Raw genomic sequence first — 55399 nt, forward strand, 5'->3', positions numbered from 1 at the left:
ACCGCCGAAGATGCAAAGGCGATGGCAAACAGAACCACTGCGGCGGTCGTGGGGGAACCGATCATCTTGCCCAAAGCCGCGTTCAATGCGGCGAGGATGGGAACTCCGATTCCGGCGGCCAGCATGATGGCTGCGTATTGTGTCATGGCCCGTGTCCTATGGTTTCGTTGATCTGGATCATTGCGCCAAGCTGCCCAACGAGCAAGTCTGCAAATGTCAGTCGTGACAGGAGGATGCGATGATCAGACGGATACTCGGGCTTGTTTCGATAGGGTTAGCAATGGGGTCTCACGCCATAGCGCAGGATGTGCAAGAGGGTGCGAAACTGTACCAGCACTATTGCGCGACGTGCCACGGCATTGATGCTACCGGGCAGGGTCCTATGGCCGGGGTGCTGGTGATCCAGCCGACAGATTTGACCACTTTGGCCAGCGCGGATGGCACATTCCCGGTCGCACGTGTTGTCGCGCGGATTGACGGGCGCGATCCCCTAGTCAGTCACGGCAGCCCAATGCCGGTCTACGGGCCATATTTCGATGGTCAGGATACTTCGATGAAAACACCTCAAGGGCAGCCAATTCTGACAAGCCAGCCAATTGTGGACTTAGTGGCGTACCTTCAAACGTTGCAAGCGAAATAGCCTTAACGGCAAATTCCCTCGACCTCAGCATCGGCCCAGGGGATTACCACGTCCCGTTCGCGGCGTTCGCCGGGTAGCGCTGCTAGGTCAAAGTGCTGTCCCAGCATTTCATGCAGCCGTTGAGTGCGCGGTGCAGTTGGATCCAGTGCACGGCAGCAGATGTATTCCTCGACAATGGCGCCCTGCTGCTCGAACCCGTAGGACAGGAAATCGGGCGAGGTCGTCAGATCAAATTGGTAAGGATCCGTATTTCCCCCATGCTCGGCCGCTGCACGCAATGGGTGATAGCCCGTGGTTTCCCGGTTCTGCCACTGCCACACGTGGGTCAATTCATGGGCCAGTAACATGGCGGCGATCAGGTCCATCTGTTCCGGAAACTCGGACATATAATCCTCGAGGTACCAGTCTTTCGTGAAGTAGACTTTGTTAAACAACGCGACGGCAGCAGGTTTCGCAGTGACCACGCCTTCCTTGGTTGGCGGCAGGATACGCTCGCGGCAAGCCAGACGCGGACGGTCTTTGCGATAAAAGGTGATCGGCACGACCGGGGCGCCTTCGACCAAACGTACGTTCTTTAGGTCCAGCGTGTTGCCCTGAACAGCGCTTGCAAAGGCGACCTCGTTTTCCGTAAGGGGACGGCCGCACGAGTAAAGAAACAACAAAGACGTCATCAAAATGAGGCGCAACATGTTCCGACCTTAATCCCTGACCTTCAACCTGCAACCTGTTTTCAAACGCTCATAGCCAGAACGCGGCTGATTTCCGTGAGCGAACGCCCGGATTGATCCATCCACGTATTAAAAGCAGCCTGCACGGCTTTCATGGCTTTCTTCGAGGTCGGCGCTTTGTCTACGACGCCTTCGGCAATCAGCCGTGCTGTAACATCCTGCGAGAGAATGAAACTGTCACGGCCTGCAAAGCGCATTGCGATCTGCGCCGAGGTTCCCCCCAAGCGCGCACCACGTTTGCGCAGCATCTCAAGCAGACCGACAAAGTCGGTCGAAGGCCAGCCACCCAACACCCGGCCTGCACCACCTTCTTCACGCAGTTCCAGCAGAAAGGCTGCGTTGTCACGCACGGCGGCGATCTTGGTGCCGTTGCGCACGATTCGGGTATCTTGCAAGAGGGAGTCGAACTTTTCGTCGTCCATGAAGGCGCATCGGCCCACGTCAAAACCGTCGAACGCAGCCTCGAACCCGTCCCATTTGGATTCGATCACTTTCCAGCTGAAACCGGCCTGAAATATGCATTTGGTCATCACCGATAGCCAGCGGTCTTCTGGCAGATCCGCAAGTTCTTCTGGGGATTTGGGTGTCTCGAGCTGCGAATTCAGGGCGTCGGCGCCGCCATGTCGGTCGGCGGCCATCCGAAAGATATCGTCAAAATGGTGCATAGCGGTGTCCTTTCTGATCAGCGTTGCTTGTCAGGCCCGGGGTTTCAAGGCCCCGAATGCAGGGCAAGGCCTACGCGTTTCGGGGAAAAAATTGGGAAATTGGAAAGAAACACTCGACAAATCAGGTGATTCTGGTTTGTGATTGACTGGTCAATCAATGTCCGCACCCAGCGAAATGTGAAAACACGTGGGGGCGGGCTTTCGGTGCATGCCGGCGGGCGGGGGACATTTAGGTCGGTCAAGCGTATGATTTCCGCGCTGGACCCAACTGTTTGCTTTCCCTTTCCGGCTTGAATTGTGCATGTTGCGGCATGGTAATGTCGTGAGACAGCCCCCGAGGTGCGTGTTTGTGCCGGGGTGGGCGAAGCAAAAAAGACAGGGAGAATGTCGATGAAAAAACTCAGTGTAAGCCTTTTGGCGATGACCGTTGCGGGCTCGGCTTTTGCGGCCGATATGGGCGCCGTGGATGAACCGATCAAACTGGCGATCAACGAGTGGACTGGTCAGCATGTGACCACCCATGTGGCCGGTGAGATGCTGAAAGCCGCAGGGTACAACGTGGAATATGTCACGGCTGGCATGATGAACCAGTTCCAGGCACTGGCCGATGGCGATATCGATGCGACGCTTGAAATCTGGTCGTCGAACGTTTCCGACGAATATGCCAAGAAGGTAGACGAAGGCACCGTTGTGGAAATCGGCGATCTGGGCCTGAACGCCAAGGAAGGCATCGCCTATCCTGCCCACGTGGCCGAACTGTGCCCGGGACTGCCCGCATGGGAAGCTCTGAAAGACTGCGCGCAGGTTTTCGCAACTGCTGAAACGCTGCCCGGTGGTCGTTTGGTCGATTACCCGGCGGATTGGGGCACCCCTGGCGCGGACCGTATGACCGGTCTGGAACTGCCGTTCAAAGCTGTGCCCGCTGGTTCGGAAGGTGCGTTGATCGCTGAGCTGCGCGCCTCGACCGAGCGTAAATCACCGCTGCTGATTACCTTCTGGCAACCGCATTGGGCGATGTCGGCCTATGACGTGCAATTTGTTGACCTGCCTGTTGGTGAAGAGGCCTGTTTCAACGATCCCGCATGGGGTCCGAACCCCAACGCGGTGAATGATTGTGACTTCTCACCCTCGCGCATCTTCAAGGCAAGCTGGAGCGGCATGGAAGACAAATGGCCCGCAGCTTATGAAATCCTGACCAACTATCAGCTGGCGGTCGAAGATCAGCAGCCGATGATGGGCGCGATCGACGTCGATGGCGGCAAGGTCGAGGAAGTCGTCGCTGCGTGGATGGCTGAGAACGAAGGTAAGTGGCGTCCGGTCGTTGACGCGGCAACACAGTGAGCCAGCCTAAGTGACGCAAGCTAAAACGCCAGCCATTGCCTGCCAGAATCTCTGGCAGGTCTTTGGCCCCGGTGCAGACAAGGCCCTGACCGACGCGCTGTCTCGGTCAGGGAGTGACCCGGACAAAGCCGCCTCCGATCTGCGCGAACGCGGGTTCATTCCTGCCGTGCAGGACGCCAATTTCGAGGTCAAAGAGGGCGAGCTTTTCGTCATCATGGGCCTGTCGGGCTCGGGCAAGTCGACGCTGATCCGCTGCATCTCGCAACTGCTGCCCGGTACGGGCGGTGAAATCCGCGTGGATGGCGAGAACGTCATTGGAGCCTCGAAGAAGGTACTGACGGACCTGCGCCGTAAGAAGCTGGGCATGGTGTTCCAGCATTTCGGTCTTTTCCCCCATATGACCGTCGCCGAAAACGTGGCTTATCCGCTGCGTGTTCAAGGCGTTGGTAAAAAGGAACGCCTGGCCCGCGCGCAAGAGGTAATCTCATTGGTCGGCCTTGAGGGGCGCGAAGACAGCTTCCCTCGGCAGCTTTCGGGCGGCCAGCGGCAGCGCGTGGGAATCGCCCGCAGTCTTGCCGTGAACCCCGACATCTGGTTTTTGGATGAGCCGTTCTCGGCCCTCGATCCCCTGATCCGTCGTCAGCTGCAGGATGAATTCCTGCGCATTCAGGCGACGTTGAAGAAATCCATCGTCTTTATTACTCACGACATCCAAGAGGCGCTGAAACTGGCCGACCGCATCGCCATCATGCGCGATGGCAAGATCGTTCAGATCGGCACGCCCACCGATATCGTGCTGCGCCCGGTCGATGACTATGTCCGCGAATTCTCGAAAGACGTCGCCAAGGGCCAACACGCCAAGGTCGCCTCGGTCATGCGCGACGAGTCCGAGCGTGGCCCGGACGATCCTGGTCTGACAACCGGTATGACATTGGACGCAGCCTTGGCACACTGCATGGAGCTGTACGAACCCGTGCCCGTGCGGGATGAGGCGGGCAATATCGTCGGTACGGTTCACCCGTCCGATCTGGCTGCGGCGCTTCAGGTGGATGAGACATGACGGCGATCACGGACATCCCTGCGCAGGCACGCCTGACGGTCGGGGCCAAGGCGGCGCTGATCACCGTTATCGTCGGCGCGCTGTGTCTGGCGCTTGAGGGCATTGCCCCGTGGCTGGTCAAATGGCCCGCCGCATGGGAGTTGCCGGCGACGCAGTGGGTCGGAGCCTTCCTCGACTGGTTCCTGAACGGTATCAAACCGGCGATGCGGTTGTTTTCCGATCTGATGACCTACCCGATGGATGCGGCCAATTTCGTTCTGGCAAATACGCCATGGCCGATCCTGATCGGGCTTGTCACCGCGCTGGGCTGGTATCTGGGCGGGCTGCCAATGGCCGCGCTGGGGTTCATTGGCCTCAGCTTTGTGCTGGCCTCGGGTTATTGGGCTGAAAGCATGAACACTCTGGCGCTGGTGGCCGTTTCGGTCCCAGTGGCGCTGGTTGTGGGTGGAGGAATCGGCATTCTGGCCAATGAGATCCCCCGCGTGAAAAACTTTGTTCAGGCCGTGCTGGACGTCATGCAGACCGTGCCGACATTCGCTTATCTGACGCCTTTGCTTCTGCTCTTTGGCTTTGGTCCCGTGGTGGGTCTGATCGCCTCGGCCATCTACGCGGCACCGCCCATGGCACGCAATGTGATGCTGGGACTGGAGCGGGTCGAGCCCGAGATCAAAGAGGCCGCCATCATGTCCGGCGGTACGCGGTTCCAGCAACTGTTTCAGGTGGAAATCCCAGCGGCCGCGACCCAGATCATGGTTGGTGTGAACCAATGCCTGATGGCGGCTTTGTCGATGGTAATCATCGCAGCCGTGATCGGAGGGTTCAACGATATCGGCTGGGAAGTTCTGCTGACTATGCGCAAAGCGCAGTTTGGCGAATCCCTGATGGCCGGTCTCGTGATCGTGGTCTTTGCCGTCGTCATCGACCGGATGAGCGGAACGCTGGCCACCGAACGCAAACGCTATGACCAGCGCGTTGTCTGGGCGGTTCTGGGCTCTACCGTGCTGTTCACTGCGGCCTTCTGGTTGTGGCTGCCGAACCCGTCCGAGCTGACCCTGCTGGATCCGATGGCAGAGGCGATTGACAGCGGCCTGACCGCCTTTACGCAGGCCAACGGCCCGTGGCTGGATGCGCTCAAGAACAACTCGCTGTTCTACGTGCTGCTGCCATTGCGGATTGGCCTCGACCAAGCGGTTTTGCCGTTCACATGGGGCTTTCAGTGGACGCCCGGGATGAGCTTCGGTCTCTTTGCCGTGGCCGCTGTGATCGCGGCGCTGATGGCATGGCGCGGGCATCTGACCGGAGGGCTGGTTGTGCTGATCCTGATCGGCATGTTGGAAACTGGCATTGCGAATCTTCCATGGCCCTTTGTCCTGACGGGGGCTGCTGCGCTCAGCTATGTCGCGGGCGGTTGGCGACTGGCGGCGCTGTCCGTGGGGCTGCTGTGCACCATCCTTGTCTCGGGCCTGTGGGAGCGCGCCTTGCTGTCGCTTTACCTCAGCGGTGCGGCTGTGTTTTCCTGTGCCGTAGTCGGCGGGCTGATCGGTCTGGCCAGCGCGGTTTGGGCACCCGTCTGGAAAATCGTCCGCCCGATCTGTGACATGTTGCAGACGATCCCGCTGTTCGTGTTCCTGATCCCGGTGCTGATGGTGTTCCAGATTGGCGAGTTCTCGGCGTTTCTGGCAATCTGCGCCTATGCGATCGTGCCGATGATCCGGTACACCCGCCATGGTCTGGTAAACACACCCGAGGAAATGATGGAGGCCGCAATCTCTAGCGGCGCGACCGAGTGGCAGATCATGCGCGACGTGCGCGCGCCCTATGCCGCGCCGACTATCCTGCTGGGGCTCAACCAGACGATCCTCTATGCCTTTGCGATGCTGGTGATCGCGGCGCTGATCGGCACCACCGGTCTGGGCCAGTCGATCTATCTGGCGCTGGGGCAGGCGGATGTGGGACTTGGCATTTCGGCCGGGGCGGCGATGGCCATTCTGGCGCTGATCGCCGACCGTATGGTGCAGGGCTTTGCCGAGGAACGCCGCAAGGCACTGGGCCTGTAACTCAGGGCAGGGGCGGCGCGACCGCCCCGCCTGATTTGATTTCGAACAAAGACGTTCCCAACCCACAGGGCTAAACCGGGTGCAACACGTTCGGAGACTCTGATGACTGGTTGGGTCCTATTCCTTGCAGCGCTGATCACATTCATGCTGACGCACGCTATTCCGGCGCGTCCCGCCTTGCGTGGGCAGTTGATCACAGCGTTGGGGCGCAAGGGATATTTCGCAGCTTATTCGGCTTTGTCATTGCTGGTTCTGGGCTGGCTGATTGTCGCGGCAAGTCGTGCGCCCTATGTCGAGGTCATCCCACCTTGGCCTGTTTTCCGCTGGGTGCCATTGTTGGTCATGCCCATCGCCTTGTGGCTGGCCACCGCCGGCGTGACGATACAGAATCCGTTCTCATTCGGTGGATTGGGTCAACGCCGGTTCGATCCGGAAAAGCCGGGCATTCTGCGCGCCACTCGACATCCGGTGCTGGCGGCGCTGATGCTGTGGGCCATCGCGCATCTGCTGGCCAATGGCAGCCTTTCTCACGTGATCCTATTTGGCCTGTTTGCCGGGTTCGCGGCGATGGGAATGGCCCTGATTGACCAGCGCAAATCCCGCGAGATGGGCATCGAATGGATTCGCCTGTCCCGTAACACCGCGCGCTTTTCCCTGCGCGCCCCGCATCCCTGGCCACCCCTTTGGGTCTGGCTGGTTTCACTTGCCGCATATGCGGTTCTGCTTCACCTGCACGCAGCTGTGATCGGGCTTTCTCCTTTACCTTAGGGTAAAGGAGTGGCCGGAGCGTATCTTGCGTGCTATCTGGAATGTCACAGTTTTACGACGAGGGTCTCTGAATGTACCTGGGCTATGTAACCACCACCGACCGTGGCGCGACCGATCTTTTGCTGGCCGCAGCTGCTGAACAACTGTTGAAATCTGGCGCTCGGCTTGCAGGCGTTGTGCAAACCAACACTGAATGCGTTGACAGCACCAAATGCGATATGGACGTGCGCGTTCTGCCCGAAGGTGACACCATCCGCATCTCGCAGTCGCTGGGCACCCAATCCCGAGGATGCCGTTTGGATCCCGCCGCGCTGGAACAGGCTGTGGGGTATGTGACCGCGTCGCTTGCCGACAAGCCGCAATTGTTGATCGTCAACAAGTTCGGCAAACATGAGGCTGACGGGCGCGGGTTTCGTCCTTTGATTGCCGAAGCTTTGGCGCAGGATATCCCCGTTCTAGTTGGCGTTAACGGTCTGAACATGGAAAAGTTCCAAGAGTTCACGGGCGGCGCAGCAGAAGAAATTACGCCGAAACGAGATGCCATTCTGGAATGGTTTGACCGTATCACAGCGCAACGAGCAGCCGCTGCTTAACGCGGGTTCTTTCAGTGTAAAAAACAACGCCCTTGGTATGCCAGGGGCGTTTTTTTAATATGAAAACTCGCGACGTCACCCAGAGATTCAATTTCGCGAACGAAGTTGATGCGCGCTGCACATTACGCAACCTGTTGCGCTTTTTTACCATCTGAGGAAGATGGTGGGCGACCCTGGAATCGAACCAGGCGTGCGTCTCCGCGAGGGAGTTACAGTCCCCTGCCACACCTTGCGGCCTGTCGCCCACTGTCAGGCGTTGCACCTGACGTGGAGGCGTGATTACTAGCGCCTTAAACGAGCGTCAACAGGAAAATACTGCTTTGGCGCAGGAAACCGAATTCCCGGCCAGGAGGCCCAAGAAATGAAGAAACCCAAGTGGGTCGTTGAAAAGGAACAGGCGCGCAAGGCGGCCGCTTCTGAAACTGTATGGTTGTTCGGCCTGCACGCTGTGCGCGATGCCTTGATGAACCCCAAACGGCAGAAATTGCGCCTAATCGTGACCCGGAATGCCCGCGACAAGCTGAACGAAGCCATTGAATTTGCAGGGATCGAGGCTGAAATGGTTGACCCGCGCAAGTTCACGGCTCCGATTGACCCCGGCTCGGTGCATCAGGGGGCCGCGCTTGAGGTCAAGCCGCTGGATTGGGGCGGGCTGGCCGAAAACTGTATCGGGCGTGAACATCCGCGTGTCATTTTGCTGGACCGTGTGACCGACCCGCATAACGTCGGGGCGATTCTCCGCTCGGCCGAGGTTCTGGGGGCCAGTGCGGTGATCGGCACGCGACATCATTCGGCCCCGGAAACCGGCGCTTTGGCCAAAACGGCCAGCGGCGCGCTGGAGCGGCAACCTTACCTGCGCATGCGCAACTTGGCCGATACCATTGTCGAACTACAGAATATGGGTTTTCTGGTTCTGGGCCTGGATGGAGAGGCCGAGCAGACGATAGAGGCGACGCTGGATGGCAAGTTCGACCAACCGGTCGCCTTGGTGCTTGGGGCCGAGGGGCCGGGGTTAAGGCAGAAAACCAAGGAAACCGTTGACCACTTGGTGAAAATTGACGCGGCAGGCGGCTTTGGATCGCTGAATGTCTCAAATGCGGCCGCAATTGCCCTATATGCTTCAAGGCATAGATAGACAGGAGAGCGCCATTTCCACCCCTTCGAAAATTGTCACCTGCTGCTATTGCGGCACCCGAGCTGCGCTGGTGCTGAAAGGTAAGCAGCGCCACGAGCTAAGCTGTTCAAGTTGCGGCGCACCGTTGCACGACCTCAAAATGGTGCCCAAGCGCAAGCTGTCCGACGTAAAGCCGGACCGCCGAATCGAAAAACAGCGAAAGACCAAAAAGAAGAAGAAAAAGAGCGTCTTTTCACGCGTGTTCGACGAAGCATGGGATGTGATCGAGGATATTTTCGACTAGGGCGTTTATTCACCCACGCGCGATCACATCCGCGTTAAGAGGGGTTTCAGATGCATTAATCAATTGCATCTTGATACCTTGACTTCCTAATGAAGACCTCATGAAGATGAACCGACGTTTCCTATTGGGCGCGATAACCGCCTCTATGCTTGCTCCTGCTGCGTTCGCGCAGCACTTACCCGTGTTTTACAAGACGGATGGCGCAGCTATGGCTGGGTATGATGCGGTTTCGTATTTCAACGGCGATGCCCCTGTTCGCGGCCGCCCAGAGTATTCTGTGGTGTGGAAAGGGGCCGAGTGGCACTTTGCGACACCTGAAAACCGTGATGCGTTCGAAATGAACCCGCGTGCGTATGCGCCCCAGTTCGGAGGGTACTGCGCTTATGCGATGGCTCAGGGGGAATTGGTCAGTACAGACCCGAACCTGTGGCAGGTAATCGATGGACGCCTTTACCTGACGCACTCGCCAGCGATCGAGCGTATGTGGGAACAGGATACAACCGGATTTATTCGAATGGCCGAGGCAAACTGGCCTGTTATCCTCTACGAAAACTAGGCGAGTTTCCGCTTTTCGTGATCTGTCATCACAAAAATGCGCGCCCCCTCTTTTTTTTAGCCTGGACATGCTTAAATGTCACAGTGACCGCGGAACGGAACTGCCGCGGGTCATTTCACTGTCCCTCGTTCCAACACCTTGCGCCCGGGTTATTACCTGGGCGCTTTTTTCTTTGCGGAACTGCGCATAGGGTGGCGGCATGACTGAATACACAGACGCATTTCTGTCGAACATCCTTAAGCGCACGAAAACTGTGGCCGTGGTCGGTGTTTCGATGAACCCGGTCCGGCCCAGCTATTATGTTGCGCGCTACTTATCGCTCAAGGGGTACACGGTTATCCCGGTCAATCCTGGGCATGCGGGAAAAGAGCTGTTTGGCACCAAGGTTCGGGCGTCTTTGTCAGATGTTCGGGAATCGGTCGATATGGTTGATATTTTTCGACGGTCCGAGGCTGTTCCTCCGATCGTTGATCAAGCACTGGACGCGTTTCCGGAATTGGGAACCATTTGGATGCAGATCGGTGTAGAACATGCCGACGCTGCAGCAAAGGCGCAGACGCGCGGTGTTGATGTGGTGATGAATCGCTGTCCCAAGATCGAATATCAGCGCCTTTTCGGCGAGCTGCGCATGGGTGGGTTCGCGACTGGGGTGATCTCGTCCAAGCTATAAGCTATTGGCCTGTATACGCGAGGAGCTCGCCGTATTGTTCGATACGCCTTTGTGCCAACACAACCTCGCGCGGGACCCAGTCATATCGGGTGTCCTCGCTGAAGGGTGACCAAAAAAGAGTTCCGCCGTACCGCCAGGGGTCCAGAATGATTCCGTCCTGCATCCCATCCTCTGAACGACTGATAATCGCGGTGCTGTGGTCAATTCGCAGCGGGTTATCCGCATTGGCGATGGCCCGGTGCATCTTCAGGGTTTTGAAACCCTCTTGGTTCAGGCGCTGCTCGATATCCTCGGCCCAGTGCCAACACAGTCCGCGCGGCCTTAGGCCCTTGTTGACCTTGGCATTGTGGATCAGCGGGGGATCGGTGATCTGGTATTCCTGCGCCAGCTGCGCGGTATAGGCATAGGTGATACGTGCGGCGCGGTCGGCCTCGGATGGATCAACGCCGGGCCCCAGATTGCGGATTTCGGTGGCCAGACGTTGCACCTCGTCCCCGGTTTGGGGCGGAGGGCTGGCACAAGCAGCCAGCGCCACAAGGGCCAATAGGGTGGCCAAGGTTTTGATCATCTGCGGGCCCTTTGATCCGTTCGGTGTTGAAACCCGATCATAAAGGCACGTCGGCGAAAGCCTAGCCCTTTGGCCTTGCAGCTTTTTCGGAGATGCCGCTGATACCTTGACGGCGGGCCAGTTCGGCCAAAACATCATCCAGCGCTACATCGCGCGCGGCTAACATGACCAGCAGGTGATACAGCACATCCGCTGCCTCGGCTGTCAGCCCGGCTTTGTCGTTCTTGACCGCTGCGATGATGGCTTCGACGGCCTCTTCGCCGAATTTCTCGGCGCATTTCTCGGGGCCTTTGGACAACAGCTTGGCCGTCCAACTGCTGTCGGGGTCCGCCCCCTTGCGCGAGTCGATCGTGGCGGCCAGATCGTGCAGGATACTCATGTCAGCCTCATGGGAATGCCGGCGGCGGCCATATGCTCTTTGGCCTCGCGGATAGTGTATTCGCCGAAATGGAAGATCGAGGCCGCAAGAACCGCACTGGCCCCACCTTCTGTGACGCCTTCGACCAGATGGTCCAGATTGCCGACCCCCCCCGAGGCAATCACCGGCACGTCCACCGCATCGGAAATCGCGCGGGTCAGGGGCAGGTTGAACCCCGCCTTGGTGCCGTCGCGGTCCATCGAAGTTAGCAGAATCTCACCCGCGCCCTTGGCGACAACGGTTTTGGCGAACTCGACCGCGTCGATGCCTGTGGGCTTGCGACCGCCATGGGTGAAAATCTCCCACTTGCCGGGGCTGACGGTCTTGGCGTCGATGGCGCAGACAATGCACTGGCTGCCGAACTGATCGGCGGATTCGCCGATCACATCGGGGTTGGCTACGGCGGCAGAGTTGAAGCTGACCTTATCCGCCCCCGCCAACAGCAGGGCACGAACATCGTCCTTAGTGCGTACGCCGCCGCCTACGGTCAGGGGGACGAAGCATTGCTCGGCCGTGCGCTGAACCACGTCGAACATGGTGCCGCGGTTTTCATGGGTGGCGTGAATGTCCAGAAAACAGATCTCATCCGCGCCAGCCTCATCGTAAGCCTTGGCCGATTCCACCGGGTCGCCCGCATCGCGCAGGCCGACGAAATTGACGCCCTTGACCACGCGGCCATCAGCGACGTCCAGACAGGGAATAATGCGTGTTTTCAGCATGTCGAAGTCCTTTGTTGGCGCACCTCTAACGGCAAAGCCCCGCCGATGCCAGACTTGTGATTGTGATCTGCCGCGAAGCCGTGGAAATTAGATGTGAAATTCATGAAAAGGATTATCGAGATGCGACATCTTATTCTTGCTTCAATACTCACATTCGGAGGGGCACTGTCCGCCATGGCAGACGACATCATCAAAGTTGAAACAAATAAATCCGTGGCCGAGGCGCTGGACGCGCTTGAGGCTGCGGTCGGCAATGCAGGCGCGACCGTCTTTGCCCGCGTCGACCATGCCGCTGGGGCCGAGAAGGTGGGCACACCGATCCCGGCCAATCAGGTGCTGATCTTCGGCAACCCTGCACTTGGTACACCCGCCATGCAGATCGACCCGCGCGCCGGGCTGTTCCTGCCGCTGAAGGTTCAGGCTTACGAGGACGCCGACGGGCAGGTTTGGTTGGCCTATGAAGACCCGAAAGAGACCTTGGACGATCTCAATGGTGTCTCTGACGCGCCGGTCATCGAAAAGATGCGCGGGGCACTGGCCAAACTGACTGCAGCGGCCGCGCAATAAGGTTCTGCCACGCCGGCGGGTGCGTGGCGATACCTCTCAAGTTTTGGGATGGCGGCGATTTGTGATAGAATTGCCGCATTTCAAAGTACATATTGGGAGGTTTTTATGAGAATTGCCTTACAAACAATCAGCGCAGCAGTGATGTGTGCCGGTGTGTTTGCCACCGGAGCGTATGCGCAAGAATTCATGTCCAAGTCAGAACTCTTGGCAACCCTACCCGGATCAACAGTCCGGTCTATTTCTAATCAGGATGACAAGACCCAGTGGGCACAGGCATACAGTACTGGTCGCAAAAAAGGTAAACTTGCCGGTAATTTCGGGGGAAACTCCTACGACGGCGAGTGGTATATTGATGGCGATAAGTGGTGCGAAAAGACCGGAGACTGGACCGGTTGCTTTCAATTCGTGAAAATCAGTGAAACGGAGCTGCAGCCATACAAAGATGGGCAGCCCCGGAAACACACATGGAAGCTGGAATAACCGCCGGTCGGCTTGATTAAGCGCCGAGCGTGGCCAGCGCTTCTTTCAGATCAAGCGCCCCGTCATAAAGCGCACGACCCGAAATCGCGCCATTCAATTCCACGCCACAATCGCGCAGGGCGATCAGGTCGTCCAGCGAGCTCACTCCGCCCGACGCGATCACCGGAATGGACACAGCGCGGGCGAGGGCGGCTGTGGCATCAATATTCGGGCCCTGCATCGCGCCGTCGCGGTTGATGTCGGTGTAAATGATGGCCGCGACGCCCGCATCCTCGAAGCTGCGTGCTAGATCAGTGACTTCGACATCGGTTTCCTCGGCCCAGCCTTTGGTGGCGACCATGCCGTTGCGGGCGTCGATACCCACGGCGACCTTGCCGGGAAACTCACGCGCGGCTTCGCGGACCAGATCTGGGTTTTCGACCGCAACGGTACCAAGGATGACGCGGGCGAGTCCCTTGTCGATCCAGGTTTCGATTGTTGCCATATCGCGGATGCCTCCACCTAGCTGGGCGGGTACTTTGCATGCCGACAGGATCGCCTCGACCGGGGCGGCATTGACCGGCTCGCCGGCGAAGGCACCGTTCAGGTCGACCAGATGCAGCCACTCGCACCCGGCTTCGACAAATGCTTTCGCCTGGGCGGCCGGGTCGTCGTTGAACACAGTCGCCTTGTCCATTTCGCCACGCAACAGGCGCACGGCCTGGCCGTCTTTGAGGTCGATGGCGGGGTAGAGGATCATGATCGGCGGCCCTATATCAGTGTTACACGCGGGGGATATCGCACAAGCGGGGCAGGGGATGCAACGCGACGCGGGGTCATTCTTGCCCGACGACATAAGGCGCGACAAAGTGGCCTCATAAAAGGGAGAAGATCATGAAATCTACATTCATTGCAGCAGCAGCCTTTTCTGTTCTTTCTACGGCAGCGCTGGCAGACCCGGTCGACGGTCTTTGGAAAACCGAGCCTGGAGATGAAGGCAACTATCTGCACGTTTCGATCCAGCCCTGCGGCAGTGCCATCTGTGGAACCATCGATAGCGCGTTTGACGCCTCGGGCAATCAATCGTTGAACTATGAGAATCTGGGCAAACAGATGATCTGGGACATGCAGGCGCAAGGGGATGGCGCGTATTCCGGCGGTAAAATCTGGGCGCCCGATCGCGATAAGACCTACGGCTCAAAAATGCAGCTGGAGAGCCAGAACAAGCTGACCGTCAAAGGCTGTGCCGCGGGTGGTCTGATCTGCCGCGGCCAGACCTGGACCCGCGTTCAGTAAGGGATCAGGGCGTCCACGTCAGGAAGTTCCCGATCATGCGCAGGCCCACATCCTGACTTTTCTCGGGGTGAAACTGCATTCCAACCATTGTGTCACGGCCAATCACGGCCGTGACCTCTTGGCCATAGTCCACATAAGCCAGACGCTGTGCCGGATCGGTGACGCGGAAATGGTAGGAGTGGACGAAATAGGTGTGATCGCCGGATTTCACTCCGTCAAACACCGGGTGATCGCTTTCCAGAACCAGATCGTTCCAGCCCATATGCGGCACTTTTAGCGCGCTGTCTGACGGTTCAATCCGCACCACATCGCCCGCAACCCAGGCCAGACCATCGGTGTCGGTGTATTCATGGCCTGTAGAGGCCATCAGTTGCATCCCGACGCAGATGCCCAGAAACGGACGGCCTTTCTGCTCGACCGCTTCGACCATGGCGTCATGGATGCCCTTATGGCCGCGCAGCTCGGCGGCGCAGGCCGGAAACGCACCGTCGCCGGGCAGAACCAGCCGGTCTGCGCGCGCGACAACATCCGCGTCCGAGGTCACGACAACCTCACCCGCATCCAATTCCCGCGCCATGCGCTGAAACGCTTTTTCGGCCGAGTGCAGGTTGCCGCTTTCGTAGTCAATAATGGCGGTGAGCATTTACAGCGCGCCTTTCGTGGACGGAATCGCATCTGCCTTGCGCGGGTCGGTCTCAACCGCCGAACGCAGCGCGCGGGCAACGGCCTTGAAGGCGGCCTCGGCGATGTGGTGGCTGTTGAAGCCGTGCAACTGGTCGATATGCAGGGTGATGCCGCCGTGGGTGGAGAGCGCCTGAAAGAACTCGCGCACCAACTCGGTGTCGAACGTGCCGATCTTGTGCGTCGGCAGGTCCACGTTCCAGATCAGGAACGGACGGCCCGACAGGTCCAGCGCACAGCGCACCTGCGCGTCATCCATCGGCAAGTGGCATTCGCCATAGCGCCGGATGCCCTTCTTGTCGCCCAGTGCCTGCGTCAGCGCCTGACCCAGCGCGATGCCGGTGTCTTCGACCGTGTGGTGGTCGTCGATGTGGTAATCGCCCTTGGCGCGGATCGTCATGTCGATCAGCGAATGACGCGCAAGTTGGTCCAGCATGTGATCGAAGAACCCGACGCCGGTCTGGTTGTCATAGGTGCCGGTGCCGTCCAGATTGACCTCGACCGAGATCTCGGTCTCGGCGGTCTGACGGCTGATCTTTGCGCTGCGCATGGGCGAATTCCTTTTGCTTCAGGCGCGCTTATAGACGGGGAAGGGCGCGCATATCCAGACCGCAAAGGCGCATTCGCCGTAAACTGTTGCAGGGGATTGCACCCTGGCGCGCCTCGTGCCAGCTTGCGACCAACACGAACCAATAAGGCCCGGCCCATGTCCACCTGCGTTTTCATCCAGATCCGCTGCAAACCCGGCACCACCTATAAGGTGGCCGAAGACATCGCCCTGCGCGAAATTCATTCCGAGCTTTATTCGACCAGCGGTGAATACGACCTGCTGCTAAAGCTCTATATCCCGGGAACTGAGGATGTGGGTCATTTCATCAACGAAAACTTGCTGGTGATTCCTGATATCGAAAGATCGCTGACCACGATGACGTTCAAGGCGTTCTAACCCAACTCAAACGTAGTTACCCCGAAAACCCGACTCAGGTCGATGTCCGGTTCATGATCGGAATACATGCGCGCTGTTTCGAACACTTTCTTTAACCCCAACTGCTGCGCCATCGCGATGGCGGCATCGTTGGGCTGGGGCATATCGACAAAGACATCGTGATCGCGGTGATCTACAGGAATAGCGGCGAGCAAACTGGCCAAAAGCGCCTGCGCTATTGCGGCGTCGTCGGCAAATAGCGGACCCACCTTATATCCCGTCTTGCAGGGACGAAGGGTGGCATATCCTCTGATCTGACCATTTTCGGTGTAGACGCGTGAGATGTGGGAGTAGGCGTTTAGCCAGCTTTGCAAAAATACGTCCCGCGCTGCCGGGAATAGCTGCCGATCGTAGGCTTTAAGGGCGTCGGTGGCTGTCTTTATGGGCGCAACCCCGTTGCCCAGAACTTGACCCAGTTTGGGCAAGACCTGTCGAACGGGGGCGCCGAAGCGGAAATTGTTGTAGGCAAAGGTGAACCCTGATTTCCGGTAATTATCCTGTTGCTCGACCACGCCATCCAACCCCATGTTGCGGCCTTCACAATGGGCAAGTGCGTGTCTGGCTATCTCGAGACCGTGGCCGTGATGTCGAAATTCGGGCCGAACAATGTAAAAGCCAAGGAATGAAAAAGCGTCGTCATAGTTCACGGCCGAGACCGACGCGATCATCTCACCATCCAGAAAGCCGCCCAGAAATCCATTTGGGTCTATTGGGCGAAAACACTGAGCGTCGTGCACGCCGGGGTTCCACCCTTCGCGGCCTGCCCAGTCAACGGCGTGCTGTAATTCATCTGCGGTCAGTGACCTGATACTATATCCTGACATGTTAAAATCCTGAAACTTGTAACGATAACACCTACAACGCCAACAGAATGGCGCAACAATTGGCAGGTGGCCAGAAAAGTTTCAAGAATTTGGTATCTGGAGCGGGCGAGGCGATTCGAACGCCCGACCCTAACCTTGGCAAGGTTATGCTCTACCCCTGAGCTACGCCCGCATCAGATACTATGTTGGTCCGAAGACCTCTCAATGGAGCGGGCGAGGCGATTCGAACGCCCGACCCTAACCTTGGCAAGGTTATGCTCTACCCCTGAGCTACGCCCGCGCCGTTGAGTGAGGAGGGATGTATAAATTCCCGCGCAGGGCTGCAAGCGGAAAAGCACAAAAAACTGCAAAAATATTTCGACGGAAATGCGCTGCTGAAGTGTTCAAGACATAGAGCAACGTAAAACAACAAGGATGGAAACGAGGAAATGAAGCGGGTGGCAGACATTAAGACGGCTCTATTGGCCGGTTTGATCGTTTTAAGCTGTGCACTGAGCGTGCGGGACGAGGACAGGCTTGGAAAGGCCGAGCCTGACCTCGGGCAATTGCCTAGGGTTGAAACACGTGTTTTGACCGGCTGACCCGTGTTGCGGTGATCAAAAGGCCAATATCAGATTCGAGATAGCCGCCACCAGAAGGGCTGTGAACGTCAAAACCATACCGAGTTGGCGCAGGATAACGATCTGAGGCGTCTTACCGAATCCATAGGCATGCAGCATGCGTCCGGACAGCAAACACAGCCCCAACAGATTGACCAACAGGCCGCTGGTCCCCTGAAGCTCGACCATGGCGATCAGCAGCAACCCAAACGGAGCATATTCTGCAAAATTGGAATGGGTTCGTACCGCTTTAAGCATCTCGCTGTTGCCCGAGTCGCCATACGAGATCTTTTGGCTCCGGCGGGTACTAATGACCCAGCCGCTGAGAGCGACGTAGATGATCGCCAGCAGCGCAGCGTAGATAGGTGTGATAGACAGCATGTTTTCCCTCCCGTTTGCAAAGCGACGGGCCGCCCGGATGTCCGAGCGGCCCGAAGGTTGGGAATTAAACTAGATCGTTCACTCAAGTTCGACCAGTAGGTCCTTAGCGTCAATCTGGCCGCCGGGCTGCACGTGGATCGCCTTAACGGTCGCGTCACGCTCTGCGTGGATGCCAGTTTCCATCTTCATGGCTTCGATGGTCAGCAACAGGTCGCCTTCCTTCACCTCTTGTCCGGCAGTCACGGAAACGGTTGCGACGACGCCGGGCATTGGTGCGCCGATGTGGCCAGGGTTGCCGGTTTCAGCCTTGGGGCGCGTCTGTGTCGACGACGTGACAAGACGGTTTGGCACTCGAATTACACGCGGTTGGCCGTTGAGTTCAAAAAAGACCTTCACTTCGCCTTTTTCATCGGTCTCACCAATAGCCTGACACCGAATTTCCAACGTCTTGCCGGGGTCGATCTCGGCCGTGATTTCTTCGCCCGGTTCCATTCCATAGAAAAAGGTGCGCGTGGGCAGGGTACGAACCGGACCATAGGTACGGTGGCGGCCCATATAGTCCAGGAAGACCTTGGGATACATCAGATACCCGTTCAGATCCTCGTCATCGACCTCTTTGCCTTCCAGTTGCTTCGACAGCTCGGCGCGGGTGGCTTCAAGATCGACGGCAGGTACATCCTTGCCGGGGCGGTCCGTGTTGGGGGCCTCGTCCTTGAGGACCTTGTGGATGATGGTGTCGGGGAACCCGCCCGGAGGTTGGCCCAGGTTGCCGCGCATCATGTCCACTACTGAATCAGGGAAGGCCACATCCGTATCCGGGCTTTCAACGTCAGCACGGGTCAGGCCCTGGCTGACCATCATTAGCGCCATGTCACCAACCACCTTGGACGATGGTGTCACCTTGACGATATCGCCGAACATCTGGTTCACGTCGGCATACATCTGAGCGACCTCATGCCAGCGTTCTTCCAACCCCAAGCTGCGCGCCTGCGCCTTGAGGTTGGTGAACTGACCGCCTGGCATTTCGTGCAGATAGACCTCGGAGGCCGGAGCCTGCAGACTGGATTCAAACGCCGCGTACTGGCCGCGCACGGCCTCGAAATAATCGCTGATCTCGCGGATGGCCTTGATGTCCAGCCCGGTGTCACGCTCCGTGTGGCGCAGCGCCTCGACCACGGTGCCCAAGGTGGCCTGAGAGGTATTGCCCGAGAAGCTGTCCATCGCGCAATCCACCGCGTCCACGCCGGCCTCGGACGCGGCCAGAATGGTGGCGCTGGCGATGCCCGCGGTGTCGTGTGTGTGGAAGTGGATCGGCAGTCCGACCTCTTCCTTCAACGCGCGGATCAAGATCTTGGCCGAGGCCGGTTTCAACAAGCCCGCCATATCCTTGAGGCCCAGAACATGCGCGCCCGCGTCGCGCAGCTCTTTCGCCATGCCGACATAGTATTTCAGGTCGTATTTTGCGCGATCCGGGTCCAGAATATCGCCGGTGTAGCAAACGGTGCCTTCACAGATTTTGCCGTTCTCGACGACCGCATCCATGGCCACGCGCATGTTTTCAACCCAGTTCAGCGAGTCGAATACACGGAACACGTCGATGTTTTGCGAGGCTTGACGGACAAATTCCTGCACCACGTTGTCAGGGTAGTTGGTATAGCCAACGCCATTGGCCCCGCGCAGCAGCATCTGGGTCATCAGGTTCGGCATCGCCTCGCGCAGGTCGCGCAGACGCTGCCACGGGCATTCCTGCAGGAACCGATAGGCCACGTCAAAGGTCGCACCGCCCCAACATTCGACGCTGAACAGTTGCGGCAGGTTCGCGGCATAGGTCGGCGCAACCTTGATCATGTCGATCGAGCGCATCCGCGTGGCCAACAGCGACTGGTGCCCGTCGCGCATTGTGGTGTCGGTGATCAGCAACTGGCGCTGCGCCTTCATCCAGTCGGCCACAGCCTGCGGGCCTTTCTGTTCCAGCAGGTTGCGGGTACCCATCTTGGGTTCACCCTTCAGAGCGGGCGGTTTGGCCTCTTTCAGGTCAGCCCGGGGCTCGGGCCGGTCCTTGGTTTCAGGATGGCCGTTGACGGTGATATCCGCGATATAGGTCAGAACTTTGGTGCCCCGGTCGCGGCGACGCTTGAAGGTAAACAGGTCCGGCGTCGTGTCGATGAACTTGGTGGTATATTCATTCGACAGGAAGGTCGGGTGTTTCAGCAGGTTGATGACAAAGTCGATATTGGTGCTGACACCGCGAATACGGAACTCGCGCAGCGCCCGGTCCATCCGGGCAATCGCAGCCTCAGGCGTGGGCGCCTTGGCCGTAACCTTGGTCAGCAACGAGTCGTAAAAACGCGTGATCACCCCGCCCGCATATGCGGTGCCGCCGTCCAGACGTATGCCCATCCCGGTGGCCGAGCGATAGGCGGTGATGCGGCCATAATCGGGGATAAAGTTGTTCTGCGGGTCCTCGGTTGTGATCCGGGTCTGCAGCGCGTGGCCGTTCAGATGCACATCCGCCTGACTGGCCGCGCCGGTTGCCTCGGCCAGAGGTTTGCCCTCGGCGATCAGGATCTGCGCCTGCACGATGTCGATACCGGTGACTTCCTCGGTGACGGTGTGCTCGACCTGTACGCGGGGGTTCACCTCGATGAAGTAGAACTTGCCGGTCTCCATATCCATCAGGAATTCGACCGTGCCCGCGCATTCGTAATTCACATGGGCGCAGATTTTGCGGCCCAATTCACAGATTTCCGCGCGCTGTTCTTCACTCAGATACGGGGCAGGGGCGCGTTCCACGACCTTCTGGTTCCTGCGCTGAACCGAGCAGTCGCGTTCATACAAGTGATAAATCTCACCATGCTTGTCGCCCAGAATCTGAACCTCGACATGGCGGGCGCGGGTAATCATCTTTTCCAGATAGCCTTCGCCATTGCCAAAAGCGGCCTCGGCCTCGCGGCGGCCTTCCAGTACCTTTTCTTCCAGCTCTGCCTCGGATTCGATCGGGCGCATCCCGCGTCCGCCGCCGCCCCAGCTGGCCTTTAGCATCAGCGGGTAACCGATCTCGGCGGCCTCTGCGCGGATCGCGTCCATGTCATCGCCCAGAACCTCAGTTGCAGGAATGACCGGAACGCCAGCTGCAATCGCAACGCGGCGGGCGCTGGCCTTGTCGCCAAGGGCGCGCATGGTTTCAGCTTTCGGTCCGATGAAGGTTATGCCGTTCTGCACACAGGCATCCACGAAATCGGGGTTTTCCGACAGCAGGCCGTAACCGGGGTGGATCGCGTCTGCGCCGCATTCCTTGGCGACGCGGATGATTTCATCAATCGAAAGATATGCAGCCACTGGGCCCATGCCTTCGCCAATGCGATACGCCTCATCCGCCTTGAAACGGTGCAGGCCCAGCTTGTCCTCTTCGGCGAAGACAGCGACGGTGCGTTTGCCCATCTCATTGGCTGCGCGCATCACGCGAATGGCAATCTCGCCGCGGTTGGCGATCAGGATCTTGTTGAAGTCGGTCATTTGCGGTCCCGGTCTTTATGGTTTGGCCGTGTTCATAAGCGGACAATACGCGCACGTATATCAGTCGTTCTGGGTAGAACCGGCATGTTAACGCTCGCAAACGCCCTATGTTGGCGCTAACATGTTACATGTGCTGCGCCGCAGCATCAATCTGAGATATTGCAGGTGGCAAGTGATCCAGAGATTCTGCCCCCAGCTGACCCATATTCGCCAGCAGATCTTGCCGCAGAATGTCTATCGCATGGTCAGGGCCATCGACGCCCAGGGCTGCGAGAGCATACATGAAACCACGTCCAAGCATGACCAAATCTGCGCCCAGTGCTTTCGCGCGCAGAATATCCAGCCCCCCTTCGATGCCGCTATCGAGTATCAGTGGCAGATCTGTCGCGGCACGAATGGCTGGTAGCGCCTCGATACTTGCGGGGGCGGCGTCGAATTGTCGACCACCATGATTGGATATCCACAAGGCGTCGACACCCGCCTGTTTCAGCGGTTCAGCATCCTCGGCACGCATCACCCCTTTAACTATGAAAGGACCATCCCACGCATCGCGCAGCCATCTGACATAGTCCATGTCCGGCGACGTGCGCAGTAGATACCCAACATGCGCTGTCGGAGGGAGATTGCTTGAATCGTCGGTGTATTTGTCCAATGTGCGCATCCGCGGTGGCCCACTACGCGCCATGGCAAGGGCCCATGCAGGCCGTTGAATGATTTGTGCCAGCAAGCGGGGGGTCAGCCTGGGCGGGTTCGTAAGCCCCGAACGGGTTTGTCTTTCCCGTCGAGAGGCCACCGGCACGTCCGCAGTCATTACCAGCGTGGAAAATCCGGCAGCTTTGACCCGGTTGAGCAAATCCATGCGGATGTCTGGGTCCTTTGGGGGGTAGAGTTGAAACCACGCGTCACTCCCGATGTGGCCGTCCATGTCTTCGGGGCTTTGGGTCGCAACGTTTGATAGGGTAAAAGGCAGGCTTGCCGCCGCGCAGGCCCGGGCCAAAACCCCCTCGGCGTCGGGCCAGATCAAGCCCGCCATTCCGATCGGAGCTACACCAAACGGGAGCGGGTAACGTTTCCCCAAAAAATCGGTGCCAGTGTCGCAAGATATCGTTCCGTGCAGGATTGAGGGCAAAAAGCGAATACGATCCAGGGCGGTGCGGTTTCGGTTCAGTGTCGCTTCGACTCCGGTACCGCTGTCCAGGTATTCCCACACGAAATGGGGAATTCTGGTTTTAGCCCGACGTTTCAGATCTTCGATGCTGGGGTATCTGCTGTGCAAATCCATACGGATTGATCGTGGTTGGCGTCTGATTCGGCAAGAAATTTAGGACTTTGCGCTAATTTTTGCGATGGAAGGCGTTGTATCGCCAGTCTGATCCCCGCGCCCAGAGCTCGGATCAACCTTACCGGCAACCTGAACCTGATTGCGGCCCTTATCCTTGGCCTCATACAGCGCATCATCCGCCGAGCGCATAAGATCCTGCGGCATGGTTCCATGCGCCGGGTAATTGGCGACACCCACAGAAATCGTTATGCGGGGCAGCGATTTTTCACCGTACCGCACGGTAATACCCTCAACCGCCTGGCGCAGCTGTTCAGCGCGGGTCATGGCATCTTCCGGAGTATTGTCGGGCAGGATCAGCATGAACTCTTCTCCGCCGATCCTGCAGGCGATCTCATCCCGGTCACACCCTTGTTCCAATGCCGATCCAACAGCGCGCAAAACCATATCTCCGGCGTCATGCCCATGAGTGTCGTTGAACTTTTTGAAGTGATCCACGTCCACTGCAATCAAACTGAGCGGAGCGCCTGTTTGCTGGCTGCGGCTAATGGACTTGCGCAACGTCTCGGTCATATGGCGCCGGTTGAATAAGCCGGTCAGCGGGTCCCGCACTGACTGGTCATGTAACTGGTCGCGCATCCGAACGTTGGCGATTGCCATGCTGATTTGCTCTGCACAGAGCTGCGCCAGTTTGCGGCTTTTGTGAAAGCACGTGTCGCGGCCTTCCAGCGCCCGCAGATGCAGCAGACCGACCGTTTCGCCATGGGCCAGAATCGGGAAGCAGAAATAAGGACGGCCATCATGGGGCTCGGCATGTTCACAGACAAAGTCGATCTCGGACGCACCGAATTCATAGGTTCGCCCCCGACGCAGACCCCAGCATCCTTCGGGGTGGATGTGAGACTTATGCGTGCCGCCATTCCAACTGGCACACCCATCCAGCACATCGCGTGAGTTCGAGTATACATACACACTGCCTTCTGCCTCGGGCAGGATGTGGGTCATGAAACGCGAGACCATGTCGAACAGCTCGTCCAGAGACCGGCTGGATTGCAGCCATTCATTCAACTCGCCCAGCAAACGGACTTCTCGGGCCAAACGCAGTTGTTCGTCCATCAACTCACGTTCTTTGGCTGCGCGCCCGCGAAGGTTTTGAACCTGGCGGCGGTTAGAGCGGAACACGACCAATGTCACGACACTGAACGCAAGAAGGGCAACAGTGCTGAGAATAAACAGAGACAACCGCACGCGATCTATGAACAGGTTCCTGACATCCGTAATGTCCGAATAGAACTCAATCGCGCCCAGAAAACGACCGTCTCGAATGATCGGAGTGTAGATTTCGGCAACGTGGCGTGTTTGCGGGCCCGAGGCGTGAATAGCGTCGCCATCGAAATCCTCGACCTCGGACAAAGGTTTTTCTTCGTGTTTATAGTAGATATTGCCCTGTTTGATTACGGCGTCAAAATACGGTTTGGAGTTCACTGATCCTAGGTCGGAGGACCGTGACGACCAGAAGACGCGACCATCTGCGTTGAACAGTTTGAAACGATAGATGTCGGATGTTGCAGGCAAAAGCTCAAGAAACTCCTGATCATGGCCGCCGACGAATCCGGTTTGGAACGTGGCTTGAACATCCTTCAGGTGCGATGTCACTTGTTTGCCGAGCTGCGTGGCTTCTTTTCTCAGGTCCGCTTCAAGCATACGGTCCACGACCGGAGCTGGCACTGCGTATATTCCCCAACCAGAAAACGCGGTCAGGGACAAAAGCGTCAGCACAATGGCCGCCAATTTCAGCCGATATGACCAGCCTAGTTTAAGTTTTTGTTCCATAATCGCGCTCCCACAGCTTTGAATTCACTATCGGGTGTGCTTTTTGAGCAAAGGTTAACGCGGGCCGGCAAACTGCAGAGCTGTTGAATAGAATTGCTTATAGTTCAAACGGTAATTCTTGGCGAACAAGGGGTGAACAAACTCTTTCCCTCGGGCCTTATTCGGCGTAGCTTGGCACGATGAGCAGTTTTGATGAAATGGACGCCTTTGAAGGCGCATCCCTGTCCCAGCGCGCCATGGTTGCGCGCCCCGCACCTTATCTTGATGAACTGAACCCGGCGCAGCGCGAAGCGGTTGAGCGTTTGGATGGGCCTGTCCTGATGCTGGCCGGAGCGGGGACCGGCAAAACCAAGGCGCTGACGGCGCGGATTGCGCATCTTCTGACCAAGGGTCAGGCGCGGCCGAACGAGATTCTGGCCGTGACATTCACCAACAAAGCCGCGCGCGAGATGCGTGATCGCGTGGGTCGCCTGTTGGGCCAACCGGCCGAGGGGATGCCGTGGCTGGGCACGTTCCATTCGATCTGCGTCAAGCTGCTGCGCCGCCATGCGGAACTGGTGGGTTTGAAATCGAACTTCACCATTCTGGACACGGATGATCAGCTGCGCCTGCTCAAGCAGTTGATCAAGCTGGCCAATATCGACGAAAAACGCTGGCCGCCGCGTATGCTGGCCGGGATCATCGACGATTGGAAGAATCGCGCGCTGACGCCCGACAAGGTGCCCGCTGCGGATGCGGGGGCGTATAACAACAAGGGTATTGAGCTTTATGCCCAATACCAGACCCGCCTGCGCGAGCTGAATGCGGTGGATTTCGGCGATCTGCTGTTGCACATGGTCACGATCTTTCAGCAGCACGAGGACGTGTTGCAGCAATATCAACGCTGGTTCCGTTATATTCTGGTGGACGAGTATCAGGATACCAACGTCGCCCAATACCTATGGCTGAGGCTGCTGGCCGGGGCGCATAAGAATATTTGCTGCGTGGGCGATGATGACCAGTCGATCTATGGCTGGCGCGGGGCCGAGGTGGGCAACATCTTGCGGTTCGAAAAGGATTTTCCCGGCGCGTTTGTGGTGCGGCTGGAGCAGAATTACCGCTCGACCCCGCATATTCTGGCCGCTGCCTCGAATGTCATTCGCGGCAATGAAAACCGTCTGGGCAAAGAGCTGTGGACGGATGCTGAAGACGGCCACAAGGTCAATCTGATCGGCCATTGGGATGGTGAGGAAGAGGCCCGCTGGATCGGGGAAGAAATCGACGCGCTGCAGGGCGGCACGCGCGGGATTCGTCCGATGAATCTGGATGGGATCGCCATCCTTGTGCGCGCCTCGCACCAGATGCGCGCGTTCGAGGATCGGTTTCTGACCATCGGTCTGCCTTACAAGGTGATCGGCGGCCCTCGGTTCTATGAGCGGATGGAGATCCGCGATGCCATGGCCTATTTCCGGCTGGTGGTCAGCCCCGGTGACGATCTGGCGTTCGAGCGGATCGTAAATACGCCGAAACGCGGTTTGGGCGACAAGGCGCAGCAGACGATTCAGATGACCGCGCGAGAACATGGCGTGTCGCTGGTCGATGGCGCGCGGATTGCGGTCGATAATGGGCTGATCAAGGGCAAAGGCGGCAAGGCTTTGCGAGAGCTGATCGACGGGCTGGCGCGCTGGAATGCGATGACGCGCGGGCCACGGATTGAGGTCGAGGATGACTCGGTCATCGACGACGGTGCACCCCTGAGGTTTGGCGAGCCAGAGGTCTCACATATCGAACTGGCGCAGATCATTCTGGACGAATCCGGCTATACGGCCCATTGGCAGAATGAAAAGACGCCCGAGGCACCGGGGCGTTTGGAAAACCTTAAGGAACTGGTCAACCAGTTGGACAATTTCGAGAACCTGCAAGGGTTTTTGGAACATGTCAGTCTGGTCATGGACAATGAGCAGGATGGCGACGGGGCCAAAGTCTCGATCATGACTCTGCACGCGGCGAAAGGGTTGGAGTTTCCCGCCGTGTTTCTTCCGGGTTGGGAGGATGGCTTGTTCCCCTCGCAACGTTCGATGGACGAATCCGGCCTGAAAGGTTTGGAGGAGGAGCGGCGGCTGGCCTATGTCGGCATCACCCGCGCGGAGGAGGTCTGTACGATTTCCTTCGCGGCCAATCGGCGGGTGTTCGGGCAGTGGCAAAACGCGATGCCATCGCGTTTCATCGACGAGTTACCCGAGGACCATGTGGAGGTGCTGACGCCTCCGGGTCTGTACGGTGGCGGGCAGGCTACGGCCAGTATCGAAACACGCGCGGCCGAAGCGAATGTCTATAACTCGCCCGGCTGGAAGCGGATGCAGGCGCGGCAGGGGCAGTATGGGATGTCTCAGCCCAAAGAAGGCCGCAATACGGTGATCGACGCGACGGCGGTGGCGAGTTTCACGCTGGGTGAGCGGGTGTTTCATCAGAAATTCGGCTATGGCGCGGTGATCGACATCGAAGGCGACAAGGTCGAGGTCGATTTCGACAAGGCCGGGGTAAAGAAGGTCGTATCGCGATTCTTGTCGGCTAAGGACGACGTACCGTTTTAATCAAATGGAATGTGCCTGACGGCACATGCTCGACTCTGCAAGGGCGCCCGGTTCTGACCGCGGCGCCTTTTTTGCGTTCAGAAAAAGAAAAACGGCGGTTTCCAGGGAGGAGGAGAGGAAACCGCCGTTCTTTGCAACATCGAGACAGGGAGGAGGAGAGTCCCGATGTATCCGAACCCGGGTTTGATCCCGGTATGTGTAAGTCGCGACGACACCAGGGAGGAGGAGAGGTGTCGTCGCGCTCTTTCAACATCAGGGCAGGGAGGAGGAAAGCCCCGATGTATCTGCTTCCGGGTCTGATCCCGGTATTTGTAAGACGCGGCGACGTCAGGGAGGAGGAGAGACGTCGCCGCGTGCTTTCAACACCGGGAAAGGGAGGAGGAGAACCCGGTGTGTCACGTTCCGGCATTCAGGGCCGGTATAATCTGCGGCGACACCAGGGAGGAGGAGAAGTGCCGCCGCTGAAATACAGGTCCTAAAGGGAGGAGGAAGGACCTGATCTCGGTTATGTCGGTGCGCTTAACGTGCGCTGTATTCTTCTGCCGCCTGCATCGCGAGGCGACGGATCATCGACCGGTGTAGGCCAAGATCAGCCAGTTCGCGGTTCGACAGCTCGGACAGCTCGTTGACCGTCTGGCGATAGATGCGATAACGGGCGTACCGGGTTTTTGCGGCTTCAATCAGAGAGGCCAGGCCGGTTGCCGGTGCGCCTTTGAGCGCGGTCTGATGTGTTACTGCTGCCATTTTCTTAACTCGATATGTCTCGTTGCTGCCGGATCGTTCCGGCGTTTGCTTGAGACTGAAGATAGGCGAATGCTGCGATTGCACAATAGCTCACGTCGTCAATGCTGCTATGCGGCAAGTGCATAGATATCAAAGCGTTGTAAGCTATCTGCCAAAAGTGCCTTAAAAATAAGGGTTTCCACGATTTACAGTTTTCGCCACAAGTGTCACCTTGATTTCTTGCGCATAAAATTTGCCCCAACTTTCATCGCCATTTCCTGAAATTTGTGCGCTTTGAGAGCGCCCTCGCTCATTGAAAAAGAGAAGAATCTTTTGGGGAAGGGTTAAATGGGAAACCATGGGTCTTTCTGCGGACGATGATAATCAGCTCGTTTTCAAACGCTGATTCGCGGTTTTTAGGGTGTGTTTGAATGGCGATTACCCAAGAATCCGCACATTAGGAAAAAAAGTTGGGAAATCGTGGGACATACTGGGTTCATCTCATATTTGTCTATATGTAGTGACAAGGTGCGATATTGATACTTTTTATGGTGCCTTTTTCCTGTTTGCGTCTATTGAGATTCTCCTTATATTGGGCCTTCCGTGATGGCGTGCCGGAATTTTTTATTTGATTTCCATGAATTCCCATGGCATCCCTTATTCATCCGATGAGGACGAGGCACATGGGGCACCAAACGACCCCGAACCAATAAAATTCAGGTTTCATACAGGCATCTCGCTTTCATCAATCAAGAGATCCGGCGCGCGGGCGAGCAGACATCCCCCCAGGTGGCGCGCGCAGCTGGACTTCCCGCTCAGCGGGCCAATGCGGCGGGTTGATCAGTGGCAGCAGATCAACCCGCCGTTTTTCATCCGGGGGGAACGTGAAGTTCAAGTGGGGCGCAAGCGAAAGGGACAGTCGTCTTGGCGCGCAGGTTCAGAGGTGAAAGCCACCACAAGGTGGATACGAAGGGCAGGGTGTCGATCCCGGCCTCATTTCGCCGTGTGCTTGAAACTTCTGACCCGAACTGGCAACCCGGCGATAACCCTGAGCTTGTGATCGTCTACGGCGATCATCGTCGAAAATACCTTGAATGCTACACAATGGAAGCGATCGACGAGGTCGACGCCAAGATTGATGCTTTGCCGCGCGGGTCTATGCAGCGCCGGATGCTGCAACGCATGTTCCACGGTCTGTCCCATCCGACCAACGTTGATGAAACGGGTCGTCTGGTATTGCCCGCCAAGCTGCGCAACAAAATCGATCTGGAAGGCGAGGCTTTCTTTATAGCCGCCGGCGATACTTTCCAGATTTGGAAGCCCGAGACCTATGAGGCTGAAGAGCTGGCAAAGGCGGAAGAGTGGTTGGACGATCTGCCCGATGACTTCGACCCGATGGTCTATCTTGATGGCGTCGAGGGGGCGTAGCGGCATGGCCGACGCTCTGCCCCCTTCGGACAAACCTCATATCCCTGTTTTGTTGCGCCCATTGCTGGCGGCTGTGGCCCCTGTTTCGGGCGTCTGGCTGGATGGCACGTTCGGCGCCGGTGGGTACACAAAAGGCTTGCTTGAGGCGGGGGCTGAGAAGGTCATCGGTGTGGACCGCGATCCGTTGGCCTTTGAAATGGTCGCGGATTGGGTTGGCGACTACGGCGACCGATTGGTGATGCACCCCGGTGTGTTCTCACGCATGGATGAGTATGCACAGGATTTGGATGGGGTTGTGTTGGACCTGGGCGTGTCCTCGATGCAGCTGGACCAGGCCGAGCGTGGGTTTTCCTTCATGAAGGACGGCCCGCTGGATATGCGGATGAGCCAAGAAGGCGAAAGTGCCGCTGATCTGGTCAATGCCGCGTCCGAGGCGCAGTTGGCTGATATTCTGTTTCACTTTGGAGAGGAGCGCGCCAGCCGCCGCATCTCCAAAGCCATCGTCAAGGCACGTGCGGATGAGGCGATTACGACCACGCTGCGTCTGGCCGAAATCATCGAATCCTGCTTGCCGCGCCCGAAGCCGGGTCAATCGCACCCGGCAACGCGCAGCTTTCAGGGCCTGCGAATTGCAGTAAATGCGGAATATGAGGAACTGTTTCAGGGTCTTATGGCCGCCGAGCGGGCTTTGAAGCCCGGCGGACAATTGGCAGTGGTGACGTTCCATTCCATCGAAGACCGTATGGTCAAGCGGTTCTTTCAGGCGCGCGCGGGAAAGACCGGGCGCGCCAATCGTTACGCGCCTGAAATCGCGCAGGACCTGCCGCAATTCACGTTGAAAACGCGCAAGGCGGTGGGGCCGGACGATCAAGAATTGCAGGAGAATCCGCGTGCGCGCTCGGCCAAGTTGCGTGTTGCTGTGCGGACTGAGGCTCCGGCGGGGGAAATTGAGGCCCGCGCCATTGGGATGCCGCAAATTGGGGGAAGGGCAAAATGAAGAGTGTATTGTATGTGATGACTGCGCTTTCGGTATTTGGGTTGGCTTTGTGGGCCTATCAGGAAAACTACCGCACGCAGCAAGTTGTCAAAGAGACACAGAAGCTGCAGCGTGAGATCGGCATGGCGCAAGTTCGGCTGGCGGTTCTGAATGCAGAATGGGCCTATCTGAACCGCCCGGACCGGTTGCGTGAACTCGCCGACCTGAATTTCGAGCGTCTGGGCCTGCTGCCTCTGCGCGCAGAACAGTTTGGGCGGGCTGACCAGGTCTCTTATGCCGAAGATCCCGATCTGCCGATCGTTGATCCGATCGAACTGCAGGCGATCACGAACATTCAGGCGTTTGGCGAGGTGCAAATCCCATGACCCGGACACCGCTGCGCCCCTTAGCCCGTATCCTTGACGCCCGCGCCCGCGGCGAAAACCCCAAAGCCATCGAGCGCGAAAATATCCGCCAGCGTCACGAAGACATGAAAGACCGCGCCCGCGCCCGCGCCGAGGGGCGGCTTTTGGTTTTGGGTCTGTTCTTTTTCTGTGCGTTTTCGGTGGTTGGTTTTCGCATGGGGATGCTCGCCACCTCCGAGGCGCAGGAACCGCTAGCCAGCGCGCCCGGTGCCGCCATCGCCATGCAGCGCGCCAATATCGTTGACCGTGAAGGGCGCATTCTGGCGACCAATCTGGACACATACTCGGTTTATGCGCAGCCGCCCTTGATGATCGACCCCGAAGCCGCCGCTGATCAATTGGTGGCGATCTTCCCCGATCTTGAAAAAGAACGTCTGGTCAAGGATTTCACCGGCAATCGTAAATTTCTTTGGATAAAGAAGCGGATATCGCCCGAGCAGAAGCAGGCTGTCCATGACATCGGCGACCCCGGCATCCTGTTCGGCCCGCGAGAGATGCGGCTTTATCCCAACGGCAAGCTGGCCGCACATATTCTGGGCGGCTCGGGCTTTGGTCGCGAGGGCGTCAGCGCCGCCGAGGTAATCGGTGTCGCGGGCGTTGAAAAGCAATTCGACGATTATCTGCGTGATCCGGCCAACGGCAACAAACCTCTTCAACTGTCTTTGGACCTGACTGTTCAGGCGGCGGTCGAACAGGTTCTGTATGGTGGCATGAAAATCATGAACGCCAAGGGAGCCTCGGCCGTTCTGATGAATGCCCATACGGGTGAGGTGGTATCGGCGGCCTCGCTGCCGTCATTTGATCCCAATGACCGACCGCGCCCGCCAACTTCGGGGTTCGATCCCTCGGACAGCCCATTGTTCAACCGCTATGTGCAGGGCGTGTACGAGCTGGGCTCGGTCTTCAAGATTTTCACGGCGGCGCAGGCGGTTCAGCTTGGGCTGGTGAATTCCGAGACGATCATCGACACGTCGGGCCCGATGCGGATCGGTCGCTTCCCGATTGGCGAGTTCAACGGCAAAAATTACGGCAAGATCAGCGTGGCGGATGTGATCGTTCACAGCTCGAACCGGGGAACGGGGCGGCTGGCGCTGCAGATCGGCGCAAAACGGCAGCAGAATTTTCTGCGTTCGCTGGGTATGTTCGATCCGACCCCGTTTGAAATTGTCGAGGCCAAGGGCGGCGAGCCTTTGAAGCCCAAGAAATGGGGCGAACTCAGCACGGTTACGATCTCTTATGGCCACGGTCTGTCGACCAGCCCGATGCATCTGGCGGCGGGCTATGCCGCGATCGCCAATGGTGGGCATTATGTCAGCCCGACGATCTTGCGCAAAAACGGGCCTCAATACGGGCCGCGCGTGATGTCTGACAGTGCCGCGCAACAGGCGCAGCGGATGTTGCGCAAGGTTGTCACCGACGGCACCGCCAGCTTCGGCGATGTTGCAGGCTATGACGTGGCGGGTAAGACCGGCACGGCTGATAAGCCCAAACCACGTGGCGGCTATTATGATGACAAGGTGATTTCCACCTTCGCGACCATTTTCCCGGCCTATGACCCCAAATACGTGCTGATCGTCACGCTGGATGAGCCATCGATCGTCGCCTACGGCGAAAAGCGCCGCACGGCCGGTTGGACAGCCGTGCCCGTTGCTGCCGAGCTGATCGGGCGCATTGCCCCGTTGTTGGGGTTGCGACCTCGGCTTGAGCCTGAAGCGCGCGCTGCTATAACGCTCACCTCAAATTAGACCGTCCGGCAAAGGGTAGGGCATGGGCACAAGAACAAGAACACTCAGCCAACTGGCCCTGACCGCGCGCGGAGGGGCAAACCCTGACATCACCGGGCTGGCCGTGGACAGCCGCGAGGTGCAGGAGGGCTTTTTGTTCGCTGCTTTGCCCGGCACGCGGGTTCATGGCGGCGCGTTCATCCAATACGCCCTGCGCATGGGCGCGGCGGCGATCCTGACGGACGCCGAAGGGGCCGAGATTGCAGCCGATGAACTGGCCGCATCAGGCGCGGCCTTGGTCGTTGTCGAAGACCCGCGTCAGGCACTGGCCGGATGTGCCGCGCTGTGGTTTGGCGCGCAGCCGCAGACCATTGTGGCCGTCACCGGGACCAATGGAAAAACCTCGGTCGCCACATTCGTGCGCCAAATCTGGATGGAACTGGGCCACGCTGCCGTAAACCTTGGTACCACCGGGGTTGAGGGCGCATGGACTGCCCCTCTGGCCCATACCACGCCCGAGCCGATCACCCTTCATCGCTGTTTGTCCGAAGCCGCCGCAAATGGCGTGACCCATGCCGCGATGGAGGCATCCTCGCACGGGTTGGAACAGCGTCGTCTGGACGGCGTGCATCTGGCGGCTGCGGGTTTCTCGAACTTCACACAGGACCATCTGGACTATCACGAGACGTTCGAGGCGTATTTCGCGGCCAAGGCGGGTCTGTTCGACCGGGTTCTGCCCCAGGACGGCACAGTCGTGGTCAATATGAGCGACCCCAAAGGAGCCGAGGTCCGCAAGATCGCCAAGGCGCGCGGACAGGAGGTTCTGACCGTTGGGCTGGGCGATGCCGATCTGTGCCTGATGAACCAGCGTTTTGACGCGACCGGGCAGGATTTGCGGTTCTCGTGGCAAGGCAAGGTCTTCCAAACCCGCCTGAACTTGATCGGAGGGTTCCAGGCTGAAAATATCCTTCTGGCCTGTGGTCTGGTGATCGCGGGCGGCGAGGACCCTGAGCGCGTGTTTGAAACTCTGCCGCATCTGACAACCGTGCGGGGCCGGATGCAACTTGCGGCGACGCGCCATAATGGAGCGGCGGTCTTTGTCGACTATGCCCATACGCCGGATGCTGTGGCCACTGCGCTCAAGGCGTTGCGCCCGCATGTGATGGGGCGGTTGATTGCCATCGTTGGCGCAGGTGGCGACCGCGATGCGACCAAGCGGCCTTTGATGGGGCAAGCGGCTGCAAACCATGCTGACGTGGTCTTTGTCACCGACGACAACCCCCGCAGCGAGGATCCGGCGACCATCCGCGCGGCCGTTTTGTTGGGCGCGCCTGAGGCGACTGAGGTGGGCGACCGGGCCGAGGCCATTCTGCGCGGCATAGACGCGCTGCAACCGGGGGATGCTTTGTTGATTGCGGGCAAAGGGCATGAAACCGGCCAGATTGTCGGCGATCAGGTTCTGCCCTTTGACGATGTGGAACAAGCCAGCATCAGCGTGGCCGCGCTGGACGGGAGGGTTGCATGACGCTCTGGACTGCGGCTGAGGCCGCTGAGGCTACCGGCGGGCGCGTCACCTGTGACTGGTCCGTGAACGGCGTGTCGATTGACACCCGAACCTTGCAACCCGGCGACCTGTTCGTGGCGCTAAAGGCGGCACGGGACGGGCATGACTTTGTGGCGCAGGCGTTGGAGAAGGGGGCCGGCGCGGCTTTGGTGTCCCGCATCCCCGATGGCGTGGCCGAGGATGCGCCGTTGCTGATCGTCGACGATGTGCAGACAGGGTTGGAGGCGTTGGGCCGAGCAGGCCGCGCACGCACCGATGCGCGCGTGGTGGGTGTGACGGGCAGTGTGGGCAAGACCTCGACCAAGGAAATGCTGGCCAATATTCTGGAAACGCAGGGCAAAACCCACGCCAGCGTCGCCAGTTACAACAACCATTGGGGCGTGCCGCTGACCTTGGCGCGGATGCCGCGCGACACCGAATTCGCCGTGATCGAGATTGGCATGAACCATCCCGGAGAGATTGCGCCCCTGGCCCAACAGGCCCGCCCGCATGTGGCGTTGGTGACGACTGTGGCGGCGGTGCATCTTGAGGCGTTTGAGTCGGTCACGGGCATCGCCCATGAAAAAGCCGCGATTTTCGAGGGGCTGGAACCCGGAGGCACAGCCATCGTGAACGCCGACATTGACGACGCGGATGTGTTGCGCAGCTGTGCGCAGGCTCAAGGAGCGGGGATCGTCGAATTTGGGCGGAACGCTTCGGATTATGTGCTGACGGATGTGGCGCAGACCGCCGACTCGGTCCATGCCTCTGCGGCGCTGGACGGGGTGCCATTAAGATTTAACGTAAGGTCGGCCGGTACGCATTTCGCCATGAACGGGCTGGGTGCTTTGGCGACATGCGTTGAGCTGGGCGTCGATCTGGATCAGGCTATTATCGGGCTGCGCCGGTGGTCTCCGGTCGCGGGTCGCGGTGTTCGCGAGACGCTGTCGTTGGCGAGCGGTGGGCAGATTGAACTGCTGGATGACAGCTATAATGCCAACCCGACCTCGATGGAGGCGGCCTTGGACGTTCTGGCCGCCGCGCAGGGCCCGCGTAGGATCGCGTTCTTGGGCGATATGAAGGAATTGGGCGCGCAGGAAACCGACATGCACGCGGCCATGGCCGATGTTGTGGCGATGGCGCATGTGGATCAGGTGCATTGCATCGGTCCGTTGATGCAGGCGCTGCATCAGGCGTTGCCCGAAGGGAAACGCGGGCTTTGGACTGAAACCAGCGCCGAAATGGCCGCGCACCTGCCGGATCTGATCTGCGCGGGCGATATCGTGCTGGCCAAAGGATCTTTGAGCATGGCGCTGGCGCGGATTGTTGACGGTTTACGGAAAATGGGGCAAGGGGGCGCGCTTGAGCCATGATCGCCGCACGAGAAAGGTGTTAGTATGCTTTATTGGTTGACCAATCTGTCCGATGGCGGGGATTTCTTTAACCTCTTTCGCTATATCACCTTCCGCGCGGGCGGTGCCTTTATGACAGCGCTGATTTTCGGGTTCCTGTTTGGCAAACCGCTGATCAACGTGCTGCGCCGCAAGCAAGGCAAAGGTCAACCGATCCGAGATGACGGGCCCGAGGGACATTTTTCAAAGGCGGGAACGCCGACGATGGGGGGGCTGCTGATCGTGGGCGCTCTGGTCACGTCGACGCTGGTTTGGGCGCGGTGGGACAACCCCTATGTCTGGATGGTCTTGTTCGTGACGCTGGGCTATGCGGCGATTGGCTTTGCGGATGACTACGCAAAAGTGTCCAAACAGAACACTAAGGGCGTGTCGGGCAAGATGCGTTTGGCTTTGGGCGTGTTGATCGCATTGCTCGCTTCGGTCTGGGCAACACTGCACCACCCCGAGGCGTTGCAGAACCAACTGGCGGTGCCTGTGTTCAAAGATACGCTGGTCAATTTGGGTATTTTCTATATCCCGTTCGCGATTGTTGTAATTGTTGGCGCTGCGAATGCTGTGAATCTGACCGATGGGCTGGACGGTTTGGCGATCATGCCTGCGATGATCGCGGCCTCGACTTTGGGTGTGATTGCCTATGCGGTTGGGCGGGTCGACTTTACCGAGTATCTGGATGTGCATTACGTGCCGGGTACAGGCGAGATTTTCATCTTTACCTCGGCCTTGTTTGGCGCAGGGCTTGGGTTCCTGTGGTACAATGCCCCCCCGGCTGCGGTGTTCATGGGCGATACTGGATCATTGGCTTTGGGCGGTGCCTTGGGAGCCATCGCAGTAGCGACCAAGCACGAACTGGTGCTGGCCGTGGTTGGCGGCCTGTTCGTCGTTGAAGCCCTGAGTGTTATCATTCAGGTTCTGTATTTCAAACGCACCGGACGGCGGGTGTTCCTGATGGCGCCAATCCACCATCACTATGAGAAAAAGGGCTGGGCTGAGCCCACCATCGTGATCCGGTTTTGGATCATTTCGCTGATCCTGGCGATGATCGGGCTGGCGACACTTAAGGTCCGGTAACGCTCCCGCCAGGCTCGGAGGGCCTGCGGCCCGCCTGCCACCTGTTGGGCCCGGCTCGCGCTGACGCGCGAGCCTTTTGCGTCTCTTGCCAAGACTTGTGTCTTCTGCGCAGGGTGGCCGCGACATGTACGACAGAACAAGGTGGTCAGGATGATCCCGGTCAAAGGGTTTTCGGGGCAGAAAGTAGCGGTGCTTGGGCTTGGTCGCTCGGGTCTGGCCACGGCGCGTGCGCTTAGGGCGGGCAAGGCAGAAGCTGTCTGTTGGGATGACAATCCCGCTGCTCGCGAAAAAGCCGAGGCCGAGGGGTTTGCCTGTGCCGATCTGCGCCGCCAAGGGGCGTTCGATCAAATCGCTGCGCTGATCGTCTCGCCCGGTATCCCGCATCTCTACCCTGTACCAAATCCAGTCGTCGCAGCCGCACTTGATGCCAGCGTGCCAGTCGACAATGATATAGGGCTGTTTTTTCGATCGTTTGCGGGCCCGGAATGGGATAATTTCGACACACCCCCACGTGTTATTGCGGTCACAGGCTCTAACGGCAAATCAACCACGGCGGCATTGATCCATCACATTCTGACCGAGGCAGGCCGAGAGGCCCAGTTGGCCGGAAACATTGGGCGTGGGGTTCTCGATATTGAACCCGGTCGGGATGCTTCAGTCGTCGTGCTGGAGCTGTCGAGCTATCAGACTGAACTGGCGCGTGCATTAACGCCGGATATCGCGGTGTTTACCAATCTGTCTCCGGATCATCTGGATCGGCACGGGGGTATGGGCGGCTACTTTGCCGCCAAACGTCGCCTGTTTGCCGAAGGTGGCCCGGACCGGGCAGTGATTGGCGTCGACGAAAATGAAGGCGCGTTTTTGGCCGGGCAATTGGCCGAAGGCCCAACGGATGACCGGGTGATCCGGATCTCGGTTGCCCGAAAACTGACGCGGCCCGGGTGGCAGGTTTTTGCGCGCAAAGGGTTTTTGTCCGAATACCGCAAAGGTCGGCAGGCAGGCGCGATTGACTTGCGCAACGTCAAAGGGCTGCCGGGCGCGCATAACCATCAAAATGCCTGCGCTGCTTACGCGGCGTGTCGCGCGCTTGGGCTGGCCCCGCGCGTGATTGAGGATGCGTTGCACAGCTATCCCGGTCTGCCACACCGCAGTCAGATTATCGCCGAAGCGAATGGCGTGACCTTTGTGAATGATTCGAAGGCCACTAATGTAGACAGCGCGCTCAAGGCGCTAAGTGCGTTTAAGAACGTCCGGTGGATCTGCGGCGGGCTTGAGAAGGAAGGCGGTTTGTCTGCCTTGAACACAGCCTGCGATCAAGTCGTCAAAGCCTATGTCATTGGGCGGGAGGCCGCCAGTTTCGCCATGCAGCTTGAGGTGGAGGCGCAGGTCTGTACCACAATGGCCGAGGCCGTCGCGCAGGCTGTGGCGGATGCGGCGCCAGGGGATACAGTTTTGCTGGCCCCAGCTGCGGCCAGTTTCGATCAATATGACAACTTCGAGCAACGCGGAGAGGATTTCGCAGCGCAGGTTCGTCTGAACCTTTCGCTTTAGAAATTTGCAATAGATTGCCGGTTGGGCCAAGCTGCGGTGCTATCTGCTTGACGCCCATAACTAATTGGTCTTGCTTGCCTGTAAATTCAACACGAGGTTATCATTATGACTTACCGTAAGTTTTCTCTGGTCCTGCCTGCGCTTTTGGTGGCCGGCGCCTGCACAAACACTGGTGCGAATTATCAACCCGTCGTCGATGGGCCGGTCGGCCCGAATTACAACGTCGACCTACAGCAATGCCAACAGCTGGCAGCTTCGCAGGCTTCGGTTGATGGGACTACGGCCGGTAACGCGGCAATCGGGGCGGCGGGTGCTGCGGCAGTTACCGGGATCGTTCAGGACAGCAGCGACAATCTGGGGCGCGCCGCAGTCGCAGGTGCGCTGGTAGGTGCCGGTGCAGACGTGATAAACAAAAACCAGAACAAAGAAGTTCTCGTGCGCAACTGTATGCGCGGACGTGGCTATAACGTCGTAGGCTAGCCTGCAGCTATGGCGGTTCCGGCGGCGTGACCCGAAGACCACGCCCACTGGAAATTGTAGCCGCCCAGCCAGCCGGTGACATCCACCGCTTCGCCAATCGCATAGAGGCCGGGGACATCCCTGGCCTCCATCGTTTTGGACGACAATTCATCCGTGTTGATCCCGCCCAAAGTAACCTCGGCGGTGCGATACCCTTCGGTGCCAGAGGGGGTGAGGGACCAGTTGGACAGCGCCGTCACCAGATCGTTCAGGGCGGCGTCGGACTGGTCGGCCAGATTGCCGCGCATTGGTATATGGTGTTTCAGGTAGTTGACCAGCCGCGCGGGCAGGTGTCGGGCCAGTTCGGTGGTCAGGGCTTTGCGCCCTCCGGCCTGACGCTGATCGCGCAGCAGGTCGAACAGGGGCAGGTCGGGGATCAGGTTCGCATGGATCGCCTCACCTTCATTCCAGTAGGACGACAGTTGCAGCACCGACGGCCCGCTGAGACCGCGATGGGTGAACAGCAGCGCCTCGTCAAAGCTGGTGCGGTCGTTGGACAGGCGCGCGGGGAGCGACACACCCGAAAGCTCCTTGAACCGGCCATCCGAAAAGGTGAACGGCACCAGCGCCGCCCGCGTGTCTGTAACGCGCAGCTCGAATTGATGGGCGATGTCATAGGCTAACCCCGTTGCGCCCATCTTGGGGATCGACTTGCCACCCGTCGCCAGCACCAGATTGCGGCAAATCAGGTTTTGGCGCTGGCCTTCGCGCTCAACCTCGATCGCAAAGCCGTATTCGGTTTTGCGCAGATCACGTACCGAGGTTTGCAGCCAGAGTTCAGCCCCGGCGCGGGTCATCTCGTCCAACAGCATCTGGACAATCTGCTTCGAAGACCCGTCGCAAAACAATTGCCCCAGCGTTTTCTCATGCCACGCGATGCCGTGACGCCCGACCAGATCGATAAAATCCCACTGCGTGTATCGCGCCAGTGCGGATTTGCAAAAATGCGGGTTTTGCGACAGGAAATTTCCGGGGCCCGCATACATATTGGTAAAGTTGCAGCGCCCTCCGCCTGAGATGCGGATTTTCTCTCCGGCTGCTTTGGCATGGTCGATCACCAGAACACGCCCGCCGCAGTGGGAGGCACACATCATACCGGCTGCACCGGCACCAAGAATGATCGTGTCAAAGGTCATGGACGAGGGGATGGCGCGGATCGCGTCGGAACGCAAGAGCGCGCCGTCGCCTCGCTCAAGGTCTGGCCGTATGTGAGCAATCCCGATTGCCAGCTGCCGAAAGCACTGTCATCCTGCGGCGACAGTTCACCCGAGGAGAAGGAACAATTCATGCATTACCCGGATTTCATAACGGCCTTTCCGAAACTGGACGTTCCTTTCCCTGAAGATGTGGTGCAGACGGCTGTCATTCGCTCGGACGCAGGTCTGGTGGCGTTCTTCACTTTTCTGAAGGATATGGAGCTTCCGCTTCATTCGCATGGTGCGCAATGGGGCACGGTCGTTGAAGGTGAGATTGCGCTGACGATCGGAGACCAGACGAAAACTTACCGTCCGGGCGACAGCTATTCGATCCCGGCGGGGGTCGAACACGGAGGTCAGATCAAGGCCGGTACGCGCGTGATTGATGTCTTTGAGGAACCGGACCGGTACCCAATTAAAGCGTGACGCGTTATTTCAACTCTGGGGCTGATCGAATTCCGCTTATGCCCCTCATTTCCCTAGCCCCAAAGCCAAAATCGCTGTAGAGTCTCAATCAGACCCCGAAAACGGGGCGTGAACGAGGCAGATAGTGGCGGTATCTCATGACTGAGATGGTGTATGGCGCGGTCCGGGACACGCGCGGCGAACCGATTCTACCAAAGTGGTGGCGCACGATTGATCGCTGGACCATGTCCTGCGTGCTGATCCTGTTTGTCATCGGCTTGCTATTGGGGCTGGCTTCATCGCCGCCGCTGGCCGGGCGCAACGGGTTTGATCCGTTCCACTATGTCGAACGGCAGGCGCTGTTTGGCGGGCTGGCGCTGGTGGCGATGCTGTTGACCTCGATGATGTCACCCACATTGGTGCGTCGGTTGGCGGTTCTGGGATTTCTGGGCGCGTTTGTGGCGTTGGCCTTTCTGCCCGTGTTTGGCACCGATTTCGGCAAGGGCGCGGTGCGGTGGTATTCCTTGGGATTTGCCTCGCTGCAACCCTCAGAGTTTCTAAAACCCGGCTTTATCGTTGTGGCCGCGTGGCTGCTGGCGGCCTCGCAAGAGATCAACGGCCCTCCGGGGCGATTGTGGTCTTTTGCGCTGTGCATGGCGATTGTGGCGATGCTGGTACTGCAACCTGATTTTGGGCAGGCCTGTCTGATTCTATTTGGCTGGGGCGTGATGTATTTCGTGGCCGGTGCACCGATGCTGCTACTGGTGGGAATGGCTGGGGCCGTCGTGCTGGGCGGGATGTTCGCCTATTCGAACTCGGAACACTTCGCCCGCCGCATTGACGGCTTTCTGAACCAAGAGGTCGATCCGACCACGCAGCTTGGCTATGCCACCAACGCCATCCGCGAAGGCGGCTTGTTCGGCGTCGGAGTAGGTGAGGGGCAGGTGAAGTGGTCCTTGCCCGATGCCCATACCGATTTCATCATCGCCGTCGCGGCCGAGGAATACGGGTTGATTCTGGTGCTGATCATCATCGCGCTCTACTCGCTGATCGTAGTGCGTTCGCTGCTGCGGCTGATGAAGGAACGGGACATGTTCATCCGTCTGGCCGGAACCGGTCTTGCCTGTATGTTCGGCGTTCAGGCGATGATCAACATGGGCGTCGCGGTGCGCCTGCTGCCCGCCAAGGGAATGACGCTGCCGTTCGTCAGCTATGGCGGCTCATCGCTGATAGCGGGCGGTATCGCAGTAGGCATGTTGCTGGCGTTCACCCGCACCCGACCGCAGGGCGAGCTGGGCGATATTCTGCGCGGACGGGGTTGATGAGCAAACCGTACCTATTGATTGCGGCGGGCGGCACCGGGGGCCACATGTTCCCGGCGCAGGCGCTGGCCGAGGCGATGCTGCAGAAAGGCTGGCGCGTGCGCCTGTCCACCGATGCGCGCGGCGCGCGCTATACCGGCGGATTTCCGCATTCGACCGAGATTGTCGAGGCGACATCGGCCACCTTCGCGCGCGGCGGGCTGGCGGCCAAGGCGATGGTCGGCCCCAAGATCGCGGGCGGCGTGACAAGTATGGCAATGCAGATGATGCGTGACCGGCCCAATGTGGTGGTGGGGTTCGGAGGTTACCCTTCGATCCCGGCGCTAGGTGCGGCGACGCTGTTGAACATTCCGCGCATGATCCATGAACAGAACGGTGTGCTGGGCCGCGTGAACCAACTGTTTGCCAAGCGCGTGGCCCAAGTGGCCTGTGGCGTTTGGCCCACGGATTTGCCCGACGGCGCAAAGGGTGTGCATACAGGCAATCCGGTGCGCGGTGCGGTGTTGGAACGTGCCGCGGCAGGCTATATCCCGCCCGGAGACTACCCAATGTCGGTTCTGGTGATGGGGGGTAGTCAGGGCGCACGCATCCTCAGTGATGTGGTGCCAGGTGCGCTTGCGGCCTTGCCCGATGGTCTGCGCGACCATATCCGCGTGGCTCATCAGGCCCGCGATGAAGATGGTAAACGTGTCACCGCCTTTTACGCCGACCATGGTATCCGGGCCGAGGTTCTGCCCTTTTTCGATGACGTCCCCCGGCGGATGTCCGATGCGCAGCTGGTGATCAGCCGCTCGGGCGCGTCTAGTGTGGCCGATATCTCGGTCATCGGGCGGCCCTCAATCCTTGTCCCCTTTGCCGCCGCTGCGGGCGATCACCAAACCGCCAATGCGCGCGGGCTGGTGCAGGCGGGTGGGGCGATCATGATCCCCGAGAACCTGCTTGACGTTGCAGCACTGACCGAGCAAATCACCGCCGTTCTGACAAACCCCGAGGCCGCACAAAAAATGGCCCGTGCCGCCCTATCGACCGGAGCCCCAGACGCGACCGAGCGTCTTGTTCACCTTGTCGAAGAGCTGGCGCAGAAGGAGACCCCATGAATCCAGCCACCAAACTGCCGCAAGACGTAGGGCCGATCCACTTCGTTGGCATCGGCGGAATTGGGATGTCGGGCATTGCCGAGGTGCTGCTGAACCTGGGCTACCGGGTGCAGGGCTCGGACCTCAAAGCCTCAAAAATCACCGACCGTCTGGCTGGTCTGGGGGCCGAGATTTTTGTGGGTCAGCGGGCCGAAAACCTTGAAAACGCGGCCGTTGTTGTGGTGTCCACCGCGATCAAACCGGGCAACCCCGAGCTGGACGGCGCGCGCGCGCAGGGCCTGCCGGTGGTACGGCGCGCCGATATGCTGGCCGAGCTGATGCGCCTGAAATCCAACATCGCCATCGCCGGAACCCACGGTAAAACCACCACAACCACTATGATGGCCGAGCTCATGGTGGCGGGCGATTTCGACCCCACCGTGATCAATGGCGGCATCATTCACGCCTATGGTTCAAACGCACGAATGGGGCAGGGCGAATGGATGGTGGTCGAGGCCGACGAATCGGACGGCTCGTTCAACCGCCTGCCTGCGACCATCGCCATCGTCACCAATATCGACCCCGAGCATATGGAGCATTGGGGCGATTTCGACCGGCTGCGGGATGGGTTTTACGAGTTCGCCTCGAATCTGCCCTTCTACGGTCTGGCTGTGTGCTGCACCGACCACGCCGAGGTGCAGACGCTGGTGGGCCGCATCAGCGACCGCCGGGTGCGCACCTACGGGTTCAACGCGCAGGCCGATGTGCGGGCGGTGAATCTGACCTATAAGGGCGGCGTCGCGCATTTCGATATCCACCTGCAATACGAAGATACGGTGATTGAGGGCTGCACGCTGCCTATGCCCGGCGACCACAATGTCTCGAACGCTTTGTCCGCCGTCGCTGTGGCCCGCCATCTGGGCATGAAAACCGCCGAAATCCGCGAGGCGCTGGCCAATTTCGGTGGCGTCAATCGCCGCTTTACCAAAGTCGGCGAGGTCGATGGCGTTACCATCATCGACGATTACGGCCACCACCCGGTTGAGATTGCCGCCGTGCTAAAAGCTGCTCGTCAGGCGACCGAGGGTCGCGTGATCGCCGTGCATCAGCCGCACCGCTACTCGCGTCTGGCCAATTTGTTTGACGATTTCTGCACCTGTTTCAACGATGCCGACGTGGTTGCCATCGCTGATATCTTCGCCGCCGGAGAAGACCCGATTGAGGGCGCATCCCGCGATGATCTGGTGCAGGGCCTGATCCGCCACGGTCATCGTCACGCCCGTGCTCTGCTGGATGAAAACGATCTGGAGCGTCTGGTCCGCGAACAAGCCCGTCCCGGTGACATGGTTGTTTGCCTCGGGGCCGGGACAATCAGCGCCTGGGCCAACGGTTTGCCCAACCGTTTGCAACGTAAACAAGCTGTGTGACGCAGGGAACCAACTTGACGCTCGACTGATTTGAGCGTTTGCAGCCGCGAAACAACGTCCTCGGAGGGGCGCATGGTGAATTCAGTGGTGTTTGCGGGGCTGTGGGTCATCGCCTCGACCATCGTGGCGATGTTGCCGATGCGTCTGCAGTTTCCACCGGGCGTGGTGCTGTTTGTCTGTGCACCCGCGCTGATCGTCTGGTTGGGTCATGACTTCGGCTGGGTCGTTTCGGTGCTGGCTTTTGCAGGCTTCGCATCCATGTTCCGCAATCCGATCCGCCACTATTGGCGGCGCTGGACCGGGCAGGAGGTTCAGGAATGAATTGGTCAATCGCTCTGGCTGCGTTGTGGGGGATCGCCGCGAATGTGCTGGCGATGATCCCCAGCAAGGACAACCACTGGACCCGCGCCTATGTCCTGATCGCGGTGGGGATTCCGATATTGGGCTATGTCACCTTGCAGAACGGCCCGTGGATCGGACTGTTGGTGCTGGCGATGGGTATGTCCGTGCTGCGTTGGCCTGTGATTTATCTGGGGCGGTGGGTGCGTCGGATGCTTGGTTCGGCTCAGTGACAGTTACGGCTTGCGCGGAGGAAGTAAATCCGCGAAGGAACCGGAATGACATCTCTTCCAGAACCCCGTGGCAAACTGACCCAGAACCGAGCGTTGAACGACCTGACATGGCTTCGTGTCGGCGGTCCGGCGGATTATTTGTTCCAACCTGCAGATATTGACGATCTGAAAGCGTTTCTGCACGATCTGCCCGAAGACTTCGACGTGTTCCCCATGGGTGTCGGATCAAACCTGATCGTCCGCGACGGGGGGCTGCGCGCCGTAGTGATCCGGCTGGGGCGCGGGTTCAACGGGATCGAGGTCGCAGGCAACACCGTCACAGCGGGCGCGGCGGCGCTGGATGCGCATGTGGCGCGCAAAGCGGCAGATTCGGGGGTGGACCTCACGTTTTTGCGGACCATTCCGGGCTCGGTCGGTGGGGCGGTGCGGATGAACGCTGGCTGCTATGGCAGCTACACAGCGGATGTGTTGCGCAAGGCCACCATTGTCACACGTCATGGCGAGGTCGTGGACCTGACGCCGCAGGACCTGAACTTCCGCTATCGTCAATCGGATTTGCCCGATGGGGCGGTGCTGATTTCGGCCACGTTCGAGGGGCCCTCGGGCGATCCAAAGGCGCTGCATGATCGGATGGCGGCGCAATTGCAAAAACGGGACGAGACCCAACCCACCAAAGACCGCAGCGCAGGTTCAACCTTTCGTAACCCGGCCGGGTTTTCCTCAACGGGCAGGGCGGATGACGTGCACGATCTTAAGGCGTGGAAAGTGATCGACGATGCCGGGATGCGAGGGGCCACCAAGGGTGGCGCGCAGATGAGCGAGAAGCACTCGAACTTCCTGATCAACACTGGCGGTGCCACTGCCGCTGACCTTGAAGGCCTGGGCGAAGAGGTGCGAAAAAAGGTTTACGAAACAAGCGGCATCACGCTAGAGTGGGAAATCATGCGGGTCGGTGACCCGTTGAAGGAATAAAGCCCCAACCGTCAGACCAAAACAGGCAAATTCAGGCGACGGATCAAAGGCATAAACGCAGTACGGACCACCGCATAAGGTCCGGGGACATTGAGGCGCTAAGTGGGTAAGTCGAGCAGGACACACCCCAAAGTGGCGGTATTGATGGGCGGCCCCTCGGCGGAACGCGAGGTGTCACTCAGCTCTGGGCGCGAATGCGCAGCCGCCCTTAGGGGAGAAGGCTTTGAAGTGGTCGAGCTGGACGCAGGTCCCGACCTTTCTGCGCGCCTGTCGGATGTCAAACCGGATGTGGTTTTCAACGCTCTGCATGGCCGTTGGGGTGAAGATGGCTGTGTGCAGGGCCTGCTGGAGTGGATGCGCATTCCGTACACGCATTCTGGCGTGCTGGCCTCGGCGCTCGCGATGGACAAACAGCGCAGCAAAGAGGTGTTCGCCGCCGAAGGTTTGCCTGTTGTTCCCAGCGTGATCGTGCCCAAGCCCGATGTATCCGCCGCACATGTGATGGATCCGCCCTATGTGGCCAAGCCCAATAACGAAGGGTCCAGTGTCGGGATCTATATCGTCCACGAAGGCTCGAAAGGGCCGCCGCAACTGTCTGACGACATGCCAGATTACGTGATGGTCGAGAAATACGTGGCCGGGCGCGAGTTGACCGTGACCGTGATGGGCGATCGCGCTCTGACCGTGACCGAGATCATGACTGATGGCGGATGGTATGACTATGATGCCAAATACAAGCCCGGCGGCTCGTGGCACGTGCTGCCTGCCGACATCCCGCAGGATATTTTTGACCGCTGCATGAATCATGCGCTGAAAGCTCATAACGCACTGGGCTGTCGCGGTGTGACCCGTACTGATTATCGTTGGGATGACAGCATGGGCGCAGATGGCCTGTTTTTGTTGGAGACCAATACCCAGCCCGGAATGACACCGACCTCATTGGTGCCCGAGCAAGCCGAACATTGCGGTATGACCTTTGGCCAGCTGTGTGCCTGGATGGTGGAGGACGCCTCATGCGACCGTTAAAAGCCACGCGCGCACCTGTCATACATCGGTCCAAGCCATTGGCGGGTCCGGATGCCGATTTCGCGTCAGGCGAACGCCACGAAACAGAACCAAAACTGCGGTTGGGCGGCGTGAAACTGTTCGGCCGCAAATCGCAACGGTTCGACCCGGCTCCGTCGCGCCTCAGCTACCGAATACAGCGTTGGATGCTTACGCCGGGCATACGCCGCGGTCTGAAATATGGGTTGCCCATCCTGGCCATTTGCGCGGCTACGGGGCTGTATTTTAGTGCTGAGGAGCGGCGAGAGGCGGTTGTAGCTTACGTCAATGACATCAAGACCTCGATCCAGCAAAGACCGGAATTCATGGTCAACTTGATGGCCATTGATGGCGCTGGGCCGAATCTCTCCGAAGACATTCGTGAAGTTGTGCCACTGGATTTCCCGATCAGTTCCTGGGATCTGGACGCCGAACAAATCCGCGACACGATTACCGGTCTTGATCCTGTCAAATCTGCGACGGTTCGCATTCGCCCCGGCGGAATTCTTCAGGTTGATGTTGTTGAACGCCAACCCGTGGTGGTTTGGCGCACGCGCAGCGGAACCGAGTTGCTGGACGAAACCGGCGCGCATGTTGAGCGGGTCGCCTCCCGCAAGGACCACGCGACACTGCCGCTTATTGCAGGAAAGGGCGCGGACGAACATGTCGCTGAAGCACTGCAACTGCTGACAACAGCGCGCAGCCTTGGGGCGCGTGTGCGGGGTCTTGTTCGAATTGGCGAGCGCCGCTGGGATCTGGTTCTTGACCGAGGTCAGCGCATCATGCTGCCAACCGATCGGTCCGTGCGCGCACTGGAACGCGTCTTGGCGGTTAATGAGGTGCAGGACCTGTTGGAACGTGACGTGGCCGTTGTGGATATGCGCCTCGGACAACGTCCAACCATTAGAATGACCAAAGCTGCCAGCGAAGACTGGTGGAGTACAAAAACAGACGTGAGTAGCAGGCAGTAACGACCATGATGACCGATCTCTATCAGTCCCAACGGGCCATGCGGCAGATGCGCAGACAGGCGATGCAACGCGGTGTTGTTGCGATTCTGGATGTGGGAAGTTCAAAGATTTCCTGTCTGGTGCTGCGTTTCGACGGAACAGGGCGGTTAAGTGAGGACAACAGCATCGGGTCTCTGGCCGGTCAGACCGGGTTCCGGGTTATCGGCGCTGCGACCACACGTTCGCGCGGGGTGCAGTTTGGCGAAGTCACTGCGATGCAGGAAACCGAACGCGCCATCCGCACCGCTCTGCAAGCTGCGCAGAAGATGGCCGATATTCGGGTCGATCACGTGATCGCCTGCTTCTCGGGCGCGAACCCCCGGTCTTATGGGTTGGATGCGCAGGTCGATCTGGAAGGACAGGTGGTCAGCGAAGCCGAGGTCGGACGTGTGTTGAACGCCTGCGATGTGCCGGACTATGGCGCGGGTCGCGAGGTACTGCACGCACAGCCGGTGAACTTTGCGTTGGACAATCGCTCGGGCCTTATCGACCCTCGGGGGCAGATGGGTCAGACCCTTGCGGTCGATATGCACATGCTGACGGTTGATGCGGTCGCTATTCAGAATATCGTGCGCTGCATCAAGCGCTGTGATCTGGAATTGGCCGGGATCGCGAACTCGGCCTATGTTTCGGGCATTTCCGCACTGGTTGAAGATGAGCAAGAGTTGGGCGCGGCCTGTATCGACATGGGTGGCGGCACGACAAGTGTGTCTATCTTTATGAAAAAACACATGATTTATGCCGATTGCGTACGCATGGGCGGCGATCATGTGACGTCGGATATCTCGATGGGGCTTGGCGTTCCTGCGAATGTGGCCGAACGTATCAAGACCTTCAACGGCGGCGTTCACGCGACCGGGGCGGATGACCGTGACCTGATCGACATCGGCGGTGATACCGGAGATTGGGAACATGACCGGCGCACCGTCAGCCGCGCCGAGTTGATCGGCATCATGCGTCCTCGTGTAGAAGAGATTTTGGAAGAAGTCCGCATTCGACTGGATGCTGCCGGGTTCGATCATCTGCCCAGCCAGCAGATCGTTCTGACCGGTGGAGGCAGCCAGATCATGGGTTTGGACGGTTTGGCGACTCGTATTCTGGGGCAGCGCGTTCGTCTTGGGCGTCCCCTGCGTGTTCACGGGTTGCCGCAATCGGCGACTGGTCCGGGATTTTCTTCGGTGGTGGGGCTCAGCTTGTTTGCGGCGCATCCGCAGGATGAATGGTGGGACTTCGAAATCCCTGTCGACACCTATGCTGCGCGCCCGTTCAAACGAGCTGTCCGTTGGTTCCGTGACAATTGGTAAGACACTGGTCGCGGCGCTGTTTGTCGCGATTCCCGCATCGGTTCAGGGTCAGACCCTGATCACACCCGAGGCTTTTCTGGGGGCCGTTGTAGGCAAGACCGTCAAATTCTACGATTTCCATAACGGTGGCTTGGTTGGCGCCGAAGAGTTCCTGAGCCCGAGTCTCTCAGTCTGGCGCATGGAGGGTAGGGGTTGCGTCTACGGAAAAATTACAACCCCTGATGGCCAGCTTTGTTTCCTGTACGACGACGATGTCGATGGGTTCCCCGTGTGCTGGTGGCCCTTCGTGCACAATGGTAGTTTCATGGTTCGTCTGGCGACATTGGCGAATACAGAAATCCAGATTGTGAGAGAGATTTCTGATGAGGGACTAAACTGTCCAAGTACTCCTATTGGTTGAAGAATTCCCTTGCGGATGAACGTCGAATCCAGCAAGATATCCACAAGGTCCGACAGAGGCCATGCGTGAGGACCCGAGCAGTTTTCCGCAACATGCAAAGACAAGAAATACGTACGTGACATGCCCGTAATCTGCGGCGCGGCGGTCGCATCTGTTGTGCTGGATTGAGTTCGCTCCGCAACATCTGGCAAACAATACGAAATACTGGCGTGGAACGCCTTATTTCCTCCATATTTTGTGGATTCTGGCGATTTTTGGCGTGACGTTTGCGGTTTCGGTCGGTAGAATTGTGGCAGGATAGGTAAGAAAAACACCGCGTTGGCGGAGCATATAAACAGGCGGACAGAAGCATGACATTGAATCTTTCGATGCCCGGGCACGATGAATTGAAGCCTCGGATTACGGTATTTGGCGTAGGCGGGGCAGGCGGCAATGCCGTCAATAACATGATTGAAAAACAGTTGGATGGCGTGGATTTTGTGGTCGCCAACACCGACGCTCAGGCGTTGCAGCAGAGCCAGTCGTCGGCTCGTGTGCAACTGGGCGTGAAAGTCACCGAAGGTCTGGGCGCAGGGGCGCGTCCGACCGTGGGTGCCGCAGCCGCCGAGGAAAGCATCGAGCAGATCGTAGATCATCTGGCTGGCGCGCATATGTGTTTCATCACCGCCGGTATGGGCGGGGGCACCGGAACGGGTGCAGCGCCGATCATCGCGCAAGCCGCGCGCGAATTGGGCGTGCTGACCGTGGGCGTTGTGACCAAGCCCTTCCAGTTCGAAGGCGCCAAACGGATGCGTCAGGCCGAAGACGGCGTTGAATCGCTGCAAAAGGTCGTCGACACGCTGATCATCATCCCGAACCAGAACCTGTTCCGTCTGGCCAATGAAAAGACGACCTTTACCGAGGCGTTCTCGATGGCCGATGACGTGCTGTATCAGGGCGTCAAAGGCGTGACTGATCTGATGGTACGTCCGGGCCTGATCAACCTCGACTTTGCGGATGTTCGTGCCGTGATGGACGAGATGGGCAAAGCCATGATGGGAACGGGCGAGGCCACCGGCGAGGATCGTGCGGTTCAGGCAGCCGAGAAGGCGATTGCCAACCCGCTGCTGGACGAAATCAGCCTGAAAGGTGCCAAGGGTGTCCTGATCAACATCACCGGTTCGCATGATCTGACCCTGTTCGAGTTGGACGAGGCGGCCAACCGTATCCGCGAAGAAGTCGACCCCGAGGCGAACATCATCGTAGGCTCGACACTGGACACGGCTATGGAAGGCGGAATGCGGGTTTCGGTCGTTGCCACTGGCATTGACGCGACCGAGAAGTCCGAGGATGTGCCGGTCGCGCGTCGCTCGATGTCAGCCCCGCTGACGCGCACTGTGTCGGCAGAAGAGCCTGTGCAGGAAGACGCATATGTTTCCGCGCCCGAACCTGCAGAGGCCGAACCGGCTCGTGAGCCTTCGCTGTTCGAAGCGGCCGAAGAGCCTCAGTTCCAGCCGCGCGCCGAACAGGATGACGACGACCTGCCTCCTCCGGCTTATCAGCCGCGTGTAGCTGAATTCGAGCCGACGCCTGATCCGGTTGAAACTACGACCGACAGTTATGTCGCGCCTCAGCCTCAGCCGACTGCAGGGACACCATCACCGGAAGCGCTGCAGCGTTTGCAGGCAGCGGTTCAGAATGTTCCACCGTCTGATCGTGGGTACGCGGCACCGCGGCCTCAGCCAACGGCTGCGCCGGCACCCGCACCTCAATCTGATGCGGATCGTCCCCGGTTTGGGTTTAACCGGCTGATCGACAGAATGACCGGTCACGCGGCCGATACGCCGGCACAGCCCCAGCGCCAACAGCCCGTAATGCGCCAATCTGACGCTACGGCGCCGGCGCATGATGAGGCAGACCCCGAGCAAGATCGGATTGAAATTCCGGCCTTCTTGCGGCGTCAAGCCAACTGATCGCGGTAACAAATTGATTAAGAAGGGCTGCTGTTTGGCGGCCCTTTTTCGTTTTAAAACAATTGTGTAACCGGGTGTAAGCAGGCTTTTGCCGATCTGTTACATTCATGTTTCATTCGGTTACAAAGAGTGAGTTGAGCCTTTTGCCCGCGTTCCTTAACTGAGATGCCAACACGGCCAAACTAGGTCGGACACCACTCACCGAGGCCCAAATTGCAACATACGCTCAAATCTCCGATCACGTTTACCGGTGTCGGGCTGCATAGCGGCAAGCCTGCGAATATGGTGCTGAAACCGGCGGCAGCTGGCCATGGCATCTGGTTTAAACGTACGGATATTGAACTGGGCAATGCACTGGTCCCTGCTATCTATGATGTGGTCGAGCGGACTCCGCTCTGCACCCGGCTGATCAACGATGCGGGCGCTTCGGTGTCGACGGTTGAACATATAATGGCTGCGCTGGCTGGATGTGGTGTCCACAACGCGCTGATTGAGATTGATGGCCCCGAAGTTCCGATCATGGATGGATCGTCAATCGAATTTGTGCGTGGGATCATGGCCAAGGGCGTGCGCCGTCAGGCCAGCCCGGTTCTGGCCTACGAAGTATTAAAGCCCGTGACTGCTTCGCGGGAAGGAGCGAGCGCTTCGATTGCGCCTGCCGACGGTCTGATTATCGATTTCCACATTGATTTTGAGGACAGCGCCATCGGACGCCAGACCAAAACTTTGGACATGCGCAACGGCTCATTTGCGCGGGAACTCAGCGATTGCCGCACTTTCTGCCGCCGCACAGATGTTGAAGCGATGCGCGAAAACGGTTTGGCCCTTGGTGGAACGCTGGAAAACGCGGTCGTCGTGCAAGGGAACGAAGTTCTGACACCCGGCGGGTTCCGTCACTCTGACGAAGCCGTACGCCATAAAATGCTGGACGCACTAGGCGATCTTTATCTGGCAGGTGGTCCGATTCTCGGCCACTTTACCGGTGATAAGTCGGGACATGCGATGACCAACACTCTGCTGCGCAAGTTGTTTGAGACCCCCGGCGCAGTTCGCCCGATCCTGTGCACGCCGGAACAAGCTGCGCGTCTGCCAGGGCAAGGGCTGGTTTGGAACGAAATTCCCGAAGTCGCTTGATTGGATCAACTCTGTCGACAATTCCGACAGCAGGCTGACTAAGGCGTTTTGCCCCGGAATTATATGTGCTAAACCAAGCCTCAAACCGGGGCGTGCCTCGACAAGCAAGACGACAAGGATAGGCGGAATGGGTGGCACCAAGGCGGCAGTCAGATTCGCAGGCGCGTTACTTCTGACAGCAGTTTTGACAGCATGCGGAGGCCAGGGGGCTGACCGCAACCAGAATCTTGAGGGTTTCACTCCTGAACAGATATTCACGCGCGGTGAGTTTGAGCTGTCGCAGAATCGGCAGGACGACGCGGCGTGGTATTTCTCAGAAGTCGAGCGCTTGTACCCTTATTCCGATTGGGCCAAGCGCGCGCTGATCATGCAGGCCTTCTCGTATCATTCCGACAAGAATTATGAAGAAAGCCGTGCTGCGGCACAGCGGTTCATAGATTTTTATCCGGCGGATGAGGATGCAGCTTATGCCCAGTACCTTCTGGCGCTTAGCTACTATGACCAAATCGACGAGGTTGGACGAGATCAGGGTCTGACGTTCCAGGCGTTGCAGTCGTTGCGGACCGTGATCGAAGTCTATCCTGACAGCGAATATGCAACTTCTGCCGTTCTGAAGTTCGATCTGGCCTTCGACCATCTGGCCGGCAAGGAGATGGAGATCGGGCGCTATTACTTGCGTCAGGATCACTACACTGCGGCGATCAACCGCTTCCGCGTCGTGGTTGAGGATTTTCAAACCACCTCGCACACCGCCGAAGCGCTCTATCGTCTGATCGAAGCGTATCTGTCGCTGGGTCTGGTGGATGAGGCACAGTCGGCCGGGGCAATATTGGGATTCAATTACCAATCTTCCGAGTGGTATGACGCGGGCTACAAGTTACTGACATCGCGCGGGCTTGACCTTAAGAGCCGTGGCAACAACTGGCTTAGCACAATTTACCGCCAGACCGTCAAAGGTGAGTGGTTGTAATCGCCATGGCCAAAGCTCCGGGACGCTAGGATCCGATGCTGCGCGCCCTTGATATCCGCGACATGCTGATCATCGACCGGCTGGAACTGACGTTTCAGCCGGGTTTGAACGCGTTGACCGGCGAAACGGGCGCAGGCAAGTCGATCTTGTTGGATTCCCTGGGCTTTGTGCTGGGTTGGCGCGGGCGGGCGGAACTGGTCCGTCAGGGGGCCGCGCAGGGCGAGGTGGTGGCCGAGTTCGAGCTGTCCGAAGATCACCCCGCCCATGCGATTCTGGCCGAGGCCGGGCTGCCGGGCGGCGAGGAACTGATCCTGCGCCGGGTGAACACCGCCGAAGGGCGCAAGACCGCATGGGTCAATGACCGGCGCTGCTCGGGCGAGGTGTTGCGGGCGTTGTCCGAGACCCTGGTGGAGCTGCATGGCCAGCATGATGACCGGGGTTTGCTTAACCCGCGCGGGCATCGGGCGATGCTGGACGATTATGCCGGCGTTTCGGATGATCTGGCTGCGGTACGCGCCGCTTGGACTGATATGTCGCGGCAGCGCAAAGCGCTGGCTGAGACCGAAGCAGCGTTGGCCGCCATGCGCGCAGAAGAGGAATTCTTGCGCCACGCTGTGGCTGAGCTGGACAAGCTGGACCCGCAACCGGGCGAGGATGCCGATCTGGACGCGCGCCGCCGCATGATGCAAGGGGCCGAGCGCATCCGTGATGACGTGGCCCGCGCGTTTGATCTGTTGGGCGGGAATGGGGCCGAAACGGCCATGTCGGATGCCGTGCGCTGGCTGGAGGGCGTGTCTGATAGCGCCGGCGGTCAGTTGGAGGAGCCGATCGCCGCCTTGGGCCGGGCTCTGATTGAGTTGGGCGAGGCACAGGACGGTGTGAATGCTTGCCTGCAGGCGCTGGAGTTCAATCCGGCGGAGCTGGAACAGGCCGAGGAACGTTTGTTCGCAATCCGCGCTCTGGCCCGCAAACATGACGTGGCCCCCGACGATCTTGGCGCCTTCGCTGATACGCTGCGCGACCGCCTGAACAAGCTGGACGCAGGCGATGCCGATCTGGCCGACCAGCGCGCGGCGGTTGCGGCTGCGCAGGACACCTATGATCAGGCGGCGGCGAGGCTCAGTGCCGCGCGTCAGCAGGCAGCGGGGCAGTTGGACACGGCTGTGATGGCCGAGCTCGCTCCGCTGAAAATGGAGCGCGCGGTGTTTCAGACCGAACTCACCGCCGCCGATCCCGGCCCCGAGGGGATTGACGCGGTGGCTTTCACCGTCGCCACCAACCCCGGCGCGCCCTCCGGGCCGTTGAACAAGATCGCCTCGGGCGGGGAACTCAGCCGGTTTCTGCTGGCGCTCAAGGTCTGTCTGACCGGCGATGACAGCGCCCGCACTATGATCTTTGACGAGATTGACCGCGGCGTCGGTGGTGCGACTGCGGATGCGGTGGGGCGGCGTCTGGCATCACTGGCGCAGGGCGGGCAGGTGCTGGTGGTGACGCATTCGCCACAGGTCGCGGCCCGCGCGGCGCATCACTGGCGGGTGCAGAAACAAGTGACCGACGGGCTGACCCTGTCCACCGTCATCCCGCTGGCCGAACCCGACCGCGTGGATGAGATCGCGCGCATGGTTGCGGGCGACACGATCACGGATCAGGCCCGCGCCGCCGCCCGTGCCCTGTTGGACGTATAGCGCCTCACAGACGCGCGATCCGGCTTTTATCTGTGCCCTCCGTGGCTTAGTAAGGGATATCTTCTGATCTCCCGAGGGCACATGACCCAGTCAACCCGCACCGTTCTGCGCAACCAGCTGCATCAGGCTTTGGCCGCGATGAAGGATGGCTGGCGGGTGATGCGGCGGCGGGGGCCAAGCCAGATCCAGTTCTGGTTCATCGCTCTGGCCATCGGCATCGCCGCCGGGTTCATGGCGCTGGGTTTCCGCAAAGCGATCCGGGCGCTGCAGGCGTGGGTCTATGACACCGAAGACATCCTGCTACTGCATTCCCATGTCGAGAAACTGCCGTGGTTCATCGTGCTGATCACGCCGATCCTCGGAGGTC

The 55399-nt window shown here is 59.0% G+C and carries 57 protein-coding genes and 3 tRNA genes (2 of these 60 cut by a window edge); 41 read left to right on the forward strand and 19 right to left on the reverse strand.

Annotation, left to right across the window (positions count from 1 at the left end):
• On the reverse strand, window positions 1-146 hold the 5' portion of the coding sequence (locus J7380_RS06890) for a DMT family transporter (protein WP_170352507.1). The gene continues 292 nt to the left of window position 1, outside the view; only the first 146 of its 438 coding nucleotides appear in the window; it begins with the start codon at window positions 144-146; the stop codon falls past the left edge of the window.
• Between the two features lie 92 nt (window positions 147-238).
• Between J7380_RS06890 and J7380_RS06895 the strand changes: the two genes are divergently transcribed.
• Window positions 239-640 (forward strand): cytochrome c, encoded by a 402-nt coding sequence (locus J7380_RS06895; RefSeq protein ID WP_209195061.1) that lies wholly within the window; start codon window positions 239-241, stop codon window positions 638-640.
• Between the two features lie 2 nt (window positions 641-642).
• On the opposite strand, the gene J7380_RS06900 is transcribed toward J7380_RS06895, so the two are convergent.
• Window positions 643-1329, reverse strand: coding sequence for a hypothetical protein (locus J7380_RS06900; RefSeq protein ID WP_170352509.1), 687 nt, complete (start codon window positions 1327-1329; stop codon window positions 643-645).
• 41 nt (window positions 1330-1370) lie between these two features.
• Window positions 1371-2033, reverse strand: coding sequence for a DNA-3-methyladenine glycosylase I (locus J7380_RS06905; RefSeq protein ID WP_209195062.1), 663 nt, complete (start codon window positions 2031-2033; stop codon window positions 1371-1373).
• A 390-nt stretch (window positions 2034-2423) separates the two neighbouring features.
• Between J7380_RS06905 and J7380_RS06910 the strand changes: the two genes are divergently transcribed.
• From J7380_RS06910 to J7380_RS06930, 5 genes are all read left to right on the forward strand, one after another.
• The gene (locus J7380_RS06910; RefSeq protein WP_209195063.1) at window positions 2424-3374 is read left to right on the forward strand and encodes an ABC transporter substrate-binding protein; all 951 of its coding nucleotides are present in this window, start codon (window positions 2424-2426) and stop codon (window positions 3372-3374) included.
• Window positions 3375-3384: 10 nt separating this feature from the next.
• Entirely contained in the window at window positions 3385-4434 is a 1050-nt protein-coding gene (locus J7380_RS06915) for a betaine/proline/choline family ABC transporter ATP-binding protein (RefSeq protein ID WP_209195064.1), read from the forward strand.
• A complete protein-coding gene (locus tag J7380_RS06920; RefSeq protein WP_209195065.1) occupies window positions 4431-6491 on the forward strand; it encodes an ABC transporter permease subunit in 2061 nt (686 codons plus the stop codon). Before J7380_RS06915 ends, J7380_RS06920 begins: the two co-directional genes overlap by 4 nt.
• A 102-nt stretch (window positions 6492-6593) precedes the next feature.
• A complete protein-coding gene (locus tag J7380_RS06925) occupies window positions 6594-7259 on the forward strand; it encodes an NnrU family protein (RefSeq protein ID WP_209195066.1) in 666 nt (221 codons plus the stop codon).
• 71 nt (window positions 7260-7330) lie between these two features.
• Window positions 7331-7852, forward strand: a complete 522-nt coding sequence (locus J7380_RS06930) for a DUF2478 domain-containing protein (protein WP_209195067.1) — start codon at window positions 7331-7333, stop codon at window positions 7850-7852.
• Between the two features lie 161 nt (window positions 7853-8013).
• On the opposite strand, the gene J7380_RS06935 is transcribed toward J7380_RS06930, so the two are convergent.
• A tRNA-Tyr gene (locus J7380_RS06935) sits at window positions 8014-8097 on the reverse strand.
• A 116-nt stretch (window positions 8098-8213) separates the two neighbouring features.
• On the opposite strand from J7380_RS06935, the gene rlmB reads away from it, so the two are divergent.
• From rlmB to J7380_RS06955, 4 genes are all read left to right on the forward strand, one after another.
• The gene (gene rlmB / locus J7380_RS06940; RefSeq protein WP_209195068.1) at window positions 8214-8987 is read left to right on the forward strand and encodes a 23S rRNA (guanosine(2251)-2'-O)-methyltransferase RlmB; all 774 of its coding nucleotides are present in this window, start codon (window positions 8214-8216) and stop codon (window positions 8985-8987) included.
• Window positions 8968-9270, forward strand: coding sequence for a hypothetical protein (locus J7380_RS06945; RefSeq protein WP_170753526.1), 303 nt, complete (start codon window positions 8968-8970; stop codon window positions 9268-9270). The genes rlmB and J7380_RS06945 overlap by 20 nt, the downstream gene beginning before the upstream one ends.
• Window positions 9271-9376: 106 nt before the next feature.
• Window positions 9377-9826 (forward strand): YHS domain-containing (seleno)protein, encoded by a 450-nt coding sequence (locus J7380_RS06950; protein ID WP_247742427.1) that lies wholly within the window; start codon window positions 9377-9379, stop codon window positions 9824-9826.
• A gap of 199 nt (window positions 9827-10025) precedes the next feature.
• Complete coding sequence (locus tag J7380_RS06955; protein WP_209195069.1) at window positions 10026-10496, forward strand: CoA-binding protein; 471 nt, start codon at window positions 10026-10028, stop codon at window positions 10494-10496.
• Window position 10497: 1 nt separating this feature from the next.
• Here J7380_RS06955 and J7380_RS06960 read toward each other — a convergent pair whose 3' ends face one another.
• The 3 genes from J7380_RS06960 to hisF form a co-directional block, all read right to left on the reverse strand.
• Window positions 10498-11064: a hypothetical protein gene (locus tag J7380_RS06960; protein WP_209195070.1), complete on the reverse strand. Its 567-nt coding sequence runs from the start codon at window positions 11062-11064 to the stop codon at window positions 10498-10500.
• A 61-nt stretch (window positions 11065-11125) separates the two neighbouring features.
• Window positions 11126-11443: a phosphoribosyl-ATP diphosphatase gene (locus J7380_RS06965; RefSeq protein ID WP_209195071.1), complete on the reverse strand. Its 318-nt coding sequence runs from the start codon at window positions 11441-11443 to the stop codon at window positions 11126-11128.
• A complete protein-coding gene (hisF, locus tag J7380_RS06970; protein ID WP_209195072.1) occupies window positions 11440-12201 on the reverse strand; it encodes an imidazole glycerol phosphate synthase subunit HisF in 762 nt (253 codons plus the stop codon). The genes J7380_RS06965 and hisF overlap by 4 nt, the downstream gene beginning before the upstream one ends.
• Window positions 12202-12321: 120 nt before the next feature.
• Between hisF and J7380_RS06975 the strand changes: the two genes are divergently transcribed.
• Window positions 12322-12768, forward strand: coding sequence for a DUF302 domain-containing protein (locus J7380_RS06975; protein ID WP_247742428.1), 447 nt, complete (start codon window positions 12322-12324; stop codon window positions 12766-12768).
• Between the two features lie 105 nt (window positions 12769-12873).
• On the forward strand, window positions 12874-13248 hold the full coding sequence (locus tag J7380_RS06980) for a hypothetical protein (protein WP_209195073.1): 375 nt from the start codon (window positions 12874-12876) through the stop codon (window positions 13246-13248).
• A 16-nt stretch (window positions 13249-13264) separates the two neighbouring features.
• Here J7380_RS06980 and hisA read toward each other — a convergent pair whose 3' ends face one another.
• Entirely contained in the window at window positions 13265-13987 is a 723-nt protein-coding gene (hisA, locus tag J7380_RS06985; protein ID WP_209195074.1) for a 1-(5-phosphoribosyl)-5-[(5-phosphoribosylamino)methylideneamino]imidazole-4-carboxamide isomerase, read from the reverse strand.
• 134 nt (window positions 13988-14121) lie between these two features.
• Between hisA and J7380_RS06990 the strand changes: the two genes are divergently transcribed.
• A complete protein-coding gene (locus J7380_RS06990; protein WP_209195075.1) occupies window positions 14122-14523 on the forward strand; it encodes a DUF2147 domain-containing protein in 402 nt (133 codons plus the stop codon).
• A gap of 4 nt (window positions 14524-14527) precedes the next feature.
• On the opposite strand, the gene hisH is transcribed toward J7380_RS06990, so the two are convergent.
• Window positions 14528-15166, reverse strand: a complete 639-nt coding sequence (gene hisH, locus J7380_RS06995; RefSeq protein WP_209195076.1) for an imidazole glycerol phosphate synthase subunit HisH — start codon at window positions 15164-15166, stop codon at window positions 14528-14530.
• Window positions 15167-15754 (reverse strand): imidazoleglycerol-phosphate dehydratase HisB, encoded by a 588-nt coding sequence (gene hisB / locus J7380_RS07000; RefSeq protein WP_209195077.1) that lies wholly within the window; start codon window positions 15752-15754, stop codon window positions 15167-15169.
• Window positions 15755-15910: 156 nt separating this feature from the next.
• Here hisB and J7380_RS07005 point away from each other — a divergent pair, with 156 nt between their 5' ends.
• A complete protein-coding gene (locus J7380_RS07005; RefSeq protein ID WP_209195078.1) occupies window positions 15911-16150 on the forward strand; it encodes an Lrp/AsnC ligand binding domain-containing protein in 240 nt (79 codons plus the stop codon).
• Here the strand turns inward: J7380_RS07005 and J7380_RS07010 are convergent.
• The 3 genes from J7380_RS07010 to J7380_RS07020 all read right to left on the reverse strand — a co-directional run bounded on the left by J7380_RS07010 (window position 16147) and on the right by J7380_RS07020 (window position 17293).
• A complete protein-coding gene (locus J7380_RS07010) occupies window positions 16147-17013 on the reverse strand; it encodes a GNAT family N-acetyltransferase (protein ID WP_209195079.1) in 867 nt (288 codons plus the stop codon). The two genes, J7380_RS07005 and J7380_RS07010, sit on opposite strands and share 4 nt — an antisense overlap.
• 97 nt (window positions 17014-17110) lie before the next feature.
• Window positions 17111-17185: transfer RNA gene (locus J7380_RS07015), tRNA-Gly, on the reverse strand.
• A gap of 33 nt (window positions 17186-17218) precedes the next feature.
• A tRNA-Gly gene (locus J7380_RS07020) sits at window positions 17219-17293 on the reverse strand.
• Between the two features lie 157 nt (window positions 17294-17450).
• Between J7380_RS07020 and J7380_RS07025 the strand changes: the two genes are divergently transcribed.
• The gene (locus J7380_RS07025; RefSeq protein WP_209195080.1) at window positions 17451-17594 is read left to right on the forward strand and encodes a hypothetical protein; all 144 of its coding nucleotides are present in this window, start codon (window positions 17451-17453) and stop codon (window positions 17592-17594) included.
• 15 nt (window positions 17595-17609) lie between these two features.
• Here the strand turns inward: J7380_RS07025 and J7380_RS07030 are convergent, their stop codons facing one another.
• From J7380_RS07030 to J7380_RS07045, 4 genes are all read right to left on the reverse strand, one after another.
• Window positions 17610-17993 carry an MAPEG family protein gene (locus tag J7380_RS07030; protein WP_209195081.1) on the reverse strand — a complete coding sequence of 128 codons (384 nt, stop codon included), beginning with the start codon at window positions 17991-17993 and terminating at the stop codon, window positions 17610-17612.
• A 78-nt stretch (window positions 17994-18071) separates the two neighbouring features.
• On the reverse strand, window positions 18072-21509 hold the full coding sequence (locus J7380_RS07035; RefSeq protein ID WP_209195082.1) for a pyruvate carboxylase: 3438 nt from the start codon (window positions 21507-21509) through the stop codon (window positions 18072-18074).
• A 124-nt stretch (window positions 21510-21633) separates the two neighbouring features.
• On the reverse strand, window positions 21634-22791 hold the full coding sequence (locus J7380_RS07040; RefSeq protein WP_209195083.1) for an alpha-hydroxy acid oxidase: 1158 nt from the start codon (window positions 22789-22791) through the stop codon (window positions 21634-21636).
• Between the two features lie 39 nt (window positions 22792-22830).
• Window positions 22831-24621 (reverse strand): diguanylate cyclase, encoded by a 1791-nt coding sequence (locus tag J7380_RS07045; RefSeq protein WP_209195084.1) that lies wholly within the window; start codon window positions 24619-24621, stop codon window positions 22831-22833.
• A 179-nt stretch (window positions 24622-24800) separates the two neighbouring features.
• Here J7380_RS07045 and J7380_RS07050 point away from each other — a divergent pair, with 179 nt between their 5' ends.
• Entirely contained in the window at window positions 24801-27194 is a 2394-nt protein-coding gene (locus J7380_RS07050; protein WP_209195085.1) for a UvrD-helicase domain-containing protein, read from the forward strand.
• Window positions 27195-27713: 519 nt separating this feature from the next.
• Here the strand turns inward: J7380_RS07050 and J7380_RS07055 are convergent.
• Window positions 27714-27938 carry a DUF1127 domain-containing protein gene (locus J7380_RS07055; RefSeq protein ID WP_209195086.1) on the reverse strand — a complete coding sequence of 75 codons (225 nt, stop codon included), beginning with the start codon at window positions 27936-27938 and terminating at the stop codon, window positions 27714-27716.
• A gap of 903 nt (window positions 27939-28841) precedes the next feature.
• Here J7380_RS07055 and mraZ point away from each other — a divergent pair.
• From mraZ to J7380_RS07100, 9 genes are all read left to right on the forward strand, one after another.
• Window positions 28842-29345 (forward strand): division/cell wall cluster transcriptional repressor MraZ, encoded by a 504-nt coding sequence (mraZ, locus tag J7380_RS07060; RefSeq protein ID WP_209195087.1) that lies wholly within the window; start codon window positions 28842-28844, stop codon window positions 29343-29345.
• A 4-nt stretch (window positions 29346-29349) separates the two neighbouring features.
• Window positions 29350-30342 (forward strand): 16S rRNA (cytosine(1402)-N(4))-methyltransferase RsmH, encoded by a 993-nt coding sequence (gene rsmH / locus J7380_RS07065; protein ID WP_209195088.1) that lies wholly within the window; start codon window positions 29350-29352, stop codon window positions 30340-30342.
• Window positions 30339-30707: a cell division protein FtsL gene (locus tag J7380_RS07070; protein ID WP_170352546.1), complete on the forward strand. Its 369-nt coding sequence runs from the start codon at window positions 30339-30341 to the stop codon at window positions 30705-30707. The genes rsmH and J7380_RS07070 overlap by 4 nt, the downstream gene beginning before the upstream one ends.
• A complete protein-coding gene (locus tag J7380_RS07075) occupies window positions 30704-32491 on the forward strand; it encodes a penicillin-binding protein 2 (RefSeq protein ID WP_170724334.1) in 1788 nt (595 codons plus the stop codon). Before J7380_RS07070 ends, J7380_RS07075 begins: the two co-directional genes overlap by 4 nt.
• A 22-nt stretch (window positions 32492-32513) precedes the next feature.
• Window positions 32514-33995, forward strand: a complete 1482-nt coding sequence (locus tag J7380_RS07080) for a UDP-N-acetylmuramoyl-L-alanyl-D-glutamate--2,6-diaminopimelate ligase (RefSeq protein ID WP_209195089.1) — start codon at window positions 32514-32516, stop codon at window positions 33993-33995.
• Entirely contained in the window at window positions 33992-35386 is a 1395-nt protein-coding gene (gene murF, locus J7380_RS07085; protein ID WP_209195090.1) for a UDP-N-acetylmuramoyl-tripeptide--D-alanyl-D-alanine ligase, read from the forward strand. The genes J7380_RS07080 and murF overlap by 4 nt, the downstream gene beginning before the upstream one ends.
• A gap of 24 nt (window positions 35387-35410) precedes the next feature.
• Window positions 35411-36493 carry a phospho-N-acetylmuramoyl-pentapeptide-transferase gene (gene mraY / locus J7380_RS07090; RefSeq protein WP_209195091.1) on the forward strand — a complete coding sequence of 361 codons (1083 nt, stop codon included), beginning with the start codon at window positions 35411-35413 and terminating at the stop codon, window positions 36491-36493.
• A gap of 150 nt (window positions 36494-36643) precedes the next feature.
• Window positions 36644-38044 carry a UDP-N-acetylmuramoyl-L-alanine--D-glutamate ligase gene (gene murD, locus J7380_RS07095; RefSeq protein WP_209195092.1) on the forward strand — a complete coding sequence of 467 codons (1401 nt, stop codon included), beginning with the start codon at window positions 36644-36646 and terminating at the stop codon, window positions 38042-38044.
• Between the two features lie 105 nt (window positions 38045-38149).
• The gene (locus tag J7380_RS07100) at window positions 38150-38524 is read left to right on the forward strand and encodes a glycine zipper family protein (protein ID WP_209195093.1); all 375 of its coding nucleotides are present in this window, start codon (window positions 38150-38152) and stop codon (window positions 38522-38524) included.
• On the opposite strand, the gene J7380_RS07105 is transcribed toward J7380_RS07100, so the two are convergent.
• Window positions 38521-39699 (reverse strand): NAD(P)/FAD-dependent oxidoreductase, encoded by a 1179-nt coding sequence (locus tag J7380_RS07105; protein ID WP_209195150.1) that lies wholly within the window; start codon window positions 39697-39699, stop codon window positions 38521-38523. The two genes, J7380_RS07100 and J7380_RS07105, sit on opposite strands and share 4 nt — an antisense overlap.
• Between J7380_RS07105 and J7380_RS20335 the strand changes: the two genes are divergently transcribed.
• The 16 genes from J7380_RS20335 to J7380_RS07185 all read left to right on the forward strand — a co-directional run.
• Window positions 39610-40185 carry a cupin domain-containing protein gene (locus J7380_RS20335; protein ID WP_247742429.1) on the forward strand — a complete coding sequence of 192 codons (576 nt, stop codon included), beginning with the start codon at window positions 39610-39612 and terminating at the stop codon, window positions 40183-40185. The genes J7380_RS07105 and J7380_RS20335 overlap by 90 nt on opposite strands.
• 137 nt (window positions 40186-40322) lie before the next feature.
• Entirely contained in the window at window positions 40323-41486 is a 1164-nt protein-coding gene (ftsW, locus tag J7380_RS07115; RefSeq protein WP_170753068.1) for a putative lipid II flippase FtsW, read from the forward strand.
• Entirely contained in the window at window positions 41486-42583 is a 1098-nt protein-coding gene (locus J7380_RS07120; protein ID WP_209195095.1) for a UDP-N-acetylglucosamine--N-acetylmuramyl-(pentapeptide) pyrophosphoryl-undecaprenol N-acetylglucosamine transferase, read from the forward strand. The genes ftsW and J7380_RS07120 overlap by 1 nt, the downstream gene beginning before the upstream one ends.
• A complete protein-coding gene (gene murC / locus J7380_RS07125) occupies window positions 42580-43989 on the forward strand; it encodes a UDP-N-acetylmuramate--L-alanine ligase (protein ID WP_209195096.1) in 1410 nt (469 codons plus the stop codon). The genes J7380_RS07120 and murC overlap by 4 nt, the downstream gene beginning before the upstream one ends.
• 72 nt (window positions 43990-44061) lie before the next feature.
• Window positions 44062-44310: a DUF2484 family protein gene (locus J7380_RS07130; protein WP_209195097.1), complete on the forward strand. Its 249-nt coding sequence runs from the start codon at window positions 44062-44064 to the stop codon at window positions 44308-44310.
• Window positions 44307-44561 (forward strand): DUF2484 family protein, encoded by a 255-nt coding sequence (locus tag J7380_RS07135; protein WP_170352558.1) that lies wholly within the window; start codon window positions 44307-44309, stop codon window positions 44559-44561. Before J7380_RS07130 ends, J7380_RS07135 begins: the two co-directional genes overlap by 4 nt.
• Before the next feature lie 45 nt (window positions 44562-44606).
• Window positions 44607-45533, forward strand: a complete 927-nt coding sequence (gene murB, locus J7380_RS07140) for a UDP-N-acetylmuramate dehydrogenase (protein WP_209195098.1) — start codon at window positions 44607-44609, stop codon at window positions 45531-45533.
• Between the two features lie 102 nt (window positions 45534-45635).
• The gene (locus J7380_RS07145) at window positions 45636-46559 is read left to right on the forward strand and encodes a D-alanine--D-alanine ligase (protein ID WP_209195099.1); all 924 of its coding nucleotides are present in this window, start codon (window positions 45636-45638) and stop codon (window positions 46557-46559) included.
• The gene (locus J7380_RS07150) at window positions 46547-47548 is read left to right on the forward strand and encodes a cell division protein FtsQ/DivIB (RefSeq protein ID WP_209195100.1); all 1002 of its coding nucleotides are present in this window, start codon (window positions 46547-46549) and stop codon (window positions 47546-47548) included. Before J7380_RS07145 ends, J7380_RS07150 begins: the two co-directional genes overlap by 13 nt.
• Window positions 47549-47556: 8 nt before the next feature.
• Window positions 47557-48891, forward strand: coding sequence for a cell division protein FtsA (ftsA, locus tag J7380_RS07155; protein ID WP_170353121.1), 1335 nt, complete (start codon window positions 47557-47559; stop codon window positions 48889-48891).
• Window positions 48878-49291 (forward strand): hypothetical protein, encoded by a 414-nt coding sequence (locus tag J7380_RS07160; protein WP_348539083.1) that lies wholly within the window; start codon window positions 48878-48880, stop codon window positions 49289-49291. The genes ftsA and J7380_RS07160 overlap by 14 nt, the downstream gene beginning before the upstream one ends.
• 350 nt (window positions 49292-49641) lie before the next feature.
• Window positions 49642-51243 carry a cell division protein FtsZ gene (gene ftsZ / locus J7380_RS07165; protein ID WP_209195101.1) on the forward strand — a complete coding sequence of 534 codons (1602 nt, stop codon included), beginning with the start codon at window positions 49642-49644 and terminating at the stop codon, window positions 51241-51243.
• A gap of 213 nt (window positions 51244-51456) precedes the next feature.
• A complete protein-coding gene (gene lpxC, locus J7380_RS07170) occupies window positions 51457-52377 on the forward strand; it encodes a UDP-3-O-acyl-N-acetylglucosamine deacetylase (protein ID WP_209195102.1) in 921 nt (306 codons plus the stop codon).
• A 127-nt stretch (window positions 52378-52504) separates the two neighbouring features.
• On the forward strand, window positions 52505-53347 hold the full coding sequence (locus J7380_RS07175; RefSeq protein WP_209195103.1) for an outer membrane protein assembly factor BamD: 843 nt from the start codon (window positions 52505-52507) through the stop codon (window positions 53345-53347).
• A 35-nt stretch (window positions 53348-53382) separates the two neighbouring features.
• The gene (gene recN / locus J7380_RS07180; RefSeq protein ID WP_209195104.1) at window positions 53383-55032 is read left to right on the forward strand and encodes a DNA repair protein RecN; all 1650 of its coding nucleotides are present in this window, start codon (window positions 53383-53385) and stop codon (window positions 55030-55032) included.
• An 81-nt stretch (window positions 55033-55113) separates the two neighbouring features.
• On the forward strand, window positions 55114-55399 hold the start of the coding sequence (locus J7380_RS07185; protein WP_209195105.1) for a chloride channel protein. Its footprint extends 1400 nt past the window's final position; only the first 286 of its 1686 coding nucleotides appear in the window; the start codon lies at window positions 55114-55116; its stop codon lies off the right edge, out of view.

The sequence above is a fragment of the Ruegeria sp. R8_1 genome, from assembly GCF_017743815.1.
Taxonomy (GTDB): Bacteria; Pseudomonadota; Alphaproteobacteria; order Rhodobacterales; family Rhodobacteraceae; genus Ruegeria; species Ruegeria lacuscaerulensis_A.

Excerpts from the sequence above, each read along its gene's own strand:
- J7380_RS07050 (WP_209195085.1), top strand. The coding sequence starts at position 24,801 with ATGAGCAGTTTTGATGAAATGGACGCCTTTGAAGGCGCATCCCTGTCC.
- rlmB (WP_209195068.1), top strand. The coding sequence starts at position 8,214 with ATGAAGAAACCCAAGTGGGTCGTTGAAAAGGAACAGGCGCGCAAGGCG.
- J7380_RS06910 (WP_209195063.1), top strand. The coding sequence starts at position 2,424 with ATGAAAAAACTCAGTGTAAGCCTTTTGGCGATGACCGTTGCGGGCTCG.
- J7380_RS20335 (WP_247742429.1), top strand. The coding sequence starts at position 39,610 with ATGGTCGATCACCAGAACACGCCCGCCGCAGTGGGAGGCACACATCAT.
- J7380_RS06950 (WP_247742427.1), top strand. The coding sequence starts at position 9,377 with ATGAACCGACGTTTCCTATTGGGCGCGATAACCGCCTCTATGCTTGCT.
- J7380_RS07045 (WP_209195084.1), bottom strand. The coding sequence starts at position 24,621 with ATGGAACAAAAACTTAAACTAGGCTGGTCATATCGGCTGAAATTGGCG.
- hisH (WP_209195076.1), bottom strand. The coding sequence starts at position 15,166 with ATGCTCACCGCCATTATTGACTACGAAAGCGGCAACCTGCACTCGGCC.
- J7380_RS07005 (WP_209195078.1), top strand. The coding sequence starts at position 15,911 with ATGTCCACCTGCGTTTTCATCCAGATCCGCTGCAAACCCGGCACCACC.
- J7380_RS06955 (WP_209195069.1), top strand. The coding sequence starts at position 10,026 with ATGACTGAATACACAGACGCATTTCTGTCGAACATCCTTAAGCGCACG.
- J7380_RS07135 (WP_170352558.1), top strand. The coding sequence starts at position 44,307 with ATGAATTGGTCAATCGCTCTGGCTGCGTTGTGGGGGATCGCCGCGAAT.
- murB (WP_209195098.1), top strand. The coding sequence starts at position 44,607 with ATGACATCTCTTCCAGAACCCCGTGGCAAACTGACCCAGAACCGAGCG.
- murC (WP_209195096.1), top strand. The coding sequence starts at position 42,580 with ATGAATCCAGCCACCAAACTGCCGCAAGACGTAGGGCCGATCCACTTC.
- J7380_RS06905 (WP_209195062.1), bottom strand. The coding sequence starts at position 2,033 with ATGCACCATTTTGACGATATCTTTCGGATGGCCGCCGACCGACATGGC.
- J7380_RS07030 (WP_209195081.1), bottom strand. The coding sequence starts at position 17,993 with ATGCTGTCTATCACACCTATCTACGCTGCGCTGCTGGCGATCATCTAC.
- murF (WP_209195090.1), top strand. The coding sequence starts at position 33,992 with ATGACGCTCTGGACTGCGGCTGAGGCCGCTGAGGCTACCGGCGGGCGC.
- J7380_RS06925 (WP_209195066.1), top strand. The coding sequence starts at position 6,594 with ATGACTGGTTGGGTCCTATTCCTTGCAGCGCTGATCACATTCATGCTG.
- J7380_RS06965 (WP_209195071.1), bottom strand. The coding sequence starts at position 11,443 with ATGAGTATCCTGCACGATCTGGCCGCCACGATCGACTCGCGCAAGGGG.
- J7380_RS07175 (WP_209195103.1), top strand. The coding sequence starts at position 52,505 with ATGGGTGGCACCAAGGCGGCAGTCAGATTCGCAGGCGCGTTACTTCTG.
- J7380_RS07070 (WP_170352546.1), top strand. The coding sequence starts at position 30,339 with ATGAAGAGTGTATTGTATGTGATGACTGCGCTTTCGGTATTTGGGTTG.
- J7380_RS07100 (WP_209195093.1), top strand. The coding sequence starts at position 38,150 with ATGACTTACCGTAAGTTTTCTCTGGTCCTGCCTGCGCTTTTGGTGGCC.
- hisB (WP_209195077.1), bottom strand. The coding sequence starts at position 15,754 with ATGCGCAGCGCAAAGATCAGCCGTCAGACCGCCGAGACCGAGATCTCG.
- ftsA (WP_170353121.1), top strand. The coding sequence starts at position 47,557 with ATGACCGATCTCTATCAGTCCCAACGGGCCATGCGGCAGATGCGCAGA.
- J7380_RS06895 (WP_209195061.1), top strand. The coding sequence starts at position 239 with ATGATCAGACGGATACTCGGGCTTGTTTCGATAGGGTTAGCAATGGGG.
- J7380_RS06975 (WP_247742428.1), top strand. The coding sequence starts at position 12,322 with ATGCGACATCTTATTCTTGCTTCAATACTCACATTCGGAGGGGCACTG.
- mraY (WP_209195091.1), top strand. The coding sequence starts at position 35,411 with ATGCTTTATTGGTTGACCAATCTGTCCGATGGCGGGGATTTCTTTAAC.
- J7380_RS07130 (WP_209195097.1), top strand. The coding sequence starts at position 44,062 with ATGGTGAATTCAGTGGTGTTTGCGGGGCTGTGGGTCATCGCCTCGACC.
- J7380_RS07075 (WP_170724334.1), top strand. The coding sequence starts at position 30,704 with ATGACCCGGACACCGCTGCGCCCCTTAGCCCGTATCCTTGACGCCCGC.
- J7380_RS07150 (WP_209195100.1), top strand. The coding sequence starts at position 46,547 with ATGCGACCGTTAAAAGCCACGCGCGCACCTGTCATACATCGGTCCAAG.
- J7380_RS06930 (WP_209195067.1), top strand. The coding sequence starts at position 7,331 with ATGTACCTGGGCTATGTAACCACCACCGACCGTGGCGCGACCGATCTT.
- J7380_RS07010 (WP_209195079.1), bottom strand. The coding sequence starts at position 17,013 with ATGTCAGGATATAGTATCAGGTCACTGACCGCAGATGAATTACAGCAC.
- J7380_RS07040 (WP_209195083.1), bottom strand. The coding sequence starts at position 22,791 with ATGGATTTGCACAGCAGATACCCCAGCATCGAAGATCTGAAACGTCGG.
- J7380_RS07105 (WP_209195150.1), bottom strand. The coding sequence starts at position 39,699 with ATGACCTTTGACACGATCATTCTTGGTGCCGGTGCAGCCGGTATGATG.
- J7380_RS06945 (WP_170753526.1), top strand. The coding sequence starts at position 8,968 with ATGCTTCAAGGCATAGATAGACAGGAGAGCGCCATTTCCACCCCTTCG.
- J7380_RS06980 (WP_209195073.1), top strand. The coding sequence starts at position 12,874 with ATGAGAATTGCCTTACAAACAATCAGCGCAGCAGTGATGTGTGCCGGT.
- J7380_RS06960 (WP_209195070.1), bottom strand. The coding sequence starts at position 11,064 with ATGATCAAAACCTTGGCCACCCTATTGGCCCTTGTGGCGCTGGCTGCT.
- J7380_RS07035 (WP_209195082.1), bottom strand. The coding sequence starts at position 21,509 with ATGACCGACTTCAACAAGATCCTGATCGCCAACCGCGGCGAGATTGCC.
- J7380_RS07120 (WP_209195095.1), top strand. The coding sequence starts at position 41,486 with ATGAGCAAACCGTACCTATTGATTGCGGCGGGCGGCACCGGGGGCCAC.
- J7380_RS06990 (WP_209195075.1), top strand. The coding sequence starts at position 14,122 with ATGAAATCTACATTCATTGCAGCAGCAGCCTTTTCTGTTCTTTCTACG.
- J7380_RS06900 (WP_170352509.1), bottom strand. The coding sequence starts at position 1,329 with ATGTTGCGCCTCATTTTGATGACGTCTTTGTTGTTTCTTTACTCGTGC.
- J7380_RS06920 (WP_209195065.1), top strand. The coding sequence starts at position 4,431 with ATGACGGCGATCACGGACATCCCTGCGCAGGCACGCCTGACGGTCGGG.
- murD (WP_209195092.1), top strand. The coding sequence starts at position 36,644 with ATGATCCCGGTCAAAGGGTTTTCGGGGCAGAAAGTAGCGGTGCTTGGG.
- ftsW (WP_170753068.1), top strand. The coding sequence starts at position 40,323 with ATGACTGAGATGGTGTATGGCGCGGTCCGGGACACGCGCGGCGAACCG.
- hisF (WP_209195072.1), bottom strand. The coding sequence starts at position 12,201 with ATGCTGAAAACACGCATTATTCCCTGTCTGGACGTCGCTGATGGCCGC.
- hisA (WP_209195074.1), bottom strand. The coding sequence starts at position 13,987 with ATGATCCTCTACCCCGCCATCGACCTCAAAGACGGCCAGGCCGTGCGC.
- J7380_RS07055 (WP_209195086.1), bottom strand. The coding sequence starts at position 27,938 with ATGGCAGCAGTAACACATCAGACCGCGCTCAAAGGCGCACCGGCAACC.
- J7380_RS07080 (WP_209195089.1), top strand. The coding sequence starts at position 32,514 with ATGGGCACAAGAACAAGAACACTCAGCCAACTGGCCCTGACCGCGCGC.
- rsmH (WP_209195088.1), top strand. The coding sequence starts at position 29,350 with ATGGCCGACGCTCTGCCCCCTTCGGACAAACCTCATATCCCTGTTTTG.
- ftsZ (WP_209195101.1), top strand. The coding sequence starts at position 49,642 with ATGACATTGAATCTTTCGATGCCCGGGCACGATGAATTGAAGCCTCGG.
- recN (WP_209195104.1), top strand. The coding sequence starts at position 53,383 with ATGCTGCGCGCCCTTGATATCCGCGACATGCTGATCATCGACCGGCTG.